50 protein-coding genes (2 of these 50 only partly in view) are annotated in these 57,671 nt (G+C 47.6%); 20 read left to right on the top strand and 30 right to left on the bottom strand.

Annotated elements, in window-relative coordinates; all coding sequences use genetic code 11:
- From ACXAH1_RS09625 to ACXAH1_RS09595, 7 genes are all read left to right on the top strand, one after another.
- Positions 1 to 884 carry the 3' portion of a mechanosensitive ion channel family protein gene (locus tag ACXAH1_RS09625; RefSeq protein WP_475196316.1) on the top strand. 67 nt of this gene lie to the left of the window's left edge, so only the last 884 of its 951 coding nucleotides appear in the window; the start codon falls outside the window, past its left edge; the stop codon is at positions 882 to 884.
- Positions 885 to 1,030: 146 nt separating this feature from the next.
- The gene (locus ACXAH1_RS09620; RefSeq protein WP_475196315.1) at positions 1,031 to 1,477 is read left to right on the top strand and encodes a PA2169 family four-helix-bundle protein; all 447 of its coding nucleotides are present in this window, start codon (positions 1,031 to 1,033) and stop codon (positions 1,475 to 1,477) included.
- A gap of 70 nt (positions 1,478 to 1,547) precedes the next feature.
- The gene (locus ACXAH1_RS09615; RefSeq protein WP_235413881.1) at positions 1,548 to 1,718 is read left to right on the top strand and encodes a DUF1328 family protein; all 171 of its coding nucleotides are present in this window, start codon (positions 1,548 to 1,550) and stop codon (positions 1,716 to 1,718) included.
- Positions 1,719 to 1,757: 39 nt separating this feature from the next.
- A complete protein-coding gene (locus tag ACXAH1_RS09610) occupies positions 1,758 to 1,949 on the top strand; it encodes a hypothetical protein (protein WP_475196314.1) in 192 nt (63 codons plus the stop codon).
- A gap of 204 nt (positions 1,950 to 2,153) precedes the next feature.
- A complete protein-coding gene (locus ACXAH1_RS09605; protein WP_475196312.1) occupies positions 2,154 to 4,316 on the top strand; it encodes a S9 family peptidase in 2,163 nt (720 codons plus the stop codon).
- Between the two features lie 171 nt (positions 4,317 to 4,487).
- Positions 4,488 to 4,976, top strand: a complete 489-nt coding sequence (locus ACXAH1_RS09600; protein WP_475196311.1) for an RNA polymerase sigma factor — start codon at positions 4,488 to 4,490, stop codon at positions 4,974 to 4,976.
- Positions 4,973 to 5,575, top strand: coding sequence for a hypothetical protein (locus ACXAH1_RS09595; RefSeq protein WP_475196309.1), 603 nt, complete (start codon positions 4,973 to 4,975; stop codon positions 5,573 to 5,575). The genes ACXAH1_RS09600 and ACXAH1_RS09595 overlap by 4 nt, the downstream gene beginning before the upstream one ends.
- Positions 5,576 to 5,635: 60 nt before the next feature.
- On the opposite strand, the gene ACXAH1_RS09590 is transcribed toward ACXAH1_RS09595, so the two are convergent.
- On the bottom strand, positions 5,636 to 6,451 hold the full coding sequence (locus tag ACXAH1_RS09590) for an aminotransferase class IV family protein (RefSeq protein ID WP_475196308.1): 816 nt from the start codon (positions 6,449 to 6,451) through the stop codon (positions 5,636 to 5,638).
- 81 nt (positions 6,452 to 6,532) lie between these two features.
- Between ACXAH1_RS09590 and ACXAH1_RS09585 the strand changes: the two genes are divergently transcribed.
- Entirely contained in the window at positions 6,533 to 6,886 is a 354-nt protein-coding gene (locus ACXAH1_RS09585) for a MerR family transcriptional regulator (protein WP_475196306.1), read from the top strand.
- A gap of 430 nt (positions 6,887 to 7,316) precedes the next feature.
- Here ACXAH1_RS09585 and ACXAH1_RS09580 read toward each other — a convergent pair whose 3' ends face one another.
- From ACXAH1_RS09580 to ACXAH1_RS09555, 6 genes are all read right to left on the bottom strand, one after another.
- Entirely contained in the window at positions 7,317 to 7,607 is a 291-nt protein-coding gene (locus ACXAH1_RS09580) for an energy transducer TonB (protein ID WP_253047219.1), read from the bottom strand.
- 82 nt (positions 7,608 to 7,689) lie between these two features.
- Positions 7,690 to 8,448 carry an alpha/beta hydrolase gene (locus ACXAH1_RS09575; RefSeq protein ID WP_475196305.1) on the bottom strand — a complete coding sequence of 253 codons (759 nt, stop codon included), beginning with the start codon at positions 8,446 to 8,448 and terminating at the stop codon, positions 7,690 to 7,692.
- 52 nt (positions 8,449 to 8,500) lie between these two features.
- Positions 8,501 to 10,534, bottom strand: coding sequence for a S9 family peptidase (locus ACXAH1_RS09570; protein WP_475196303.1), 2,034 nt, complete (start codon positions 10,532 to 10,534; stop codon positions 8,501 to 8,503).
- A gap of 111 nt (positions 10,535 to 10,645) precedes the next feature.
- A complete protein-coding gene (locus ACXAH1_RS09565) occupies positions 10,646 to 11,104 on the bottom strand; it encodes a hypothetical protein (protein ID WP_475196302.1) in 459 nt (152 codons plus the stop codon).
- Positions 11,105 to 11,201: 97 nt separating this feature from the next.
- Positions 11,202 to 11,675 carry a GNAT family N-acetyltransferase gene (locus ACXAH1_RS09560; RefSeq protein ID WP_475196301.1) on the bottom strand — a complete coding sequence of 158 codons (474 nt, stop codon included), beginning with the start codon at positions 11,673 to 11,675 and terminating at the stop codon, positions 11,202 to 11,204.
- Between the two features lie 158 nt (positions 11,676 to 11,833).
- Complete coding sequence (locus ACXAH1_RS09555; protein ID WP_475196299.1) at positions 11,834 to 12,232, bottom strand: DUF4267 domain-containing protein; 399 nt, start codon at positions 12,230 to 12,232, stop codon at positions 11,834 to 11,836.
- 417 nt (positions 12,233 to 12,649) lie between these two features.
- Between ACXAH1_RS09555 and ACXAH1_RS09550 the strand changes: the two genes are divergently transcribed.
- A complete protein-coding gene (locus tag ACXAH1_RS09550; protein ID WP_475196297.1) occupies positions 12,650 to 14,758 on the top strand; it encodes a neutral/alkaline non-lysosomal ceramidase N-terminal domain-containing protein in 2,109 nt (702 codons plus the stop codon).
- Positions 14,759 to 15,023: 265 nt separating this feature from the next.
- Positions 15,024 to 16,004, top strand: coding sequence for a helix-turn-helix transcriptional regulator (locus tag ACXAH1_RS09545; protein WP_475196296.1), 981 nt, complete (start codon positions 15,024 to 15,026; stop codon positions 16,002 to 16,004).
- A gap of 160 nt (positions 16,005 to 16,164) precedes the next feature.
- Here ACXAH1_RS09545 and ACXAH1_RS09540 read toward each other — a convergent pair whose 3' ends face one another.
- On the bottom strand, positions 16,165 to 16,611 hold the full coding sequence (locus ACXAH1_RS09540) for a hypothetical protein (protein WP_475196294.1): 447 nt from the start codon (positions 16,609 to 16,611) through the stop codon (positions 16,165 to 16,167).
- A gap of 79 nt (positions 16,612 to 16,690) precedes the next feature.
- Positions 16,691 to 17,614, bottom strand: a complete 924-nt coding sequence (locus ACXAH1_RS09535; protein WP_475196293.1) for a histone deacetylase family protein — start codon at positions 17,612 to 17,614, stop codon at positions 16,691 to 16,693.
- A gap of 105 nt (positions 17,615 to 17,719) precedes the next feature.
- On the opposite strand from ACXAH1_RS09535, the gene ACXAH1_RS09530 reads away from it, so the two are divergent.
- Together ACXAH1_RS09530 and ACXAH1_RS09525 are read left to right on the top strand one after the other, a co-directional pair.
- Positions 17,720 to 18,334 carry a flavin reductase family protein gene (locus ACXAH1_RS09530; RefSeq protein WP_475196292.1) on the top strand — a complete coding sequence of 205 codons (615 nt, stop codon included), beginning with the start codon at positions 17,720 to 17,722 and terminating at the stop codon, positions 18,332 to 18,334.
- A 217-nt stretch (positions 18,335 to 18,551) separates the two neighbouring features.
- Complete coding sequence (locus ACXAH1_RS09525) at positions 18,552 to 20,498, top strand: fibrinogen-like YCDxxxxGGGW domain-containing protein (RefSeq protein WP_475196290.1); 1,947 nt, start codon at positions 18,552 to 18,554, stop codon at positions 20,496 to 20,498.
- Positions 20,499 to 20,721: 223 nt separating this feature from the next.
- Here the strand turns inward: ACXAH1_RS09525 and ACXAH1_RS09520 are convergent, their stop codons facing one another.
- Complete coding sequence (locus ACXAH1_RS09520; protein WP_475196374.1) at positions 20,722 to 22,104, bottom strand: Na+/H+ antiporter NhaC family protein; 1,383 nt, start codon at positions 22,102 to 22,104, stop codon at positions 20,722 to 20,724.
- A 252-nt stretch (positions 22,105 to 22,356) separates the two neighbouring features.
- Between ACXAH1_RS09520 and ACXAH1_RS09515 the strand changes: the two genes are divergently transcribed.
- Both ACXAH1_RS09515 and ACXAH1_RS09510 read left to right on the top strand, forming a co-directional pair.
- Positions 22,357 to 23,247 (top strand): DMT family transporter, encoded by an 891-nt coding sequence (locus ACXAH1_RS09515; RefSeq protein ID WP_475196289.1) that lies wholly within the window; start codon positions 22,357 to 22,359, stop codon positions 23,245 to 23,247.
- A gap of 135 nt (positions 23,248 to 23,382) precedes the next feature.
- A complete protein-coding gene (locus tag ACXAH1_RS09510) occupies positions 23,383 to 24,426 on the top strand; it encodes a fibrinogen-like YCDxxxxGGGW domain-containing protein (RefSeq protein WP_475196287.1) in 1,044 nt (347 codons plus the stop codon).
- Between the two features lie 96 nt (positions 24,427 to 24,522).
- Here the strand turns inward: ACXAH1_RS09510 and ACXAH1_RS09505 are convergent, their stop codons facing one another.
- The 9 genes from ACXAH1_RS09505 to ACXAH1_RS09465 all read right to left on the bottom strand — a co-directional run bounded on the left by ACXAH1_RS09505 (position 24,523) and on the right by ACXAH1_RS09465 (position 34,608).
- Positions 24,523 to 26,868 (bottom strand): hybrid sensor histidine kinase/response regulator, encoded by a 2,346-nt coding sequence (locus tag ACXAH1_RS09505; protein ID WP_475196285.1) that lies wholly within the window; start codon positions 26,866 to 26,868, stop codon positions 24,523 to 24,525.
- Complete coding sequence (locus tag ACXAH1_RS09500; protein WP_475196284.1) at positions 26,865 to 27,893, bottom strand: cytochrome-c peroxidase; 1,029 nt, start codon at positions 27,891 to 27,893, stop codon at positions 26,865 to 26,867. The genes ACXAH1_RS09505 and ACXAH1_RS09500 overlap by 4 nt, the downstream gene beginning before the upstream one ends.
- 299 nt (positions 27,894 to 28,192) lie before the next feature.
- Positions 28,193 to 28,618 carry a hypothetical protein gene (locus tag ACXAH1_RS09495; RefSeq protein WP_475196282.1) on the bottom strand — a complete coding sequence of 142 codons (426 nt, stop codon included), beginning with the start codon at positions 28,616 to 28,618 and terminating at the stop codon, positions 28,193 to 28,195.
- 24 nt (positions 28,619 to 28,642) lie between these two features.
- The gene (locus ACXAH1_RS09490) at positions 28,643 to 29,119 is read right to left on the bottom strand and encodes a GNAT family N-acetyltransferase (protein WP_475196281.1); all 477 of its coding nucleotides are present in this window, start codon (positions 29,117 to 29,119) and stop codon (positions 28,643 to 28,645) included.
- A 227-nt stretch (positions 29,120 to 29,346) separates the two neighbouring features.
- Positions 29,347 to 30,402, bottom strand: a complete 1,056-nt coding sequence (locus tag ACXAH1_RS09485; protein ID WP_475196280.1) for a hypothetical protein — start codon at positions 30,400 to 30,402, stop codon at positions 29,347 to 29,349.
- Between the two features lie 11 nt (positions 30,403 to 30,413).
- A complete protein-coding gene (locus ACXAH1_RS09480) occupies positions 30,414 to 31,475 on the bottom strand; it encodes a hypothetical protein (RefSeq protein WP_253047122.1) in 1,062 nt (353 codons plus the stop codon).
- A gap of 309 nt (positions 31,476 to 31,784) precedes the next feature.
- On the bottom strand, positions 31,785 to 32,828 hold the full coding sequence (locus ACXAH1_RS09475) for a GGDEF domain-containing protein (RefSeq protein ID WP_475196278.1): 1,044 nt from the start codon (positions 32,826 to 32,828) through the stop codon (positions 31,785 to 31,787).
- A 280-nt stretch (positions 32,829 to 33,108) separates the two neighbouring features.
- Entirely contained in the window at positions 33,109 to 33,765 is a 657-nt protein-coding gene (locus ACXAH1_RS09470) for a LysE family translocator (protein WP_475196277.1), read from the bottom strand.
- A gap of 105 nt (positions 33,766 to 33,870) precedes the next feature.
- Positions 33,871 to 34,608, bottom strand: a complete 738-nt coding sequence (locus ACXAH1_RS09465; protein WP_475196276.1) for a helix-turn-helix domain-containing protein — start codon at positions 34,606 to 34,608, stop codon at positions 33,871 to 33,873.
- Between the two features lie 133 nt (positions 34,609 to 34,741).
- Here ACXAH1_RS09465 and ACXAH1_RS09460 point away from each other — a divergent pair, with 133 nt between their 5' ends.
- From ACXAH1_RS09460 to yiaA, 3 genes are read left to right on the top strand one after another with little or no spacing between them, the layout of a single operon-like run.
- On the top strand, positions 34,742 to 35,092 hold the full coding sequence (locus tag ACXAH1_RS09460) for a hypothetical protein (RefSeq protein ID WP_475196274.1): 351 nt from the start codon (positions 34,742 to 34,744) through the stop codon (positions 35,090 to 35,092).
- A complete protein-coding gene (locus tag ACXAH1_RS09455) occupies positions 35,092 to 35,904 on the top strand; it encodes a DUF2145 domain-containing protein (RefSeq protein ID WP_475196273.1) in 813 nt (270 codons plus the stop codon). The genes ACXAH1_RS09460 and ACXAH1_RS09455 overlap by 1 nt, the downstream gene beginning before the upstream one ends.
- Positions 35,905 to 35,915: 11 nt before the next feature.
- Positions 35,916 to 36,362 carry an inner membrane protein YiaA gene (gene yiaA, locus ACXAH1_RS09450; protein ID WP_475196271.1) on the top strand — a complete coding sequence of 149 codons (447 nt, stop codon included), beginning with the start codon at positions 35,916 to 35,918 and terminating at the stop codon, positions 36,360 to 36,362.
- 30 nt (positions 36,363 to 36,392) lie between these two features.
- On the opposite strand, the gene ACXAH1_RS09445 is transcribed toward yiaA, so the two are convergent.
- The 3 genes from ACXAH1_RS09445 to ACXAH1_RS09435 form a co-directional block, all read right to left on the bottom strand.
- On the bottom strand, positions 36,393 to 42,176 hold the full coding sequence (locus ACXAH1_RS09445) for a DNA repair ATPase (RefSeq protein WP_475196270.1): 5,784 nt from the start codon (positions 42,174 to 42,176) through the stop codon (positions 36,393 to 36,395).
- Between the two features lie 89 nt (positions 42,177 to 42,265).
- Entirely contained in the window at positions 42,266 to 44,359 is a 2,094-nt protein-coding gene (locus ACXAH1_RS09440; protein WP_475196268.1) for a hypothetical protein, read from the bottom strand.
- 68 nt (positions 44,360 to 44,427) lie between these two features.
- A complete protein-coding gene (locus ACXAH1_RS09435) occupies positions 44,428 to 45,042 on the bottom strand; it encodes a DUF1449 domain-containing protein (protein WP_475196267.1) in 615 nt (204 codons plus the stop codon).
- Between the two features lie 423 nt (positions 45,043 to 45,465).
- On the opposite strand from ACXAH1_RS09435, the gene ACXAH1_RS09430 reads away from it, so the two are divergent.
- On the top strand, positions 45,466 to 47,169 hold the full coding sequence (locus ACXAH1_RS09430; RefSeq protein WP_475196265.1) for a DUF4153 domain-containing protein: 1,704 nt from the start codon (positions 45,466 to 45,468) through the stop codon (positions 47,167 to 47,169).
- Here ACXAH1_RS09430 and ACXAH1_RS09425 read toward each other — a convergent pair.
- From ACXAH1_RS09425 to ACXAH1_RS09410, 4 genes are read right to left on the bottom strand one after another with little or no spacing between them, the layout of a single operon-like run.
- Positions 47,166 to 47,750 carry a GNAT family N-acetyltransferase gene (locus ACXAH1_RS09425; RefSeq protein WP_475196264.1) on the bottom strand — a complete coding sequence of 195 codons (585 nt, stop codon included), beginning with the start codon at positions 47,748 to 47,750 and terminating at the stop codon, positions 47,166 to 47,168. The two genes, ACXAH1_RS09430 and ACXAH1_RS09425, sit on opposite strands and share 4 nt — an antisense overlap.
- A gap of 24 nt (positions 47,751 to 47,774) precedes the next feature.
- A complete protein-coding gene (locus tag ACXAH1_RS09420) occupies positions 47,775 to 48,854 on the bottom strand; it encodes a tetratricopeptide repeat protein (RefSeq protein WP_475196263.1) in 1,080 nt (359 codons plus the stop codon).
- The gene (locus ACXAH1_RS09415; RefSeq protein ID WP_475196262.1) at positions 48,851 to 50,872 is read right to left on the bottom strand and encodes a DUF3857 domain-containing protein; all 2,022 of its coding nucleotides are present in this window, start codon (positions 50,870 to 50,872) and stop codon (positions 48,851 to 48,853) included. The genes ACXAH1_RS09420 and ACXAH1_RS09415 overlap by 4 nt, the downstream gene beginning before the upstream one ends.
- Before the next feature lie 28 nt (positions 50,873 to 50,900).
- Entirely contained in the window at positions 50,901 to 51,371 is a 471-nt protein-coding gene (locus ACXAH1_RS09410) for a CreA family protein (protein WP_253047086.1), read from the bottom strand.
- Between the two features lie 147 nt (positions 51,372 to 51,518).
- Here ACXAH1_RS09410 and ACXAH1_RS09405 point away from each other — a divergent pair, with 147 nt between their 5' ends.
- Together ACXAH1_RS09405 and ACXAH1_RS09400 are read left to right on the top strand one after the other, a co-directional pair.
- Positions 51,519 to 52,481: an endonuclease/exonuclease/phosphatase family protein gene (locus ACXAH1_RS09405; RefSeq protein ID WP_475196260.1), complete on the top strand. Its 963-nt coding sequence runs from the start codon at positions 51,519 to 51,521 to the stop codon at positions 52,479 to 52,481.
- Between the two features lie 282 nt (positions 52,482 to 52,763).
- Positions 52,764 to 53,939, top strand: coding sequence for a right-handed parallel beta-helix repeat-containing protein (locus ACXAH1_RS09400; RefSeq protein ID WP_475196258.1), 1,176 nt, complete (start codon positions 52,764 to 52,766; stop codon positions 53,937 to 53,939).
- A 56-nt stretch (positions 53,940 to 53,995) separates the two neighbouring features.
- Here ACXAH1_RS09400 and ACXAH1_RS09395 read toward each other — a convergent pair whose 3' ends face one another.
- From ACXAH1_RS09395 to ACXAH1_RS09380, 4 genes are all read right to left on the bottom strand, one after another.
- Positions 53,996 to 55,306, bottom strand: a complete 1,311-nt coding sequence (locus tag ACXAH1_RS09395; RefSeq protein ID WP_475196256.1) for a peptidoglycan DD-metalloendopeptidase family protein — start codon at positions 55,304 to 55,306, stop codon at positions 53,996 to 53,998.
- A 3-nt stretch (positions 55,307 to 55,309) separates the two neighbouring features.
- A complete protein-coding gene (locus ACXAH1_RS09390; RefSeq protein ID WP_475196254.1) occupies positions 55,310 to 56,692 on the bottom strand; it encodes a peptidoglycan DD-metalloendopeptidase family protein in 1,383 nt (460 codons plus the stop codon).
- A 1-nt stretch (position 56,693) separates the two neighbouring features.
- Positions 56,694 to 57,074 carry a BlaI/MecI/CopY family transcriptional regulator gene (locus tag ACXAH1_RS09385; protein ID WP_475196253.1) on the bottom strand — a complete coding sequence of 127 codons (381 nt, stop codon included), beginning with the start codon at positions 57,072 to 57,074 and terminating at the stop codon, positions 56,694 to 56,696.
- Between the two features lie 102 nt (positions 57,075 to 57,176).
- Positions 57,177 to 57,671, bottom strand: partial view of a helix-turn-helix domain-containing protein gene (locus tag ACXAH1_RS09380; RefSeq protein WP_475196251.1) — the end only. 600 nt of this gene lie beyond the right edge of the window; the window shows 495 of its 1,095 coding nt (coding positions 601-1,095); its start codon lies off the right edge, out of view; its stop codon occupies positions 57,177 to 57,179.

Here is a 57,671-nt window from a genome sequence, read left to right as displayed (position 1 = left end):
AACTGACAATTAAGAATTTACCCAACCTGGTCATTGCAACACTCATTTTTATTGTGTTTGTGCTCCTGTCTAAATTCCTTGCTCGCTGGCTGCTGACCTTGCTTAAACGCTTGTTTGAGTCAAACCAGATAGCCGGGCTGATTGCGGGGATCTGCCGTATGATCCTGGTTGCGATCGGGTTTTTCTTCGCGCTGGATATTATGGGGCTGTCAAAAGCGGTGGCGTCACTACTTGCCGGTGCTGGCATCATAGGACTGGCAATCGGTTTTGCCTTTCAGGATATGACCGAAAACATGATAGCCGGGGTTGTGATGGGCATTCGCAAACCTTTTCGGGTTGGCGATGTGGTAGAAGCCGGCGACACCTTCGGCACCGTCCGCCGAATTAACCTGCGCAATACTTTAATTGAAAACTTTTATGGTCAGCTGGCCATAGTGCCCAACAAAATCCTGTTTAAAAATGAATTGATCAACTACTCACGCCTGGCCACCCGACGGATAGAAATAGAAGTCGGGATCTCTTATGCCGATGACATTGAGCAGGCCGAATCTGTGATAGTGAAAGCCATCAACGAGCTGGATGGCGTCATAAAACAACACGAAACCGATGTCTATGCCTGCGGGTTTGGCGACAGCTCTGTCAATCTGCTGGTGTGGTTCTGGATTGACTATCCGGGTGAGATTGGCTTTATGCAGATGCGCCACAAAGCCATTATTGCAATCCACAGAACCCTGGAAGAAAACGATATTCTTATTCCCTTTCCTATTCGTACGCTGGATTTTAATGCCAAAGGTGGTGCCAACCTGGAGGACATGCAAATCAATATGCGCCAGCGTGCACACAAACAGCAAGGTGAGAAAGAAGTACCCAGTAGTGAAGCGTAAAAGTTACAGACACAGGGTAAAGCTTGCATCGCCCGTTTAATTCAAGAATCATAAGCCACTGATATTAAAAAAATTTAAAACTGGTACGGGCAATGCATTAGTTTAAGCAACAAACAAACTTAAGCAATCAAGTAAGGAGTTAAACGATGACACATTCGAACTACGATATGGAACCTTTGAAGGAATTAGTCAAGGTGCTCAATGGTGGCGTGGAGTTTTACAAAGACGCCAAAGACAAAGTAGACGATGAGCGCATCAGTGCCATTTTTAACACCATGATCACTGAAAAGGTTCAGGCAATCTCGAAGTTACAAACCTACGCGCTGATTGATGAAGGCGAGCGCGAAACTGACTCTGACATGCTGGTTACGTTACGCGAGCATTACACTAAGGTGCTGGGTGTATTGAGTACAGACAAAACACACACTTATATCGCGCAGTTAGAAGAAGTAGAGGATAAGGTGCTGGAAAAAGTGGCCGATGCCTTAGAGCAACAATTACCGCCTCAGTGTGTTCAGGACTTAAGACAGATCCAGGTCCGCATGCAGGCTTGCCATGATGAAATGAAAGCACTTCAGGAATTGACCGCCTAGTTATAAACGTCATATCACAAACTTCGCAGGGCACTGGCCCTGCCCGATCAAACACAGACAGGAGGTTCACATGTTACGTTGGTCACTCGGATTTTTAGTCCTTGCACTGATCAGTGCCATTCTGGGTTTTGGTGGCATTGCCGGGGCCGCTGCGGGCATTGCACAGATATTGTTCTTTGTTTTTATCGCCCTGGTTTTGCTGTCGTTTGTGCTGCCTGTGATTAAAAAGCCAAACGCATAGCAGCCACACGTTACTTCATTAAATTTTAAGGAGCACATTATGAAACACATGATTACTGCACTTCAGGCAACTTTTTTTATCACTATTTTGGGCCTGGCTGGTTGTTCTGATGGCCCTGCCGAGGACGCTGGTGAGCGCGTAGACGAGGCCATTACAGATGTACAAAACAAGGCTGAAGATCTGTGTGAAAAAGCCAAAGAAAACCTCAATGCAGAAAGCGAAAACTGCTAACATCAGGGTATGCCAGCTCTCCACAGAGCTGGCCCTTGCCAAAACAATACACCTACCCGTCAAACCTCCCCACTTGTCTCAGGCCCTTTGTACTTTTGTTAAAGATGAGATTACAATCCGACAACAATCAAGCTAAATACATTTGAGCACCCGCTCATTTTACTGACCAACCGGGGCACACCCCGAATGTCAAAAAGGACAGACATGACAATTCTCAAATTCAGCGCCATTGCAGGTGCGATTATGCTGGCCAGTGCGTGCAGCCAGACCGTGACAGAGCGAAACACAGACACTCAGGCAAGCCAGCAGCAAGTTCAGCCTCCAGTTGCACAAAAAATTCCTCACGTCACCCAGATCCATGGCTATGAACTGGTTGATAACTATCACTGGTTACGCGACGACACCCGAAGCTCAGAGAAAGTGCTGTCTCATCTTGAGCAGGAAAACCGCTATGCAGATGCAAAGCTGGCCCCCATAGAGTCATTACGCAAAGACTTATTTGAAGAAATAAAAAGTAAAATCGCGAAAGATGACCGCAGTGTGCCGTATAAGCGCGGTGACTACTACTACTTCAGTGAAGTAAAGGGCAACCAGGAATATCGCATTTACTACCGCAGTAAACATGCGGACGGTACCGAACCAACTCAGCTTTTTGATGCCAATCAACGGGCTGAAGGCCAGTCTTACTATGGCCTCGGTGCACTAAGCGTCAGCCCGAATGGCAAGCTCATGGCTTTTGCAGAAGATACGCTAAGTCGTCGCATCTATACGGTCAGTGTGAAAAACCTTGAAACCGGAGAGATTTACACCGACAAACTAGAAGGCGCTGCCGACAGTATCCAGTGGGGCAATGACAACCGCAGTATCTATTACATCAAGAAAGACCCTGTGACTTTACTCGGTTATCAGGTATATCGCCATGTGCTGGGCCAGGACCAGTCACAAGATGAACTGGTGTATGAAGAAAAAGACAATACCTATTACACCTACCTGGAAAGAAGCAAAGACGGCAGTGAAATTTACATTGTCCATGACAGCACAGAAGCCAAGGGCCTGTCCGTTATTGATGCCAACAACGAACAAGCACAGCCGTATCGCCTGCTGCCTCGAACCAAAGGGCATGAGTACAATGTGCTCAAACAAGGCGACTATTATTTTGTCTATACCAACGACAATGCCGTCAACTTTAAGCTTATGAAAGCGCACAAAGATGAAGTGTCGGATAAACGTAAATGGAAGACCATCATAGCCCACAACCCTGAGGCGAAGCTGGAAGACGTTGAACTGTTTGACAATCACCTGGTGTATCAATCGCGGGTTGAGGGCGTAGGCACCCTGAACGTGCTTGATTTAAAAACTCGCTCACATAAAACCCTGTCGTTTAATGATCCGGCCTATATGGCTGAGATGGCTGGCAACCGGGAGCTGGGTAGCAGTTTTGTCAGGGTAAGCTACGAGAGCATGACAACGCCTGAGACCATCTATGACATCGACCTGAAAACACTGGAAAAAACGCAGCGTAAGCAAAAAAAAGTACTGGGCGATTTTAATGCCGATGAATACGCTTCCGAGCGCCTGTTCATTACAGCCAGAGATGGCGCGAAAGTCCCCGTCACACTGGTCTACAAAAAAGCCATGTTCAAAAAAGATGGGACCAATCCACTGCTGCAATATGGTTATGGTTCTTACGGTTCAACTCGAGACCCTTACTTCCGTGTCAGTACATTAAGCCTGCTGGACCGGGGCTTTGTTTATGCCATTGCTCACATTCGTGGCTCTCAGGCGTTAGGCAGACCTTGGTACGAGGATGGTAAAAAGCTAAACAAAATGAATACCTTCAACGACTTTATCGATGTCACTAAGGAATTGACTAAGTCAGGCTATGGCGATCCAAAACGTTTATATGCCCGCGGTGGCAGCGCAGGCGGTCTGCTAATGGGCGCAGTGATCAACCAGGAACCTGAGCTGTACCACGGCGTGCACTCGGCAGTGCCCTTTGTCGACGTGATCAACACCATGCTGGACGAGTCGTTACCACTGACAACCAATGAGTATGACGAGTGGGGTAACCCGAATAACAAAGTCTATTTTGACTATATGCGCTCTTACTCTCCTTATGATCAGGTCAGTGCACTAAATTACCCGAACATGCTCGTCACAACCGGTTTGCATGATTCTCAGGTGCAGTACTTTGAACCTGCCAAGTGGGTTGCCAAGCTTCGCGAATATAAAACGGACAACAACACTTTATTGTTAAAAACCGATATGTCTGCCGGGCACGGTGGCGCATCGGGCCGCTTTAAGCGCATTCATGATACCGCTCTGAGCTATGGCTTTATCATTGGCCTGGCTGAGGGCAAACTGTAATACACGCGCTTCCCCGGGTGTTTAACCGGGGATACATGCCATAGCCCGTATCTAAGGTTATGGCATGCCTCTCCTATTCAAATTCGCTGCACTTTTTTTGACAGTCTGTGACACATTCAGGTCCTGAGCACTACTAACCTAATAACATCAACAACAAAAAGCAGGGACATAGTGAACACACAACCTTCATTCGAACAAATGCTCACTGAAAACGACGGGCGAATACGGTATATCGCTTCACGCTATGGCGGCCCCCTAGAGCGCGATGATATGTATCAGGAGATCCTGCTGCAATTGTGGCGCAGTTATGAAAGCTTTTCGGGGCAGTCCTCCATCGGTACCTGGGTGTATAAAGTGGCGCTGAATACGGCCAACACCTTTGTCAAAACCAGAATTAAGCACAATGACATTAAACAATCCGTTTCGAGGCACTGTGGACAGCAACCTCAAGCTGAACATGCCGGCTGTCAGGCCGATATTCTTAATCAATTTATGGACACACTCAGTGATATCGATGCAGGTGTGCTGATGATGTACCTGGATGGCCTCAAGTCGGAAGACATTACACACGTATTAGGGATAAGCGACAACGCGGTGCGCTCGCGGATAAAGCGCATTAAACGTGAGTTCGAACAAAACTTTGTAGGAGACGAGTCATGAAACTGGATGATCTAAAGCATAACTTTGAACAGCAAATTGAAACCAGCAGCTCAGAAGCAAAACTGGCGTTGCAGGTCGATGAGCTTAAGACTAAAACAAAGAAATATCAGCGTGATATTAAAGTGCGCGATTTTATGGAAATATCCATTTCATTATTGCTTATCCCTGTCTGGCTGTACGGTCTCACCATTAGCTTAAACTGGGTCCAGTCTTTAGGCTGTGTTCTGGCCACCCTGACAAGCCTGTATATCCCTTATAAACTGCTCAAAGCCCGCCGTATTTCCCCCAGCAAAGATGACAGCATCCGGGCATATTTACATCAGGAGCAGCAAAGGCTGGCTCAGCAAAAGCAACTCCTGGAAGGCATAGTATGGTGGTACATAGCCCCCATTTTTGTCAGTGTCATGCTGATCACGCTGGGCGCCAATATGAATGATGAAGGAGTTATTCAACTCGATACGCACATGCAATTGTATTACCTGATTGTGCTGCTTGGCATGGTGGGGATCTACTTTTGGAATAAACGCGCCGCCGAAAAAAGGTTTGGATCTTTGCTGGCGCGCGTTGAACAGCAACTTAATGAACTGAACGACGAATAGGCACATTACCACTGTTGATCATCGATGCCCCAAATTGCTTACGCAACGGGGCTCAGCGCACTAGATTACCTGAGCGGGCTCCGCCTGATATGCCCGATGAAGAAGCGCAGATAAGGACTGAGACTCTCTCAGGCTGTGGCCTGAAATTTCTGCCACCGCCACACCCGGTGTCCAGGAGTTCATCACCACAGCGCCGCGTAGCGATGGCAAACTCGCCAATGTCACAGGCTCGGTGCGCTGCTCGATATTAAGTAAGCGTAGTTGCCGCTGGACCATACTCATCATGGTGCCTTGCAGTTTTGGAGCCTGTGGCCAAATCACCGCTTCACCATCCCAAAAGGCCAGATTCCAGATGGTCCCTTCACTCAGGTAACCCGCGTCATCCACAAATACCGCGTCATCATAGCCCTGCTGCGCGGCCCTATGAAGATAGTAAGTTTTACTGATTTCGCCGACATGTTTAATTTCAGGTAACGGCCGACTATATTCGGTAGCCAGCAGTTTCAGCGGTCCGCCCGGTCCATTCGCAGGTTCACCAGTGCGAACCAGTATATTCGGCTGGCTGTTCAAACTTTCCAGGGTGAACTCACCATGAGCAGAATACAAGGTAACCGTTAAAGACAAGTCCGTGCCCGCCGCAGCGATAGCAACACGAACAGATGTCAGAATTTCGGCATCAGACAATGCCTGGCCAAACAATTCGACTGAAGCATGACGTAACCTGTTAAGATGCAGATCCATGCCCTTGACCCTGCCATCACGTACCTGCATAGCGGTAAAATGTGCAAAACCAGAGAAGGCCAGCTGGCTCATCTGTGGCTCCTGAAGTAGCGTGCCGTTGACCACACTTTGCGATGTAAAGGTGTTTTCTTTCATACAATTAACTCCCGGATTGAAACCCTTTTTGGAAGCCAGTACTATAAACCCTGACAGCACTGTGAGAGTCAAGAACGCATAATGAAAATCGGCGAATTATCGAAACAAACAGGGATCAGCATTCGCATGCTGCGGTATTACGAAGAGCAAGGCTTGCTTCATCCCATGCGGACCCAGTCAGGCTATCGCAATTACACACCAAACGATGTACAAACGCTGACCCGTATTCAGTTACTAAGCGCGGCAGGCATGACACTCAATACCATTTTACAGTTTTTACCTTGTATTCGCGGCGACAGGCCCATTTTTGAGCCCTGTGACGAACTTAGAAACCTGTTGTACAGCGAAATCAAAGTCGTTGATGAGAAAGCCGCGCGACTGGCTGAAAGCAAAGCAATACTCAGCCAGTTTTTAGCAGAGATTGAGCAGGGGTAAGTCAGCGCCCATACCCATTGTTGTTAAATCAAAGTAGTATGTTACTCATCTTGCTCAATGGGAATTGTGAATGAAGTGCCCTGACTGTGCCCAAAATGGGATTTCTCCACTGCAGAAATCGCTTCTTATCTTTGATACAAAAGTCCGTTGTAAACTATGTGGTTCGCTACTTTATCTTCACAAAGGCGCTTTATGGACGATAACAGGCGCAATGAACCTTAGCATTATGCTTATATCAATCTTTGCTTTTACCATACGGTCTGTCGACTTGATTTTGTTGGGCGCTGTAATAACTCCACTGTTGGCCGCTGTTGCTGCATTGTTGTGCCCGATGAAAGTCAAATCCCAAATAGGCATTAAACGAAGAACCGCGCGTCGCATTGCCTAGGCGCGGAACAAAACGAAATAAACTCGTTTACGAATTGTCTGCTTAATTTTTGATATCAAAATCCAGCTGCACCTTTTGGTTGGTTTGCCTGACGGGTGCGCCATTTTCAATTTTAGGGTTATATTTCCATTCTTTTAGTGAGCGTATGGCTTCTTGGTCAAATAAGCCATTGTGGCTTGACTCAATAATACGGATGTTCTCGGGCCTGCCTTGCTCGTTAATATCGAATTGCATCTGAACATAACCGTTTTTAATTTGTGGGTCTGACTGCTGAGTTGACGTGCAGCCGCCGATAAAAATAAGGGTAAACAGGGCGGTCAATAAGTATTTCATTTGAAGTTGCTCTTATTATTATGATGAGTTTTGAAAGTCGCAGTGTGACTCGCACACTGCCACAGCACTTTCTACCAGGTCATTACGCTTTTCGCAATTGTTTGCAAGATTTTCCGCCCAGATGCAGACGAATAAGCTTCACTATCTTGTCTTTTAACCAGACAGGGCCAAAGTCGGCGATATCATTATGCCGCGCTTTAGGAATGGTCACCACACAGCTACCAAACTCGGCTTGCTCTGCCTCACTGGGCAACACGCCGGGATCTGCCGGAAAATCACTGGCACGTATCGACAGTACCTTTATATTCTTAGTTTTTGGCAGTGGTACACGACGGTGATCTAACGTAATAATCTGTTCTATGTAAGGCTTACCTTCATTACCCAGCCAGGCAGAGATATCGCCTCCATTAGAATGACCAATCAATGTGAGGTTATCGAAGTTGTAGAGCGTCATTTTGCTTTTTAGTTCACTTTGCAAAAACCCCAGTGTTTTTGCACCACGCTGCCAGTTCTCGCTGCGCGTTTCAAACAAATTACCAGAGACTGAAAGCGGCGGATCGCCCGGTAATTCGTGTCCGATTGCGACCACCAGATACCCGTGTTTATTCAGCACTTTGGCTAAAAAGGTGTAATCAGTATGCGACATGCCGTAGCCCGCGCCAAGGAACGCCACCGGACAAGGGGCTTTTTCACTGCATTGCGCCTGGGACTCGGGATAAGTGATCTCAACCGGGATGGCTCTGTCACGGGCTTTATCGTAAACGCTGGCAGGTTGAACCTCGGCCGCTGCGGTACCCAACCAACAGGCAGTTACCAAACCAAATCCTTTTAAAAACTTCATAAAACTCCTGAACTATATAGTCAAAAAAAGCCGCATTACGCGGCTTTTACTGTTACTTTTTATATTTTTCGAACCACGCGAGCGTGTGTTCTATTTTGCTGATCATCCGCGAAGGACGCCCGGCGATACCATGGGGTGCGCCCGGAATTTTCACAAGTACAGAGTCTATCTTACGGTGTTTTAGTGCCTGATAGAACTGCTCTGTTTCAGCCATTGGGGTACGCAAGTCTTCCTCGCCCGTCATCAGCATAGTCGGCGTGGTGACATTGCCAACCAGAGACAGCGGTGAGCGCTCCCAGTAATGGTCAACATGCTCCCACGGCATCCCCGGGAACTGAGTGGGGATCTGCACCAGGCCACTGTCGGCCGTCAGCACTTTACTCAACCAGTTGATCACCGGCTTAACCACAACAGCGGCGTTAAAGCGGTCGGTCAGGCCAATGGCATACGCCGTGGCAATGCCGCCCGCTGAGCCACCTGCGATAAACAGGTTATTCTGGTCGATAAAGCCTTTGGCAATCATGGCGTCTACACCTGAGTTATGATCGGCAAAGTCTTCTTTTGAGCTGTACTTGTATTTGAGCAACATGGCAAAGCGCTCACCGTATGAGCTACTACCGCGATGATTATCGTAAAACACCACGTAACCCTGCGCTGCATAGCGCTGTAATTCTGCCGAGAAATGTGGACCATAAGCCAGGTGTGGACCACCGTGGATCTCCATCAGCAGCGGGTACTTTTTGCTCGGATCAAAATCCGGCGGCGTGATATACCAGCCCTGGATGGGTTCACCATCGAACGATGATTTATAAGTGACTTCGTGCACTTTACCCAGTGTTTTGTGTGCCAGTAAGTCCTCATTCAGGGCTGTCAGCGATTTCACTTTGCCTTTACTGGTTGTCACTGCCACATCCGCCGGACGCGAGCTTGAACCTTTGGTAAAGGCGATTTCACCATCAAAGTTAGCACTGAACTGACCGCTCAGATAGGGGCGGCCCAGCGTGGTGCCCGACAGCGTATCGGTGAGATCTTTGATTTTACCTTTGGTGGTAATGGTGGCCAGCTTGCGCATACCGTGGTCGTCATAAGCGATGGCCAGTTTAGCGCTGCCTATCCAGCTTGGATTTTGGATTGAACGGTCAAAGTCTTTCGCTATCATGCGCGATTCTTTGTTTTGCCAGTTCATAATGTTCAGTTTGTGATTGCGATACGGGTTCAGCTCACCCGATGAGCTCAAAAACGCCAGCTGCTTGCCATTTTCCGAAAAGCTCGGAGAGTGCTCACGACCCGGTGCATTGGTCAACTGTGTGATTTTCCCAGCAAAATCAACCTCAAACAGATCGCCTTCTAAGCGTTTGTATTCCCAGTCTGCAATGCGGTTAGCCGAGAACACGATGCCCTTTGAATCGCTGCGCCAGGCCAGTTTGCCACTGTGATGGTAATTGCCTGAAGTCAGCTGACGAGGTGTGCCGCCTTCACTTGGCAACACAAAAATTTGTCGATACCCGGGCTTAACCAGGCCGCGCCCGTCCGCCTGATAATAGGCTTTATCAATCACAATCGCCGACTCTGACCACTGCGCGCCTTTGGGCTTAGCAGGCATTTTGGCAATCACTGCCGGCTTTTCTTCTACTTTCTGGCTAAATGCCAGCCATTTACCATCTGGCGACCAGGTCAGGTCACTGATCCCAGCCTGTAACTGGGTCAGCAAAGCCGTACGGTTTTGCGCAATATAATGCACATGCACCTGAGTGCTGCCAGACACATCGCTCAGAAAAGCAATTTTACTGCCATCGGGCGACCAGCGCGGCTGATGGTAGCGGTTTTCGTCAGAGAACAACGGAGACTGTACGCCGGTTTTGGCATCCACCAGCCATAGATTTTGCCTTTTGGCATCTTTCATTACATCGTTGCTGTTACGCACATACACCACGTGCTCACCATTGGGCGAAATCTGTGGGTCACTTGCATACTCCAGCTCAAAAATATCTTCAGCCTGTAGCCCCACATTTGCCTGCGCCAATACGGGTAGTGTTGCAAACGCCAGCAAGGAGCATTGCAAAGTACGTTTGAGTCCAAAAGGCATGGACAGCCTCCTATTGTTGTCATTTTAATAAGGACCACATAGTTATTCAGCACACAGCAGATGTCATCAAATACGCGATAAAAGCAGATAAAAACCCGATGTGTTATAAGGTCACACACCGACTGCCCGTTTAAAGCGCCATAGAATCACAAAAAAGATAGAAAATAACACTGGCCAGAGTACACCCAGGCCACTGCCATGCGTATAGATATAACGTGTTTTTTCGAACGGCACTATCAGGTGCTCCCCCTGTTTAAGCTGATAAATGTTGCCGTCTTCATCGTGCCAGATACGAATTTTCCCGCGTGGTAATGCCGTTTCAATCTCGTGGGAAAAAGGGGAGTTTCGTAACACCACAAATACCATGTCACCTACCTCAAAGTTAATGCTGTAACTTATATTGTTTCTTCTGCCGAATAAGTGTTGAGGTGTTACGGGTTTAAGACTAGTTACAACAAACAGCTCAGAGAGTTCTGGTGCTGCCCGCGCTCTTTGATGTTCCAGCAATAAGGTCACAACCAGACCCAGTAAAATAGTCACAGACGCGACAGGTTTAAATTTCAGCTTCAATTGAAGGCATTCCATATTTTCGCAATAAACGTATTAAACTTTAACTCGCAATTATAATACGCCCGTACCCATAACCACACACCCCATAACCTTACTATCAGGCCAATTGCTTGCACATCACAACCACATCCACGCCGCGATAATTCACACGCTCCTGAGCCTGCCAGCCCAGGCGAGCGTACAAACCACCATCTTGCTGCTCAGTTTGCAAGTGTAATTCCCGGACACCAAAAGAAAGAGCCAGCTGCTCAATTTTTTGTACCAGTGTCGATGCAACTTTGTTGCCTCTTGCATGGGGGGCAACATAAACACCTCCCAGCCAGTGGGTTTTATCCGGATAGATGGTCATTTCATGAAAACGCAGCTGAGCCGCGCCAATGGGCACATTATCTTGCATCAGCAGCACGATTAAAGGGATAGCGTCCGTTTGCAGATACTCTGTGAGCTTGTCTTCAAACGAAGACAAAGAGGCTTCGGGCACGATAGCGCCCCACTGTTCAAAATACCATGTTGCGACCAGCGGCTTAAACTCAGGCCGCTCGGCGAGAAAACAAAATTCCAATGGTGTCATTCCTTGTCTGGATGTTGAGTAAGTTCACTGTCTCAAGCTTGGTACAAACATGCAAGAATGTAATAACACAGAGCCTTTTGTCTGTTGGTACTGAACATTCAAGGCTTTCCAAATCACGTGGGTTACCATAGGAAACAGGTAGCCCATATTGAAGTCATTCAGCTACCTTCTCTTTTCACCACAGTGCGCAGTACCAACGCTGTAGCAAGCAAATAAACGACTGTTGCAATATGCTTGGCGATTACACCAACAACAGCCCCAGATTGGTACGCAAGCCACCCATCCGTTAATGGCATCACAGTGCCCAAAAGTGCCGCCCAAAATAGCGTTTTATAATTTCTGAAATATAACAAAACACCGATAATGAGAGAAATAAACAAGGTGCGAGATACATATATGTGTATCCAGTCCAGGTCTTGTGGAGAGGCCAGCGCAGTGCCCCTAATGTCAGAAAAACCCACGGGCTGGATATAGGCGAATATGGCATAAAAACCTTGTAACACAGCCATAAGTAATACCAGTGTAAAAGCTACTTTCTTCATCATATTTTCTTCCAAAACGTCTCTAACTCACAACCTCTGCCTTTAAATGTACAGAGGGTCCGTGAAAGCCCTTCTACATAACACGTCGCGCGTCTCTTTTTTACAATGTAACAGTTCCTATTAGCAAAACATGTTTTGTAACTGGATATGATATTACCGCCTGGAATGCAGTGTTGTGGATTTCTGGCAAAGCTTATTTATTGTCTGAATAGACTGGCAGCTTCCGTGACTGTATTTTCGCTCGTAAAACGTAAATAGTCAGCTCTCACTGTATCGGCTTGTTAGGTTAATATTACTATTTAGTTACATTGCTAACCAAGATTTAATAACCCCTCAATCTCGCGAGTATCAAAAGCACCCATTCCAAATGGGTGCTTATCCTAAACAATGAACGAAAACAGCCGTACTGCCTGGTATGGCTGGGGGATTAGTATGACTACTTTACACGCAAGATATAAAACCTGGCTGATTAGAGTCAGTAGTTTGGCACTGGTGCTTGTTAGCCTGGGTACAAAAGCAAATAGTGACTGGATCATTGGCTCTGGGATCTATGATATTACCGGACCGGCCGCCGATCGGGGCATGGTAGGGTATGGCGATGTTGGGCAAACCACCAAAGGGATACATACACGCCTTTGGTCTCGTGCATTTGTCATTGGCAAACCCAATTCCAATCAGCTTGTCACCTTTGTCAGTGCAGATCTGCAAAGCATCACCCAGGGTGTGCATCAGGGGGTGCTCAAAAAAATCGCAAGCGACCCGCTAATTGCGCCATTTTTTAACCAGAAAAATGTAATGCTCAGCGCAACGCATGTTCACGTTGGGCCTGGTGGCTATGATCACAACATTATGCTGAATATGAGTGCATTGGGTTATGACGAGGATAATTACAACACCATAGTCAATGGTATCTACCTGTCCATCCGTAACGCCTATCTGAGCAGAGGCTTAGGCAGTATCCACATCAATCAGGGGCAATTATCCGGTGCGGCAGTTAACCGCAACCTTACCGCCTACAACCAAAACCCAGATGCCGACGAATACGACACTCAGGTTAATGAAACCATGACCTTGCTAAAGCTGGTGAAAAGTAATGGCCAGGAGATTGGGATGATCAACTGGTTTGGCGTGCATAATGTGTCGAGCAACCAGAGTCAGCGCCTTATAACCGGAGACAACAAAGGCGTTGCCGCCCAGTTATTTGAAAAGCAAAAAGGGGCTAACTGGCCACTGTCGGGTCAGTTTGTTGCCGCCTTTGCCAACAGTGAAGAAGGCGATGTTTCGCCCAATGTATGCGGTCCTGAAAATGGTTGTGCGGGTAGCAATGAAGCCAATGTTGCGCTATCGGCAAACAAGCAATATAACAAAGCGCTGAGCCTTTATAACAATGCAACAAACACGCTCAATGGTGCACTAGACGTACGCTTTCAGTACGTAAAATTGCCCGGCCTGAATATCTCAGGGCACTACACGGGCAATGGAGCGCAGTCTTTGTGTGAAGGTGCGATTGGCTTTTCGATGACTGCGGGTGCGACCTATGATGGCCCTTCTGGCCAGTCGGGTGTATTTGAAGGCATGACACAGGATAACGAAGGAACCAGCTGGGATCGCAGTACGGTGATTGGTGCTGTGGGTGGTGCGTTTAAATTCATCAATGATTTTGCAGGCCTGCTCGGGTTTGATAAAAACGTGTTGGGCAGCAAAACCCACGAGGTATGTCAGTACCCTAAACCCACCTTTTTGCCCACTCAGCTGGGCGCCGGCGCACACCTGTATACAGATACCTTACCTTTTCAGCTCTTTCAGATTGGTGAAATGGCACTTGTGGGGATCCCGGGTGAGATGACAACCATGGCGGCACGTCGCCTGCGCAGCGATTTACAAACAGCGCTTGCTCCTCGTGGCATCACCACTGTGATTTTTGCCGGGCTGGCTAATGCCTACGGCGGGTACATCACAACCAAAGAGGAATATCAGATCCAGTATTACGAAGGGGCGCACACCTTGTTTGGTCAGTACAGTCTGGCGGCATATCGGCAGATCTTTAGCGGACTTGCCAATGCTTTGGTAAACGGCGATGCCCTTGACTCAGGTCCGAGCCCGCTGGACTGGTCCAACAAACAAAAAGTCTATGCCATTGGTGTGGTTTACGATGATAAACGCCTGTGGGAGTCTTTCGGGCAAACCTGGAATGATGCCAACAGCAGTTACGTGCGTGGTAATACGGTTAAAGTGAAGTTTCGCTCCGGTCACCCTCAGAATAACTTTAAAACCATGTCGAGCTTTATGGAGGTGCAGCGCTATGAAAACGGTGGCTGGTCAACCGTCTTAACTGACAATGATCTAAGCACTAAGTTCACCTGGATCCGCGATACTGCCGCGGATTGTATGGCCTGCTCCTTTGCGCAGCTGGAATGGACTATCGATCAGGCCATGCCCACAGGTACCTACCGTATTAAGCACACAGGTCACTGGAAAAGTGGTTGGGGTGGCAAGATACGAAGTTACTCTGGTCAGAGCCGCACCTTTACAGTGAACTAATTCCGTTTATTTTCCGGCCATGTTTTACATGGCCTTTTTCATGCACCAGCTTTTACTACACTCAACAGCTTCTGCCGCAATAACGACCTAGCGTCACGCTGCCCCCTCCTCAATTGACACCGCGATATCATGACAACATCGGATATACAAAATTTCTTATTCCCTCTATCATCGCTTTAAAAACTTGAATATTTACTCTATCTGGAAAAGCCTGACGCTAAGGTAGTCACATCTCAGAGCTTGATCCAGATAAATAAAAGCCATTATGACAACACATATCACTCAGACTGCAAAAAGCACAGAAGCTTTCATCAGCACTCTTTATCGTGAAGCCGCACGCATACCGCCGGATGAGTATCGTGTGTGGGCTTTGGAACAATTATCCCGTGTCATCGACTTTGATGCGGCATTTTGGGGCAGTGGCAACAGCGCAGATATTCACTTTCATTATGTTTGCCATATTGGTTTGGATGAACATTATGCCCATCAGCTGCAAAAAACACTGCCCATTAACCCTATCAAAGACGCCGTGATCAATAACCTCGGCAAGCCGGTGAATATGCAGGACGTGATTGCTGATAATGACTTTTACCAGTCTCCGTTATATCAGCAATTGTTTCAGCCATATGGTATTGAACGTATCCTGGCTGCCGGACATTTTGATCAGGACAATGGCCTGTATTCGCTGCTCAGTTTATACCGCTTTGACAGAGCACAGATATTTACCGAGTACGAGCGCCAATTACAGGAGCGACTTGTGTTTCATCTGGTCAATGCCGCCTCACATGCCTTTTTTCTGCACTTACATGCAGGCAATGTGCTCCACACCAAGGAACACGCCGCATCTGCGATATGCGACTTAAATGGATGTTTTCACGAGGTCCAGCCCCGTTTTGTCACTTTACTCAACGAGTATTTTCCCAATCGCTCAGGCGTTACCCTGCCCTTTGCTATTGGCAAAGATAACTCTACAGTGCAGATCAATAACCTGGCAGTCTCTTTTAAAGCACAGGGTGAGCTAATGACAGTGACGCTGAGAATACCGGGCCCCTTAGACTTGTTAAGCCAGCGCGAAGCACAAATTGTGAAATGGGTGTGCAAAGGCCTGACCTTTAAAGAAGTAGCCAGACAACTGGATGTTGCTCCGTCAACCGTGTCTAATCACTTATACCGTATCTACGACAAGATTGGGATCAACAGCCGCAGTGAGCTTGCACAACTGGTTGATAGCCAGCGCGCTAGGTGAAGTGAATCGGGTCTAGGGCTGAGCGATATCGACGCTAGCCGCTGGATATAAGTACACAGAGCACTTATTACACTTTTTTAATACGCCCGGTTAGAGAGCCGAGTGGCGTTAAGCAGATCCCGGGTCGCAAGCGCCCGGGATGACAAGTGTGGCGTATCAATTAGAGCACTGGCTTTGCAAGCTCAAACCCACATTTGTACTGCGCCTCTCTATCTAAACTGCCACACTGTAATAGTTGAGCGGTTACCTTTGAAAAATCTTTAACGACAGGCTGACCGGTGGTGCTGCGATGACAACTCTCTGCGCGGTAAGCTGAATATGCCACTTTAGGCAGCGCTTCATGAGAATATATATCCGCAACCACCTCGAGCATCTGCTCACCCAATAGCCGCTGTGCAGACATACTCTTTGGATAACCTGCTAATACGTCTTTTGATGGTAAGGGAGCCAGCATTTGTTGTTTGGTTTTCCCCTGGCTTTTGTATGAGAATGCAGAATCTACGATTTGGATCAACTGCATACATACTAACGATGACTGCCTGTTTTCAGCTTGTGCAGCGCCTTGTATTGAAATAACAAGTAAGATGAATGCCAAAAAGTACTTCATTTTTTTCCTTTTTTAATTGTTCACTAACAAGTACGGACCAATTGTTGTTCAATTGAGCCTTAGTCACGTATACATAAGTTTAAAGCAATGCCGCCTGTTCAACCACGATAGCGTGGCGTTGAGCCAGGCGAAGATGGTCTTTGTCGTAGCCGCCGCCGATCACGGTTGCAACCGGTACGCCAGCTTGCTGGCAGGTTTTCAGTACCAGGGCATCGCGCTGTTCCAAACCGCGCCAGCTGATATCCAGCTTGCCCAGATCATCGTGCTCCCAGATATCCACACCGGCGTCGTACAATACCAGGTCCGGATTTACGTCTTCGAGCAGGCCTTTCAAAGTGTCTTCTACAATATGCAGGTATTCTGCATCTTTCAGGTTGTTCGTAAGACCAATATCCAGATCACTGTTGTGCTTTCGAAACGGGAAATTTTTTTCACAATGGATAGAGCAGGTAAACACATAAGGATTATGCTTTAACATAGCTGCTGTACCATCACCCTGATGAACGTCGAGATCAAAGATCAGTACATTATCGACCTTGCCCTGCTCAATCAGAGTTGTAGAAGTAAATGCCAGGTCGTTCACCATGCAATAACCGGAGCCAAAATCATAGTGTGCATGGTGAGTGCCACCAGCAAGGTGACAGGCCACACCATGTTGTAAAGCCAGTTCAGCCGTTTTGAGTGTGCCGAGCGGTGCAGTAAACGTCCTTGCCATCAGCTGCTCAGACCAGGGCAGGCCAATACGCCGCATGGCCTTCCCACAGAGTTGATTGCGCCAAAGATCCCACAGGTAGGTGTCACAGTGTACCGCTTCCAGCGGCTCTGGCGAGCCCAGTTGAGGCTGGTGCAGGTTGTCGCCAATCAGCCCCATGGCCCTGACCTGCTGATACAAGTTTGCAAACTTGCTCATCACAAAGCGGTGGTTTGGATCAAAACTAAACGAGTAATTGGGATGGTAAACCAAAGGTAAGCGAGTATTGAGTGACTGACGGTTTATATACATATCCGGAACAATACAGAACAGGGATAGAGAGAGTGTATCGCATCTTTCCACCCGATGGTTAGTGTGGCACCATGGTTGTCCCTTAACTTTGCGTACTTGTGTTTTATGGAACTGAACTTTGCTGACTTTTCGCCCACCCAGATCTACCACCTGATGACTCAAACCGTGATCCCAAGGCCGATAGCCTGGGTGCTATCCGAGTCCGATACTCAAAACTATAACCTGGCGCCCTTTTCTTATTTTACAGCAGTGTCCAGCGCGCCGCCTTTGCTGATGTTTTCAGCCGGAAAGAAGCCCACAGGTGAGATTAAAGATACAGTCAAAAACATCAAAGCAACACGCCGTTGTGTGATCCACATTGCCTCAGAGCATGACGCTGAGTTAGTGACTCAGACTGCCGCAACCTTGCCCCATGGCGAATCAGAAGTCACTGCAAACAACATAGCGCTTGCTGAATTTAACGGTTTTTCAATGCCACGGATCGCCCACTGCGATATTGCCTACGGTTGTGAACTATATGAAGTACAGGAGATCGGCGATACACCGCAAAATCTGGTGTTTGTGAAGATAGTCTGCTTGTACCTGAGCGATAGAGTCATCGAGCTGGATCACAAACAACGCCTTAAGGTCTTGGCTGATAAAGCCGCCCCTCTGGCGCGCCTTGGCAGTGCAGAGTATTCAGGAATAACAGCGCCGTTTACCAAGACAAGACCTGAATAAGCTGCTCTTCTATCATTCCTCTTCAGTGAGTCTTATTACTGAGACTCACTTTTAACCACTTAACCCCAAATTTCCGGCAAAAAAATACCGCAAACAGCATAAAGGTTAAACACTTATGCTCCAAACTTGATTTAGTTCCTTGTTTTGTACCATGCAATGGCGATAGAATATTTTATGTCTAATCGCCCGATTAGACTCTCATAAAAGGAATGAATCAATGAAAAAAATAGCTCTGAGTTGCTGTTTGATGATGTCGTCAATGGCCAACGCATTTACCCTCATCGAAGATATTAAAGTTTCCAGCGACCCTATAACTGTTGCCATTCACGGCTATACCGATCCGGTTATTATTGCATCTGTACCAACCATGAATGACAAAGATGCTGGTGTGATATCCATTTCTAACGTGACATCAAGCAGCTTCGATGTGCAATTTAAAGAATGGCCTTATCTGGATGGTGTGCACGGTGAAGAGTCGGTCTCTTTCTTTGTTATAGAAAAAGGCCGCCACACACTAGCTGATGGCAGCGTGTGGGAAGCGGGTAAATTCCCGATGCAAAGTGGTAGCAGTCATGTATTTTTCAAAGAGAGCTTTGAGCACACCCCCCATGTATTACTGACCGCGCAATCCCAAAATGAAAGCGATGCATTTGCACTGCGCGTTTCAAGTGCTTCCAGCCAAACTTTTGGCGTAACGCTTCAGGAGCAGGAAGACGGTAACGGACATGGCGAAGAATCCATCGGTTACCTTGCCGTATTTAGCCAGGAAAAGCGCGGCGCACTGGACACTGACGGCCTTTATTATACATTGCGCCAGGAAGCCATTAATCAGGACGGCCTGAGTGTCGAGCCGGGTACTTTACTGATCCAGGAAGAGCAATCTAAAGATCAGGAAACGGCTCACTTGCTTGAACTAACCAGCCTGCTTACAGTTGGCAATCAGTTGTTCGCGCAAGACAACACTCGCTACGGTTCTGATCCTATGTCATTACGCTATCAGGCGCCGGTTGACTATATTATTGAACCAGGCGAACAAACCGGTGAATTTGGTAATATCGCTCTGTTGGGCACCAATGGCCTGACTGAAGCATCATATACAGCCAGCAGAACTCACTCACATCACAAAACCGCAGGCGGATTTGACGGTTACAACAGCGGAACCTTGATCAATAGTGACTCTCCTGGGAAAGTGACTAAGGGGATTTGGATCTCTACCGTCGACGAAAAACATTGGCTACAGGTTGCATTTAACCAAGCTGCCTACATCACTTCATTCCGGATTGTCCAGTATAAAGAAGCATCAGATCCGGGCATGGGACCTAAAGATGTGACGTTGCAAGTTTCATATGACGGTCAGACTTTCACCGATCATGAGTCTTTTACACTCGAAAAATCGCTTGATCAAACCATTAAGCTCAGCAAACCCGCTGTTGGCAAATACATACGTCTGCAGATCGATTCAACTCAGGGACACCGTTACCATGTGATCAGTGAACTTGAATACTATGGCGGCTTTGTCAAAGGTGAAATCACTGATCCTGTAGAACCACCCGCAAGTGCTCAGGGCACGACCTGCGAAACCATCAAAGCAGCTAATCCATCCGCCGCTTCAGGCCTTTATCAGGTTGACCCCGACGGCCACGGCGGTCACGATGCCTTTGATGCTTATTGTGAAATGAACCACCTGGGTGGCGGCTGGATGCTGGTTGCCAGTCACCAAGACGGGCTGGAATTGCTTAACAGCGTCACCCCCTTGGTTCCTCAGTCTATCGGTGTGACCGGCGCTACTGAGTGGCAAAGCGCGCGTGATAACATGACAACAGGTATGATGTTCGTAGATGAGCACCAGCGCGTTTCTATGATCAGTAAGGCCAAGCTGGACAATGGTAACTGTGCTAACCTCAGCCAGACTTCAAACCTGATGAGTCCTGCAGCGCCTTACGACACATACGTATTGTGGCAGAATGAACAAAATGGCTGTAGCCTGAGTGGGCTTGACTACTCTTACATTGCTTTAGGCACCAAATACGGTGCGCGTGGTGAGAGCTACCTGATCTCTGGCGCATCTTTGTTCCAGTTCGACGTCAAGTTCGACGTGTGGCCCTATACGGATGAACGCTTCAGTGCTCAGGAACAAAACGCTTTATGGTATTACATTAAATAACCACTCCAAGTAAATAAAACCCTCTTCTCAGTGCACAACCGCCTGAGAAGAGTTTTTCGTTGGTACTGATAAAGGGCGCAGCGCCCATCAGAAGTGTAGTTTAACAACCTATCGATGCACTCAAGACTTGCGATTTAGTGGACTGCCTTATTCCCCCTGTTAGAAGGACGCATATCACTACAGTTATTGAAAGGCAGCAACGCTCTTTATCTTTGAAATATTATTATGCAATTATTAAAAAACCAACGAAAGCAATGCCTGCTGCCAATAACGCATAAGGTAACTGAGTAATGGCGTGGCTTATCAGGTTACAATCTGAGCCTTGCGCCGCTAACACGGTGGAATCTGAGTAAAAGCATGCCTGACTACCAAAAGATGATGCCGACAACAATGCACCAATCACCAATGGTATGTTTGCGTCAACTGCCACAGCCAGAGGCAATACAATGGGAATAGTCACAGCAAAAATCCCCCAGCTCGACCCGGTTGCAAAAGCTAAAATAGCCATAGATAAAAACACCATTGCAGGTAGCAATTCTGCCGTCATGTAGGGGCTTAGCGTGTTGATCACATACTTTGGTAACAGTAATTGGTCACACACATCCTTAAAAATGAATGCCGCAATCACAGTGCCAATGGCCGGTAACATACATTTAAACCCATTAATCATCTGCTCCAGCATATCAGCCAGTGGCATCAATCGCTGTGCTAGATAAAACGGCATGGTCACTGCCAGCGTCGCCAGCAAACCTTTCCACACGTCAATATCAAAATATACTGTAAAGGCTACCAACAAACCCAAAGGCAGCAAGAAATTGTACAATTTACCTTGGGTATCTGCCTGTTCAAACTCCTGCTCTATCGCCTTTGCGGCATACTGATCCGGGGTTTGCACTTCTTCAAGATCAACTTGCGCCAACGCAGGATCTCCGCCACGCGCTGCCAGCTCTGCATTTTTCATGGGGCCAAAGAGCGGGATCACACCCAGTACCACCAGCGGCACCATAATCACGGCCACCCATGCGTACAGCATGTAGGGAATAGCCGTAATATACGTACTGATCCCTTGCCCCTCAAGGGCCACGCCGTTATCAACCAAAAGGCCGCCAAAGAATACTGCCCATGTCGACAATGGAACCAGCACACAGATAGGTGCCGCTGTAGAATCCACAACATAAGCCAGCATTTCTCGTGAGATTTTAAATTTGTCGGTCACCCGGCGCATAGTTTCACCCACGGTCAGGGCATTGAGATAGTCGTCTATAAAGATCACAACGCCCAATACATAAGTCATCAGTAGCGACGACTTGGGTCCTTTGGCCAGTTTCAAAGCACTGCGGCCAAAAGCCAGCGCACCACCGGTATGCACCAGCAACGCAATCAGGGCACCAAAGGAGCCACACACTAAAATCAGCCAGCCGATGGTTTCATCGCCCATCACTTTAAGCGATACCGCAGCAAAGTTTGCCAGTACGCCCGATATATCCACTAAAGCCAGGCCAACCAAAGCCCCAATCACCAGAGATAAAATTGGACGACGAAGAATAATTGCCAGTGTTAACACGACAACAGGGGGAATAATGCTAATTGCACTGGGCTCAGCCATAACCATTTCCCAAATTTCTATAAACACAAAAACACGCCTGACAAGGCGAGTAAGTTCTGCCTAATTTTGGGTTGACTAAATGCTGTATGGCCCTCATTGAAACATCGCAGCGAAATTAAACTTAGTTCAACACGACGTCAATCATTTTTTAGTTACTTTTTTACGATTTTTATTCAACTGAGGCTGCTACCATGCCTCTTTCGTTTGGTTTATGTATACTAGCCGCTTTTAGTTCAGCAGAAGAATAATAAGATGATTGGAATAGGCGAAGGTGCAGCCATCAGTGCTGCGTTTGTTTGGGCGTTTTCAACCCTGTTGTACAAACGGTTTAGTCACCATCTGAGTCCATTCGAGTTAAACGTCAGTAAAGGGGTTATTGCATCTGCACTGATGGCACTATGCCTGTTCATTGCACAAGACACTCTGTACCCAGCGCAATCATCAAGCTGGGCCTGGCTGATTGCCAGTGGCATATTGGGTATCGCCATCGGTGACAGTGCCTACTTTGCAGCGCTCAGAAATATTGGCCCGGCACGCACCTTGGTGATTGAAAGCCTGGCTCCCGCTATTGCAGGCATTCTGAATATCCTGATTCTGGGCGTTTACCTTGGGCCAGTCGCCTGGCTTGGCATCGCTGTGACCACCTTTGGTGTTATTCTGGCTATAAAACCCAATAAAGCCCAACCGCTCCCGGACAAAACCCATTATCTGCTGGGCGTAACTTTTGCGCTGACGGCGGCATCATGTCAGGCCGCAGGTATGGTGCTCTCGAAAGGCGCATTAATCAACGAAGACATCAGTAGCTTGTGGGCCGCATTGATCCGTCTGGCATCCGGCACCTTATTTGTTGCTTGCCTGGTTGCCTGCCTGAAATCTCATAGCCTTAATAAAGCACTGACATTAAAGCAAATATCAGGAAAGCGCTGGTTGTTTATCGCGGTTTTTTTCGGCACTTTTATCGGGTTGTGGTTGCAACTTGTATCCGTGAACAACACGGACCCGGCAATCGCACAAACCATTTTTGCGACTGCCCCACTCATGGTGATGACCCTTAGTTTAATCAAAAAAGAAGCCGTTACCAAAGCCATGCTCTGCGGCGGTGCGATTGCTTTGTTTGGGGTGTTTTTGTTGTTGCAAGGGTGAATTAGCAAGAGGGAGGTATACCCACCAAAGATACATGAGCACAGAAAACTCGCAACTATGTCTAGTTAAATATTGTATTTATAACCGATACAATACGACGCTCGGGATTTATCACATTAATAAGGAAGCACTACTTTGAAGACACTATATCAATTCAGCGCCATTACAATCGCATTAACTCTGGCTATGGCCTGTCAAGCTCATGCAGATACACAGGAGCCCATTCCAGCAGACCCACAAATTGTCTCGGATACGGACTGGCAGGAGTCATCGACCAGTGTCACAACGCTCAAACAAGTAGGTATTGGTACAACTTCTCCCGGTGAAGCACTCCACGTTATTGGTAACGCCATTGCCGATGATCCTTTGCAACCAACTCACTTGGTGACAAAACGCTATGTAGACGAGCAACTTCAGAGCATCTCTGACGCCTCAGCGCAACAGCAGCAACAGATCCAATCTTTGCAACTGAGAGTAGCCGAGCTGGAAAATCAGTATCTGGCTGTTCGCAACGACTACACAAACGTGATCAAGCGTTTGGATAAAATTGAAGACACACTTTCTCCAACAGGTCGTAACTGCCTGGATATCAAAACTCAGTTACCGGTTGCCAGTACTGGATTTTATCTTATTGATCCGGATGGTGAAAACTTTGGTATCGACCCCTTTAAAGTCTGGTGTGATATGGATTATCAGGGCGGAGGGTGGACCTTATTCGCAAATCACAAAGACAACATAGAGAATATACAGGAAGGGGAAGTCGTCTCACCTGCTGAATTTTCGGTTATGAAGGCGCAAAGATGGCAAGCGCTAAGACAAACCGTCTCGGGCGGCATGATGTTTAAAGATGAACATGGCCGCATTACTCAGGTCTATCAGGCAAAAATGAACAATGCAAACTGCCGGAATATTTACACCGATGAAAGTCTGGCTGAGCTGTCAACGCTGGGAGATTATGGTTTAATTTGGCACCATGAGGACACCAACTGTGATGTATCATGGGACTTCTCAGGTGTTATATTAGGAGACAAAGATTCAACACGTGCAGCAACTTACACCTATCAGGGTGCCTCTGTTATTCAGGCTCCAAACTCCAAAACTCGATTCGATGTCTGGCCTTACGGTAGTAACGAAAGCTCTCGCTATCAGCAGGACGAATTACTGTACTTTGTAAAGTAAATCTCACGTTGCAGGGCACATGGCGTGCCCTGCAAAACATAATCAAGGTTCGCCCATAAATTCAATAAAGCAATTGAACCTCTCCCTCATTGCGAACTAGCATTCCACTTTATCCACGTTGAACAAATACCGATTCAGAATTCTATCCAGCTCATCGGTTTTAAATGGCTTGCCAAGGTGATCGTTCATACCAATTCCCAGGTATTTTTCGACCTCACTTTGCATTACATTGGCCGTTAAGGCGATGATCTTGAGCTGTGACTCATCGTAACTTTGCCGCACAATACGAGTGGCTTCCATACCATCCATTACCGGCATCTGAATGTCCATAAAGACCAGGTCGAATGCGCCATCACATGCCTTGATTTCATCAACGGCTTGCTGTCCATTTTGTGCAATCACAATCTCTATATTGAACCGGTCAAGCAGTTTAGTAGCCACAATACGGTTGATATCATTATCCTCTACCAGCAACACACGGAATGTTTGGGTCTGTGCAGTACCTGCGGCTTCGCCTGATAGCCTGGATGTCAGCTGATCATCTGTTGCCGCGTGCTCGTTAGGGCTATCTGTAATAAACAGGCTGATCAAGTCTCTTTTTAACAGGGGTTTATACAAAATAGGATAATCAATTTTAGGCGTTATGCTTTGCTCTGTGTGAGCTGTGTAAATCACCACTTTGGCGGGCAGTATCGCGAGAGCCTCAAGTCGCTCCAATAATTCATTGGCTTCACAGTCAGGTAGCACCCAGTCCAGCAGTAACATATCAAATGTTTCGGCCGACAGCCGCGCTTCTGCTTCCATCCCTGTGTGGGCACGCGCAACCGTCAGCCCAACCGAAGTCGCAATATTAACACTGACTTCCATATATACTGGATCGTCTTCCACAATGAGTATTGAGCCGTCCAGCATGATTTTTTCATTTGTTTCAGTTGCCTGAGGAGCGTGATCCAGTGTTGCCATCGGCAAGCGGACCATAAACGTTGAGCCAACACCTACTTCGCTGGTAACGCGTATTTCACCTTGCATCAGCTCAGCAAGTAATTTACATATCGTCAACCCCAGTCCGGTTCCTCCATAACGCCGTGTGGTCGAGGATTCGGCCTGTGTAAAACGTTCAAACAACAGCGCGACTTTGTCCTCTTCTATGCCAATGCCCGTGTCGCTCACCGCAATTTCAAGCCAGTCACTGGCTGCATCTTTGGGTTGCCTGTGTACCGCTAAAGTGATGGTGCCCTCTTCAGTGAATTTTGCGGCGTTAGAAGCAAAGTTAAGCATTATCTGATTAATTCTAACCGGATCGCCGACATACCATTCATTGAGGTTTGGGTCGATATCGAAAATTAACTTCACCCCCTTAGTATTGGCGATGGGCGTGATCAGCGACCGCAAATTATCCAGCAGCTCCTCAAACTGGAAAGGGATTTGTTCAATATTGAGTTTTTTGGACTCAATTTTCGAAAAGTCCAGAATATCATTGATGATGGTGGTTAGTGCATTTGCTGAAAACCTCACTTTCTCCAGGTAATTCCTTTGTACGCTGGTCAATTCAGTGGACAAAAGAATATCCGTCAGCCCCATAATGCCATTCATCGGAGTTCTAATCTCATGAGACATATTTGAGAGAAATAAAGACTTGGTTTGGGCAGCCTGATTAGCCTGTTCATTGGCTTTCTTCAGGCCACTCATAAGTCGAAATAAGACGATTAAAATCAGCGTAAATACCAGCAGCAGAAACCAAAATACGGACTGTATCATCTGCCAGTAAACCCTATCGACCTGGTTGTTGAGTTGCTGTGTTTCCCGCAAAATAGCGGTAGATAAACTGCTGTTTTGAATTGGCACCAACAAATTTGAGGCCATCAGCGCATTTTCCAATATAAACTCTATATGCAAACGCATTACCCTGAAGGTACGTCCTTCCTGCTCAAGCTGGGTGAGTGTAACCATAGACTGCGCAAGTTGCTGACGAACCTGCTCAATGACCCTGTGCGAGTTTGTCACCTGAAGATTAGACACCAGTGCCGCACTTTTACTAACAATGAGCTGTGCCTGTGGTGAAAACGCGTCACTTTCCAATTCTTGTTTTGCAATGTAGCGGTAAGATGTTTTGAGCATAGAGGCGAGCTGCATGTATGTGTCAATGGCATCATGAAAGTGCGATATCGCTTTGTTCATCTCATCACTGAGCAGCTGCCGTGATACTAACTCATTATAAACACTTTCAAACTCAAGCTGCTTCTGTGCATGCTTGTCAAAGTGATAAATATTGCTGTCCATGGCTGACAGGGTCTCAAGCGACAACTCGGTTGTGGCTCTGTTGAGCCGCTCTTTCAATGCCAGTGTAGCCTGTACGTCCCGTAGTTGATGGTATTGGTCAATTGCGTTCGAACCGAGCCACCAAATCAGCAATAGGGTAATCCCTTCAAGTATGTATTTCACTCTTTCAATGACCTCGGTAGTTCCCCTGAAAAGGCATGCAGCAAGGCTTCCAGATCAGCGATATCCTCCTCGCTGAGTTCTAAACCCAACTGCCCTCGTGCCATCAGCCTTATTGCATCCGACAAATTAGCCACTGAACCATTGTGAAAATAAGGCTCGGTATTGGCGACGTTGCGTAGACTTGGGACTTTAAATACAAACCTGTCCTGCTCGTTACGGGTTAACTGATAACGACCAAAGTCATTTAGCAATTCATTGGGCATACGCTCCAGACGACCCATTTTCTGATAGATATTACCGCCAATATTGCGACCCTGGTGGCAGGTCACACACCCCAGTTCAACAAATTTACGATAGCCGCGCTGTTGTTGTGCCGTTAAGGCGCTCTTGTCTCCAAGCAAGTAGGCATCAATGGGGGTATTTTCAGATACCAGTGACATTTGGAATGCAACAATGGCTTTGGTGATATTTTCGGCTGTGATCCCTTCATCTGACACCGCACTGAAACTGCTGACAAAGTGCGGCTGCTGCTGAAGTTTTGCAATGACCTGAGACCAGTTACTGGCCATCTCCAAGGGGTTATGAATAGGTAAAGGCAACTGACTGGTCAGGTCGACACTTCGCCCATCCCAAAACTGCCTGAAGTTAAACACTGCGTTGATCACGCTCGGGGCATTACGGCTGCCCAATTGCTGATTTATCCCAACTGAAACCGGAAAACCATCGTCTCCTCCGTTGTACAAATCATGGCAAGATGCGCATGAGGTTGTATTGTCCGCTGAAAGTAACGGGCTTTTAAACAGTGCTTTACCAAGCTGAACCCAGCCAACATCATACTGTTCAATGCGTGGCAGAGGCTGAATCGCGGCATCGACCCATTGCGTAGAATAAGTGACCAACTCAATGCTGCTGTTCACCGCGGTCTCGCGGCTACGACTGCCATCGTATAAATAAAATTGTATCGCAAGGCTCAAAAATACAGCCGCCAGACCACCGAATACAATCACCACATAGTTGGTACTCATACAGTTCACATCCCTGAAGCGTTTCTCAGACCCCGATAATGAAAGTAAGTATAGACCACTCAAACAAAAAAACTTTCCAGGCGACTGAGGTATAGCCAGCAAGACTCTGCTATGAGGTTACGCAAGATAAACGACCTCAACCGCCCCGGGTTTCGGGAAATAAGTATTACACGACAAAGGGCAGAACTTACCAAAAAACACTCGTACACAAATGAATTAAATGGTGCGGAGCAAAATACCCTGCTCTACTATGTGAAATAGACACCCGCTGTTATGGTTACACCGGGGTAAGGCCCCGGTTATCTGGTAAGGTGTTCGCCCTGTCGTTGAGCGTGTATGACCGTCATAAAGTCGCGCGCACCAAAACAGCGAAAACGGTAAAAGCCATAAGGTGTTGTCAGTACGATAATATTGGTCAATAAACCTGATTCAAGACTCATGTCCATAATATGTGATAATGGTATGGACAATGAGTAATCCCCTTTATGAAAAAGTATGTTTATCAGGTTGGGAGAGAACTTGATATGGTGCCGGGTCAGTAGAACAACGCCCCCTACCCAAAGCCCGTGATGAGCTTTACGGTACTTATCAAGCGCCGTTTCTGCTGCCCAGTCATGGAAGTGTACATCCTCAAGGTAAGTCAGGCCATCTGCCAGTCTGAAATCTGCAGCAGCATTTTCAATCAAAAAGTTACAGAGCTTTTTGGCAACGGGTTTGTCGGACATCTGATTTCCTTTCATATATCACAATTAACTGGACGGAATTTTTCCATACATAATGTATTGCGGTCCTGCAGGTCCACCCAAGTACTTATCATCACAAACTGCCAGCCCGGCTTTTAAATAACAAGCGTAAGCCCCCAGATTTTGGCAGTTAACCCCCAAATACAACCATGGGTAAGACGTATAATGGACAGACAGATATGCCAGCAGCGCTTTTACTGCCGAAGTCCCCAGCCCTTTGCCCTGATACTGTTTATCAATTACAAATGCACGTAACCCCAAAGCGCCAGCCGGGCAATACTCATATTTTTTGTCATAAGCCAAATCGAGCTTAAAGTAACCAATCAGGCTATCATCACGCTTGATCACATGTCGATGTGTGGTGTCACATTCGTCTTCTAAAAACTCATCTGAAGTGCCTGCAAAACGGATCTGTTCTGGTGCCAGTTGTATCCTTGTAACAGCAGCTATGTGTGATGGAGACAATTTTTCAATGACAACCATACCTATCCTTTTATCGTTATGACCTATCAGTCTTAAGTGTATTTAACACCAATTTGGGAACAAAAACAGTATCGAACATCTGCTCAGAGATCAAGCAAACCGGACGATTGAGCATCACACACATACACAGAGCTGAATCATACGATGAGTTTAATTAGGCGGAAATGGCAAATCGGCTTTATTGCATGCACCGGGCATGCAAAAGAATAGAGTACTTAAATCTGCACTTATTGGTTCCCCAGCTGCTTCAGAAATGCCAGTTTTTGTCGTTCCTGTTCAGTGGGTGTATAGGGCACTCTGCTCAATTCAGATAGATCCACGCCATCAAGCATATAGGTATCCACGTTACTGCGGCCATAGCGGGCTTTCTCCTGTGGCGAACCAGACATACGCTCTACCACAAAGGTTGTCAGCTTGAGTGCTGAAGCCTGTTGCGGCAGGACGCTTTGGTGGATCTTAAGTGGCAATAATTGCGTTCCTTCACTCAGGCGTTTTCTCGCCACAACATGAGACAATGGCTGATCACCCGAAAACAGGTTGGCCCTGATCCGATAAATCCCCGCCTCCTGGACTTTAAGCCTGGCATATACAAGCAGGTCACTCCCCTGTACCGTCGGCTGTTCCAGGTTAAGTAATTCGGCACTCGGTTTCATATAGTGGATCTGCGCCACCAGTGGAATTTCGTCTCCTCTGACGTGAGCACGAACAGTCAGTTGCAGTTCCCGCGGAAACGTTTTCTTTCCCTTAATACGCGATCTGTAACTGCCTTCTTGCTCTATCAGGCTTTGGGTAGTCAGCACTTTGTTACTGTCGACTTCACTGACCGTTACTGTGGCACTGTATATATCGCTGCCCGTTAGCACTAACTCTATCGGCTCTGGGTATACGAAACGATATTGACTGAGTTTGAGTGTCAATACCTCGTCTATATTCTGCGTCGGGATAGTGACAGGATAAAAATGATTAGGCGTGAGTCTGTCAGCATCTGCCGCTGTCAATGGCTGCGAATAGGGCGCAAACTGCAATTGCTGTTCATAATGCTGAGCAATGTGGTCTGCGGCTTCCGTCATTTGCACGGGAATATGTCTGTCTCGTTTTTGCGGCAGTGTTGTTTGTGGCGCCACCTCAGCAGCTGCTTTCGCTTTTTTAGCAAGTGGCGCTTGCGCTGGCGTGTTTTTGTTAGTGTCGGTTTGAACCTGAGCAGGCTCAGCGTCACCGCTGAGCCACCAGTAACCAAGCCCGATTGCCACAAACATCAGAATAATGAACATCCGGGGCTTCATACCTTTCTCTCCTATTGCATCGCATTAAGCATTAGACGAGACAGGCTGTTATTCCCTGAGTTTTCAACATAACGATAGGTACTCTTCCAGAACCAGGCACCCGTTTCTTCGGTGTATGTATTGAAGCTTACAGTGTTACCATCAAGCAGCTGTCTGCTAGTCTGAGCGGCGGTCACTTTGCCTTCTGCACGATCATTGATCACAGAGAAATGGTCGTAGTTATCGCTCATCAACATTGGGTAGTGATATGGCATGAACCCACTAACAGCATCACTTTGAGACGCGATTTTTCCGCTGGTAGCGATACTTGTACTACAGCTGCCAAAGTCGTCGGCACGACTTGCGCCACACGCGGAGTGTGTTGCAACAACACTATCGTCTGTTCCTTTTAAGAAAAGCTTGGTTGCACCGAGAAACAGTGTGCCATCCGCAACAAAACGCAGTCTTGGTGTTCTTGCTTCTGGTAGCGCAGCTATTTGTCTGGCATTGTTCACTTTCAGGTCATTCAGTACACCTAACCGGCCTTCAACAGAGCCACCCAGCCAGGCTCTGATCGCCGCTTCAAGAAGTGGGTTCAGACCAGCAGTTCCCTGTGCGACACTCACAGCCAGGTCGGCCAGCTCACTACCACCACCGGCTCCGGCAATGTCAAAGGTAGCAACAATATTCAGTGGCGTAAGACCGGCATTTTCCAGCCAGTTCGCCTGATTATCCAATAAGTAACGCGCAACTAAATCACCCGTTGAATGCGTAACAAGGATACAACCAGGCTGACAGGTTCCCTGTTGAGACATTTGCTTTAGTTTTGGCCAGACATAGTCACTGGCTATCTTTCCTTCAATGCGCTCTAGAGCAGGCCAGTCAATGCGAACATCAGCGTGTTGACCCCAGAATTCTGACCAATATGACTCACCATCGCCCGTTACATCAATTGGGTAACCAGAGGTCACTTGACTGGTCTGAAGACCATGAATAAGTACAACTTTATAACCACTTGCAAACGTATTAAATGCCACCGAACTCAGCAGGAAAAGCCAAGACAGGCGCAGGTAGTATTTGATTTTGTGCTGCATAATTTCCTCTTTAATCCTATTAAAATCATTGTGTTCTGTGACCAGCCTTCAGATTTCTATCCGCTGGCAATTTGCCATACCACGACACTAGCTACTGGCGAAATTGCATAAATATGACACTCATCTGACGTCTGACCTTTTGGTAAAGCGAATAATAAGCTAATGAGTATATGATCAAAAATCAACCACAAAATGAATGAAAATTAAACTTTTGTTAACGTCTGTAATTTGGGGAATAATATATATGAGGAAAGTTGAAGTATTTTTTATTGGCAAAAATCGTTACACAAGCACAGTATGCTAAGCCGGCTAACCGGCTACTTCCACCCTGTCACGGCCATGTGATTTAGCCAGATATAAAGCCCTGTCTGCCAGCTCAATAAGCGTTTGCCAGGGTGCGCCTTCTTTATGTAGTGCAATGCCAAAACTGGCGGTGATCTGTCTGATGGGGTTACCCGTTTTCTTGTCTTTTACCGAGAGTTTTCGAATATCCTGACGGATCATATTAGCAAAGCTGACCGCTTCACTGACACTGCTGAGTGACAATGTCAGACAAAACTCTTCACCACCGTAGCGATAAGCATCACCACGACCTTGCGCGTGGTGCGCCAACTTTTCGGCCACTTTACGAAGAATATCGTCACCTTTTTGATGACCAAAGTCGTCATTGAATTGCTTGAAGTGATCAATATCAACAAACACCAAGACCTTTTGCTTGCTCATCTTATGAGTACAGAAGCTAACGATATCTTCGTCAAATTTACCACGATTCAGCAGGCCGGTGAGTTTATCTGTGTTGGCCTCTCGTTGTGACGCAAAAAGTGCTTCTTTAAGCAGTTTGATTTCGTCATAGGCCACCTCCAGCTTATTCTGAAAACCTAGCGCATTTTGCTGCATCATGACCGCTTCGCGCGTCAATCTGGATACATATTCCAGTACTTCGTCGTACGCACGAGGATCCTGCTCAGAGCCCTGCCTTTTCAAATTGTGCAATCCATAGTGGCATTCGGATAAAAACGCTGAAAAATCCTGTGACGTCTCCAGTGTTTGCGATATTTCGCTCTGCACTTGATCTATGGTGCCCTGAAATGAATGAGATATTTCATGAAACAATGCCAAATCTTGCTGTGAAAGATATTTATCAAACAACTCTCTGGCTAAATGAGGGGGACAACTCTGATAGCGCGCCAAAATCTGATCTAACTCTACATTCAATTCAGGTTGTGAGCCCACGACGTAGCAGTAGCAAATCGAATAATTTAACGGAGTCAGCGGGATCCGATAACGGATCATGATCGGCAAAGCCTGTTTCAGGTAGTGCGCAGAGCGCGTCAGTGTTGTTTCAAATTCCATATAGGTCCGTCAAGCCACATTGTCGGGGCAATGTTTTATTGTTTAATTATTGTTCTACTTTTGGAGCCAAGCGAATGCAATACTAAATAATTAGAAAAAATTAATCAATGATATCGTGTCATTTACAATTAAATTCATGTTACCTTTGCTAAAACATAAAGTATTCTCGTGATTAGATTCAGAAAATATATTATTCACCGCCCCTGAAAAAGCAGACAACATGTATTTAATTAAGGAACACCTCAACCTTAATTGTTGCTTATTACCATATAATGAATTCTCATTTACTCAACACTAGCCGTGCCGATAACACAATAAACAAAGTACCCAAAATTCCGTCTAGGTGCACAGCCCAGCGCTTAATGCTTTTTGCCCGTGTTACAATAGTTTTTGCCAAATTACTGAAAGCGGCAGCAAATAGCAGGTTAATGAAAAACGCAAACAGACTAAGCAGAAGCCCAAGTACAATTAACTGTGTAGTCATCGCATACTCTGAAGAGGTAAATTGAGGTAAAAACAAACTGAAGAATAACAACGCTTTGGGATTAAGTAAGTTATTAAAGCATCCACGCCTGATCAGCTCTAACCCATTAAGGTCTGAATCGGTCATAGCAGCGCTCCTCTCTGGCTGCGCTGTGTTACTATGCTTGTGCCAATGCAGCAACATCTTCACACCCAAGTAGGCGAGATAGCCCGCCCCGATCATCTTTATAATCAAAGCCACAAGCGGCATGGTCTGCATTAACTGTCCGAGGCCAAAAGCCACCAACGCTGTCTGAATCACACCCGCAAACAAAATACCCAACGCAATGAAGAGTCCCGCTCGAAACCCCTTTGTAGCAGAGTAACTGGACAAAAGAATCAGATCAGGACCCGGACTGATTACCAAAAAGAAAATGGTCGTGAAAAACAAAGGCAGCAAGCTGATATCTATCATGGTATCTCCGGGTTCAATGTTGGATCGTCAGGAAAAACCCGATATCGTACCTATTTAAATACAACAAAGAAACCTTTCGTCGACATAGCTTATTGAGATATGTTTTTAATCATCCCGCCTGAGATCATTAAACAACCCCAGTTGCCAGGGGCGCATCGCCATGAATAGCCCCACACTCTGACGCTTTTCCAGAGGTAACCGTGCATCCTGTTGGTTAAGCTGAGCAACTTCTTTGGTGAGCTGCTCAAGACGACGCCGTACCACACTGATGGTGGCATCACTGTAGCTTCCGCGTAAATAAAACCGAAAGCTATCCTCACGGTTAAAATCTCCCTGTAAAAACTTGGTCAACACCTGTTGTTCGATAAACCGCTCAAGCGGGCCGCCGGGGATCCAGCGAAAATCCTGGGCTACTAAAGATTTATAGCGATTGTTAGGCAACAGCTGGATCATATTCAGATTATCTAATCGCGCCAGCAAGCGAATGCACTCAAGTTCATCTATCTGATACTGAGCAATGATGTCTTCAAACTGCCAGCCATCACGTACACACACAGCCACCAAAAACAGTTTCGGATTCTCCATCAACTCCTGCTCCTGTGCCTGCGTGAGCTGGCTGATAAGTGATTGCTTTTGCTCTCCAAGTGCAAACAAGTCCGCCAAAGACAATTGCATCAGCTCACAGATCTGTTCAAGTCGTTGCAGGCTGAATTGCTCGCTGGCAAAGACCCGCTTCACATTGGCCTCGCTCATATCCAGTGCATTGGCAACCTCTTTATAGGTCAGTTTATGTTGCTTCAATAGCTGTTTAAGCGTTGAAGTGATTAATGGGATCTGGCTCAAAGTATTAAATTCCTATACTTATAGTCTCTAATTACTATACATATTAATTTTGAGTATACAAATTCAATCCCTCCGGTAAATTGGAAAGCAAGTCAACGCAAACCACATGGTTTGCTTACCAGGAGGGAAAGATATGACTCACTTACTTCGTTCAGTTTTATGCACAGCACTATTAAGTATGGTTTGTACGCAGGCAGCAGCCAATGACAGCCATGCATCACAGGCAAGCCATCATGGCAGTCAGGCCAGTAAGTACAGTGCACTTAGCGTTGGTGAAAGCGCCGTTGAAGGCGCAAAAGTGTCTATGATTGCAGTTTCTATCCCCGTTGCAGTAGTCGGGTTCAGTGCAATTTCAGTAGGTATGGCCAGTACCCAGGCCGCGACAGACTTATCTGATGCCGCCAGCCCAAAACCTTTGCCTATTTGTGACGATGTATTAATTGCAGGACCTGCACCGGCACAAGCTCTTAACGAGGAGCTGTAATGATGAACTGGATACAAGGATTGTGCGTGGCCGCAGCAATATGTGCCAGCACACATACGTTTGCAGGCAGCCAAAACAGTGGTGAAGCCCGCTTTGAAGCTAACCAGATCGCTCAGTTTGCCAAACAGGTTGAGCGCTACAGCGCACAACAAGGCGCGCATGTATTTGTTATCGGCCGGGTCGGTCGCCCCGAGGGCGACCTACCTGAGGGCATTGAATTTACTCATGTTGCACTGGCTGTCTACTCCGAACTCACGACCACTGATGGCGAGAAAAAGCAGGGTTATGCTATTCACAATTTATATCAACTGAGCGACGACCCCGGCACCAGCCAGCTGATAGTAGATTACCCGACGGACTTTTTCTGGTCAGTGCATGACCTCAAAGCGGCCATTGCGATACCTACGCGGGCATTGCAACAAAAGTTACTGGATGCATTTGCGCAGGGAGTACCTGCCAAGGTCCATAATCCGCGTTATTCGGTGGTAGCCAACCCATTTAACAACCAGAAGCAAAATTGCACCGAACATACGCTGAATGTGATCAATGCAGCTTTATATAACACCACGGACATGGCACAGCTTAAAGTGAATACGCGAGCTTATTTTGAGCCGCAAACACTCAATGTCAGCCGTTTTAAACTGGCGCTGGGCTCCTTCTTTAACGATGGCATAGACAATAGAGATCACCAGGGTAAGGTCAAAACCACCACTTTTACCTCAATTGCCCGATATCTAAAGAACAATCAGTTGCTGGCACACAGTACCGTGCTGACGCCGGATGGCCCGGTTGAATTGAAATACCCGCTTTAGGAGAACACAGTATGACAACAACAACCCCTTATGCACCGAGTAAAGCATTTAGACTGGCCTCTGTTGCTGCCCTGCTGATTGGTATTGCCTGCTACCTGATAGGCCTGTTCAATGCGCAAATGGCACTGAATGAAAAAGGGTATTACCTGATAGCACTGTTGTATGGCCTGTTTTCTGCGGTATCACTGCAAAAGTGTATCCGTGACCGACAGGAGCAGATCCCAACCTCACACATGTATTATGTCTTGAGCCTGGCTTCCACCCTTCTGGCGTTAGTGCTACTGGTATTTGCCCTGTGGCGCGCCGAGCTACTGCTCAGTGAAAAGGGCTTTTATGGTATCGCGTATTTGATGAGCCTGTATGCCGCTATTGCCGTTCAAAAGAACGTCAGAGATAGTCAGGGCTTAGTGTCAGATACTCCTGCACCAACCGCGAATAGCACGGAAGGCGAGGAGTAAGCAGAGATTATAAGGCCGCACTGTGCGGCCTTATAACATATAAGGATTCTCTCCTCTTGGTTCATTACTGTCAGCAGGCGCCAGCTGCAAATTATCAAGCTTATCAAGGATCTCTGTGAGTTGCGCCCGCAACCCCGCATCATTACCCTGCTGCGACGCCTGATGCATTTGGCTCAGTAACTCAGTGACCGCTGCTAACGCCTGGGCACTGGCATCATCACTGTAGTTATCTACCTGTACATTAGCCGACTGAATGCGTGCCAGCTGCGCGGTTAATTCGCCAATCAGTGCTTGCTGGGCATCACTTTGCTTTCTCTGTTCAGACTGTTGCTGACTGCTCAGCGATGCCAGCACGTTATCCAGCGCGCTTTGATGATGTGCTAACCCTGCAACGGACTGCGCCAGTGCATTCGATATATCCTTAGCCTGAGCCGACATGCTGGTTTGCTGCTGCCTGAGCATTGAGTCCAGCGCGGATCGCAGCGTTGCCTGATTGCTGGCAGCAAGCTGATCGCTTTGAGCCATCGCCTGACCAACCGTCTCACTCAGTGTCTGCACCAGCTCGCTTTGCCCTGACTGTTGATAAGCCACCAGCACTTCGAGCACTTCTTTGAGCTCAGCCTGCCCCTGACGAGTGACGCGGTCACTGTTCTGCGCGACCGAGTTTATTGTCTCAGTGATGGTCTCCAGCCAGTGCGGTAGTTGCTGGTTTTGCGCCTTGTGCTGTTCAGTAAGTTGCTCCAACGCCGTGAGGATGGCTGGCTGCTCAGCTTGTCGGGTCAGTTGTTGCAGCTGTGCTGTCACTCCCTGTTCACCAAGAATCGCTCGCAATCCTTCAAATTGCTCACTGTAATTGTGACTTAACTGCGTTTTATCCAGACGAGACGCTATCTGTGACAACGCACCGCTCACTTCAGCTAACTGCTCAACCGCCAGCAATGCCGGACTTCCCGCGTCATTAGCCCGATTAAGGCGCGCATAGTCCGCCTTGATCTGAGCCCAGCGCTCATTTTCCTGTGCTGTCAGGGTATTGCGCAATTCACCCAGTTTAAGCAGGTTTTCTTCACTGCCCTTACTCAGTGTTTGCGCTTCACCCCGGTAGTGATCCTGGATCAGGTTTTCCAGTTCGTCCTGATTCATGGCGGCGACTACCTTTTCGGCCATCTTGTTCATGTTGCGGTAACTGCCCTGCAACTTAAATGGTGGCTCAGTACGATAATTATCGTCCTGCGCTGCCGAGGCAATATATTGGGCGTTTACTTTAAGCACGGTTTCTCGAATGACCAGTAACTTCTGGAGTACCGCAGTAATTTCATTCGCCTGGGCCTGAGAGTAACCATATTCCAGCTCGTTCAGAGAAATGTCTTCCCCTTGCGCAATGCGCACCAGCTTGTACAAATCAGCCATATTGCGGTTTGCCAGTGGCGCCAGCACGGCATTGGAAGTAAGTGCGTTTTCCACAAAGCTCATGGCAAACTCTTGCTCACACCCGGCCAATGTATCGCCCAGGTTGTAAATGTCAGCCCGGTTCGCCAGCATGTCCGGGATCTTAAAGCTTTCACCCGATTCGGTATACGGGTTGCCCGCCATCACCACTGCAAACTTTTTACCACGCAGGTCGTAGGTTTTACTCTTACCATTCCATACCCCGTCAATGCGTCGTGAGCCGTCACACAGCGAAATAAACTTCTGTAAAAACTCCGGGTTGGTATGCTGAATGTCATCCAGATAGAGCATTACGTTGTTGCCCATTTCGAAGCTCTGGTTGATCTTATCTATCTCTTTAGCAGCTGTCGCATTGATTGCCTGCGACGGGTCTAACGAGACCTGATCATGACCAATAGACGGACAGTTCACTTTAACAAAGGTCAGCCCCAGACGGTTTGCCACATATTCAATCAAAGTGGTTTTACCGTATCCCGGCGGCGAGATCAGCAACAACATCCCCATTAAGTCGGTACGCTTAGCACTGCCTGAGGCACCGATTTGCTTGGCCAGGTTATCGCCAATGATCGGAAAATAGACCTTATCTATGAGCTGGTTGCGCACAAATGAGCTCAGCGGTCTGGGCTTAAACTCTTCCAGTTGCAAGCGCGCTTTTTGCGCCTGCAGCACATCCGTTTTTAACTGCTGATAGCTCTGATATGCAGGTAAAGCCTGCTCAATGTAAGCAGTGGTCCGGGCCAAAAACTCAGCATAATCAAGCGCCAGAGTCTGCTCTTCAATACGCAGGTGTTGCCCCATCAAACCGGATACGTGCGTCTGTGTCTGAACATCCCGCACCTGATAACTGAGTGCTTTGTGCTCAACCAGCAACAAGTAATTCGCCGCTTCAATCTGACAATCGAGACCCGCATCCTGTTGCTCGCCATAAGCCTTCAGCCAGCCGGAAGCCAGGCGGCGCTTTTCTGACAAGGTAGTTAACTCAGCAAAGGTCTCTTGCAGCGTCTGCCAGAAGCCTTTGGCTTTAGCCATACTCTGGAACTGCTCCGCCAGTTTACGTGCCTCTGTCTGCACTTCAAACTGTGGCAGGCCGTTACTGCTTGCCAACACCTGAATGAGATATTCAGCACTCAGCTGCGCAGAATACTGTGCCAGACTCTTAGTGTAATCACCCAGCTGCGCTGCAAAATCACAAAGCTGCTCACTTAGCTCACCAATCAGTAACTGGTTAAAGCGTGGATCGTTCAGCGTCGTGGCCATCAGTTGCGCCTGAGTCGCTTGCTGGTGCAGCGGCTGTAATTTCTCACGCTCTAACGCAGAGACAAATAGTTGCGCCATAACCCGGCAGCTGGCCGGATAGATCAGCAACCCCAGCTCGCTTTTCTGTTTCAGTAACACACTCAGGATCCGGGTTGCATCAAAGTCATGAATGCCTTTTTCATAGCCTTCCTGATATCTTGGCTCAGCAAACGTTTGCACTAAGGTCAGTAACGAGTCATCTTGCAGTGCACGCTGCAGCTGTTCCATCGACAAGCCAGACTCACCCCGTTGCGCCGCACGCAGGATCTGCGCTGCCAAAAACTCACCGCGATAAATCTCTTCACTTTCGGAAGGCAAGGTTTGCGCCCAGTAATCCGCAGCCTCTGCCAACTGTGAACGGGCTTGCTGATCGGGAATAACATCGAAGTACTCGGTCCCGGTCAGGTGCAGCATTAACTCGTCATCGCGAGGCAACAACGTCAGGTCCAGCACCTGTTTATTAACACTAAAGCCATGCTTGCCGATTTTGACGGTTTTGCCACCATCGCTATAGATATCCTGTTTATCTCTGAGCGAGCGGATCCCCTGATCTTTACTGGCTTTGAGCTTAGCGGCAATGTCATCAGCTTTAACCTCGTCGCCAAGCTCTTTTAGCTCCTGAGTCAGACTGCGTAATTTACTGATCATAGAATCAGAGGCAAAATAACTGTTTATCTGGTCCAGCTCAGTAAAGCTTTGGGTGCGCCGGCTTACCCCCTGCAAAATCCGCTCGGCTGCGGTAGCCAGATTCAGTGCCCGACGTTGGCGTTCATCAATCAGCTGCTGTTTATGCGCTTCAAAGCTTTCGTAAACATCATCCCGTTTTGCCAGGATCTCACCCAGAAACTCATCATATTCACTGAACTGGGACTCCAGCTCCTCAAGTTGGATCAGCAATCGAGATAGCTGCTCGTCACATTGCTCAGGCGTTTTAGCGGCGCTCAGGGCGCTGGTGATGCTCTGACTGAACAGCTTAAAGCGCGCGGCAAACTCGGCCTTGGCCTCAACACTCCCAAGGCTTTTACGGCGGATCTCAACGGCCGCTTTAGCACGGTTAACCAGCGCATAGACGCCGCTCACATCTTCAAGAATTTGTGTTCTTACCCGGCTGTCTTCAATCTCCAGGTCCAGCATAGTGTGATTGAGCAGATCCAGCTCACCGCCCAGCGTTTCCAGTGAGCCAAGATACCCTTTGAGCTCAGTGACACTGTCGCTTTGCTCACTTTTCTCATTAATCTCCTGCAAATGCTCATGATAAGGCGCAAGAGCTTTGTCCTGCTGCAGGAAAGTCGCCGTGGCATGACTGAGTATGCGAGTCTGCTCATCAATACTGCTTTGAATGGTACTGAGTACATCCAGATTGATGAATTTCACTTCCTCCAGGCTGATCACTTTGCCTTTGAGCAGCTTCAGCGCATCCAGACTGGCCACAAACTCGCTGGCCAGTTTAAAGCTGTCAGGGCGTACCTCACGCAGTACCTGATGGCTTTCCTGTTCAATATCCGCTTCGGCCTGTCGGGCACTTTGCTGGATCTGGCTGACTTTTTCAAACTCGTCCAGTACCTGCTCTGAGGTTTCAAAGATGTCATGCAGCTGCGAATTTATCGTACTGAAATCCGCTTCTGTCAGCCAGTGGTAACGGTCAAGTATTCCACGGGTATGAGAGATCAGGTCCTCGTAATGAAAGACACTGGGGTTTTGTTCACTGATGGCCTTGCAGACACTGTATAAATCAGAGATAGCCCTGACCAGATCCGGGTTGCCTATACGGCCAAGGCCGCTTGTGGGTGCCGGCGCATTGGCAGCAAACTCTGCTGAACAAAAGGGGCTTTGCCAGATCTGGATGGGGTGAACCCGCTCAGCTTCTTCCTGCTCTGCTTTAAACGTCAGCGTTAAACCGTCTTCATAAATGCCATAGCCATGGCAATAAATGGGGTTTTGCAGGTTCTTTTCGATGATGTTGTAGGCAAACAGCGCATAGCGACCTTCGGTAGGCTCATAAAAAACGTACAGCACGTCTTCACCATTAGGCGATTTCAGCTGACGATGAAACTCCAAATCCTCTATTTTATCTTCAAAATAGCGCGTCTGGCCGGATTGCAAATAGTATCCACCCGGGAAAATAATACCGTGGTCTTCAGGCAACTGGACACAAGCCTGACCTATGGCATCCTGTCTCATTACCTGTTGGCTGCGGCAATTATAGATAAAGTAACGCCACTGCTTTTCGCGATAAGGTAATACCCTGAGCAGGATCAATTCCCCCACCTGAGCATAATACAACTCACAGTCTGCCAATGACTGATTGCTGTCTTCTACCGGCTCGCTATAAATACCTTCGCCAGTTTCCGTATTGTTCTCTATTTTGATAGTCAGGTCGCCACCAACGGTTTCGACAAACACTTTGTCGAGCACATTAATGTGCGGGTGTCGGCCTTCCTCATGCTGGGCACGGTCCGTCTTAATCCATTCAAAATCAAAACCGCTGTGTTCTGAGATGTCTCGTTCACCACGGTTGTCGATATAGTCGAGCGTATTGTCGGTGGCAATTTGCCAGCGGAATACCCTGACATCGCTCAGCCTGTCACCAATCTGGAACAGCGCAAACAGCTTGCCGCCCTGCACAAACAGGTGCTGCAAACGGGTTTCTTTATAATAGGTATAAAGCTCTTCAAAGTCCCGCAAAAAACGGGCGTCGGTCAGAAACTTGGTCTCTGAAGGGTAAGGTTCAACCTCATAATGGTCATCCTGCTGCACCAGCTTTTGCACACTAAATACATCACTGACGTGGATGCTTTGCTTGAGGCCCATAAAGACGTTGTATGCAAAGATCAGTTTGTCGCCAATCAGTACTATGTCTCTGGGAATACAATTATGCTCAGTGCGAACCCGGGCACGACCCTGTACTTTCAGCTCAGTGCTGCCAAACGCATCAACACGCTGGCTATTGAGGTCATCCACCTGAGTGCGTAGCTCACTACCGAAGTTACTCAGGCGGCGCTTTATCAGTTGATAGGAGCCCTGCTCCAGCGCGCCGTGTGATGCTGTGTCCTGGCTTGTTGGTTCCGTCATATCACTTTCCTGTAATCATATCCGGTGCGCAATACCGGTTCGCTATCACGCACCTTAAAAAACATTGGGGCAGCGCCCCGGCGCAGGATTTATTCCTGTGTTGTGTTTTTAGCTGAATTACCGTTCAGTGAATTGCCAAGCAGGCTAAGCAATTGCTGTTTTTCGGCATCTGATGTGTTGCTCAATTGCTGGAAAAACTTACTCATATTGATGTTCTTCAGTGTCTCAGACGAAGCATTGGCACCTGCCAGCACGCCTTTGAGGTCATCCATCAGATTCCGCTCACCGTTAAGGTGGTCTTTAAACACGGTCTGCATTGTCTGGCTTTCGTTAACCAAACCATCGATGGATTTACCCAGTGTGATGGCGTTCATAAACTGGTTGAAGAACTGGCCGTCACCCCCCATAAAGTTAATGTCTGCATCGCTCAGTGCCTTAGCCAGCACTTGTGCCTGGTGAGCTGCAATTTCTTTGTTCGCTTCCAGCTGTGCCAGCGTCAACTCTTTTTGCTGGTTCAGTTGCAGCGTAAAGCCTTCGTAGTCACGGGCATCTTTATCCATAGCATTAAGGGCCTGTAGCTTCTCTTCCAGACCTTTGGCCTCGGCCGACATTCTGCGCTCAAGGTTAATCGCTTCCGCTTCACCCTGTTTCTCCATAGCTTCTGCCATGGCAGTTTGTACTTCGGCATCTGCCAGGCCAATATCGCGCTTACCGTGGGCCTCTGCCTCCAGCTTCTGCTGCAGCACTTTGGCGTCTGTTTCACCCTGCAATGCATTGGCTTGTGCTTTAGCCTTGATCACCTCGGCTTCCGCTAGACCTGAAGCAGCCGCTTCGACCTGTGTTGCCTCTGCCAGAATTTTCTTCGACTCAGCCTGCTGGTTAGCGATACGCAGCTCAGCTTCAGCCATTTTTTCCATTTCACGGGCTTTGAACTCTGCTGCCTGCTCCTGTGCTTTTGCCGCTTCAATGTCTTTCACCAAAGCTTCTTCTGCTTCAGCCTGGGCACGGATCACAATGGCTTGCTTGTCACGCTCGGCAGCAGCCAGCGTTTGTACGTCTTTGATGCGCTCTTGCTCTTGGGCTACGGTTTTCTCAACCGCAACTCGGTCACGTTGCACGTCAGCAATCTCTTTACGCTCCACTTCCAGCGCTTTTTCTTTGTTAATACGCAGGATCTCGGTTTCTTTTTCACGCTCAATGACTTCAATTTCACGCGAACGGGCGACTTTTTCTTCTTCAATGGCCAGCACGCGCAGACGATTTTGCTCAGCAATATCGACTTCACGCTGCCTGTTCTGCTCTGCAATCTGGATTGCTTCATCGGCTTTAAGGCGCGCTTCTTCAGACTTCAGACGCTCTTCTTGCTTGACGCGTTCAGCTTCGGCTTCTTCGCGTGCCTGAACAGTTTCAATCTCACGCTTTTGCTTCGCTTTGGCATCTTCTTTCTGACGCTCAATTTCCAGCGTTTTTTCCAGTGCCGCCTGATTCTGGATCTCTATTTGCGCCTGCTCGTCACACTTTAGCTGGTTGGTTTCAACGTTTTGCGCTGCGGTTTTTTCAGTGATACGACGAATACCTTCCGCATCGAGAATATTGCTCGCATCCAGCTTGTGGATTGAGGTTTGCTCCAGATAGTCAATCGCCACATCTTCTAATGTATAGCCCGACAGGTCCTGACCAATCACTTCTTTGATGCTGTCGCGGAACTCATTACGGTGTGTGAACAGCTCCTCAAAGTTCATCTGCTTACCCACGGTTTTCAGTGCTTCAGAGAACTTGGCTTCAAACAGTTCTTGCAGTGTTTCCGGCTCAGACGCGCGAGCACACCCCACCTGTTTTGCTACCCGCAATATGTCTTCTTTATTTTCGTTCACGCGGATATAAAAAGTAATGGCAATGTCGGCGCGAATGTTGTCTTTACAAATCAAGCCACTGCTATCGCGGCGCTCCAGCACCATGCGTTTGGTCGAAATGTCCATCACTTCCATCTTGTGGATCACCGGATAAACAATGCCGCCTGTGGTGGTAACATCTGGCTCATTCTTCATTTTATTGATGATCAGGGCATGGCCTTGTTCCACCTTACGATAGAATTTACCAATCAATAAAATGACAGCAAAAATGACGACTATCACTGTACCAACGATAGTCAAAACAGGTCCAAGGTTATTTAAAAATTCCATATCTCTTCCTGATAAGTTTTATAAGTTATTCCCGGGGCGCTTATCCGGCGCCATTTAAAGTTGAGCCATCACCAGGGGTTGGTGACGATTGTATAGCTATGGGTTGTTGCGTTGTGTTCAATCAGCAGTGCTTTATCACCCTGAGTAAACGTATTTTCTTCATCACATCTGACTTCGACTAACTGCTCACTTCCCTCATGGGACACGCGCGCCTGGCCAAATGTTGCGGTGACTTTTCCGGTAGCAATCACACATTCCAGTCCGACTAACGCATCTTTACTGCTTGTTTGCTGACTTTCAAATAAGCCACGCAGAGGTCGCACGGCAGCTGCAGCCAACGGCAATGCCACGAACAGGCTACCCAGCATAAATGCGCCGCCAATCAGGTAAAACATCACACCATCGCCAAGCAGGTACGCAAATAGTTTTTGAGCGTAAAAGCTAACCACCCAACTCAGTGCAACGATTAAACTGATCGACACAGTTAATGGCACGCCGCCAAAGCCCATTTGCCATAACGAGCCGCCGTCAGCACCGCCCTCAACTTCGATATCGGCATCGCCGTCGAGCATATCGGGGTCGGCAAAGCCTGCCAAAGAAATCAGCCAAAACAGCAGTACTATCAGCAGTAATGTAGAGTAGACCACTGTGGGAAAAGTGAAGGCCGTGTTTAAAAAGTCCATATTTCCTCCTTACACGGGCAATTATTGCGTTTATAAAAACGAAAGAAGCATAGCGCGGTAATGGCAATCATAACACCTGCTAAACGCCAGCTTGGTAAACAAACGTAAAAAGCGCCGCTTTGAATAGCCAAATAACCACAGGTGAGACTGGGGTAGCATATGCCCAAATACAAACAGCATACCTAACCATGGGAAGATTCTTTCGCACCATTTAAGTTAGAGTCTTCAGGCACTTATTTGACAGGTTCAAACATCAATGATGTCTGTTTACCACACAGTCAATCTGCCACAGCAAGACATAATATGTCAAACTCTTTGTTGCATAATTCAGAGATTTGACTCGCTCCTATACTTCTTTTACTTGCATTTCAGCCCTGTTAAGTTTAAATGGCAGGAACAAGGAACTGATATTAAGAGACACGTATGGAACCATTACCGGCTAGCCGTAAATTGCTATTGGTCGCACTGCTGCAAAGCTTTTTTCTGATCATCCTGCATCAATCTGTCGACTTCGAATTTTGGCCCGGACAATCACCGCACTGGCTGTTTGCCGCCTATTCGTTGGTTATATTTCTGCCCTCAACTCTGATTTTCTCAAGCTTTACTCAACTTAGAGACTCGTTTTATATCCAGCTGGGGGTCTATGCACTGATATTCACTCTGTGTGGCTTTTATCTGGGCAGCCAGCTGCTTCCTGAACGCGCGTCTTTGCCTTCTCAGGCCTGGCCTTACCCACTGATCGTATTTTTGGCCTCGGTATTACTGGTGCCATGGATAACCCAAAACAGTCGTGCAAACTGGTTGCCCGGCTACGATATGTTAAGCGCCTCGCTGGGCCGCTTTTTATTGGTTTTTGCTGCGGCGCAATTATTTACGCTGTCTGTACTGATGTTGTTGATGTTGTGGGCCAGTTTGTTTGAAGTCATTGAAATCGGGTTTTTCACCGATTTGTTCTCTGAGCCCTGGTTTTTCTACCCAGCCATCGCACTAAGCCAGGCCATTGGGGTTATCCAGGCGCGCAGTCGCAGCAATTTCGCCAATCAGCTGTTCGCCATTTGCCGAAACTTTGCCATCTTGCTTTTACCTGTGCTGGTCACTGTGGCCATGCTGTTTTTCGTGGCTGTGTTATTCAATGAGCTAGACACACTCTGGCACAACGGCGGAAGTAGCATGATCTTTGTGCTGGTCGGGGCCATTGTATTGTGCTTAAACCTGTCTGGAGACGCGTTAACTCAGCGCCGGTGGTATCGCCATTTCATTGCAATAGGTCTGCTCCTTTTGCCCTGCTATCTGGCACTTAGCGGCTGGGGGTTATATCTCAGAATTGATCAATACGGCCTAAGCCTGGCACGACTTTGGGCGGTGCTGATTGCAGGCGTTAGCATGGCTGTTTGTCTTGGTTATGTGTGGCAACTCGCCGCTCACAAGAGCGACTGGCACAAGCGATTGAGCGCAGTTAATCGACCGCTGACTTTGTGTCTGCTTGGACTGCTGATAACGACCCAAACGCCATTACTGGATTTTCGAGGTCTGAGTGTTAACTCTCAGATAAACCGCCTCAATGCAGGGATTACCCAGCCTGCGGACTTCGACCCTCGCTATCTGGTGAATGAGCTGGGACAAAAAGGACTGATTGCACTCGAATCGCTACAACATGAAGTCAGCGACGAGCATCTAAAGCGACGGATCCAAACTGCACTGACTCTGGAAACAAAACCACTAACGACGCAAACCTTATTGGATCTGATTGAAATGCCAGAGCACGATAAGCAGTCACTACCACAGAACTTAGTGACCGCTCTGGAGACTTTTGCCAGACACAACTCGCATTTGTTTGACGACGCCTCAGAGCTAATGCTGCGCACCATTGAGCTCGATAATACACCTGAGCCTGAATATTTGTTCATTGCCAAGACTCAGCGCAGAGTTGAGCTCAGGGTGTTCTACTTGGGCACTGTCAAAGGTGTGCAAGGCTGGCAAACGGGCTATCTGGATCAGAAAGTCTATGGTGAGCAGTCAGACGACCTGCTGGATGCCATCAAGTCAGGTAACTTTGATATTGTAGAGCCCAGATTTAAGGACATTCAGATTGGTGAGCATCGCTTTGAGCTTCACAGCCCGTTTTAACGGGCTGTGAGTTTCGCTTTAAGGTGGTTACGCACCGCAGGCCACTCAGAGGTCAAAATGGAATAAACGGCGGTATCACGAACAGAGCCATCCGCCAAAATTTGATGGCTTCTGAGCACGCCATCCAACTTGGCCCCTAAACGCTCGATTGCTCGTCGTGATGCGTGATTAAAAAAGTGCGTTTTAAATTCCAGTGACAACGCACCACATGTCTCAAACAAGTTTGCCATCAACAAAAGTTTAGCTTCCGTGTTGACCGGTGTACGCCTAACCGCTGCGCTATACCAGGTATAACCAATCGAAGCGCGTTTATGCTCGGGCTTAATGTCATAATAGCGGGTAGTACCAACAATGTGCCCGCTTGCTATCGATCTTACAACGAAGGTCACCTGATCATCTGCAACCTTACTTAACGCTTTTTCGACATACCCTTGCATCTGTTGGGGTGAAGGCACATTTGCATACCAGAGCTTCCAGCTTTGGCCATCCTCAACGGCTTCTTTAAGGTCATCAACATGCTCAAGAGCCAGGGGCTCAAGCCTGATGTACTGACCTTCCAGCGGCGTATTCTTAATCCACATTTTTCGACTCCTTTTCAATTTGGGTTAAAAATAGCCCAGCTTAAATTGAGCGTATTGCTCAGACTGAATAAACCCACTATCACCACTAAAATCTGCCAGTTCCTGCTCGGTAAATTGGATTTCAAAAGTCTTTTTAATAAAAGAAAGTAGCTCTGTCGAAAATTCATGCTCGCCTGAGAACAGAGAAACCTGTAGTAACATCAAGTATCCATAGGAGTGGGACGACGCACGATACAAAGCATCAAGCGCCAGGGCAAAGCCCTCCTGCTTACTCCCTTGACGAGCCTGTAAAACGGCCTCTTCCATTAAAATTGGCGCGCTACTACGTATCGCTTCAGGCACCTGCTCGTACTCAGACAATGCCTTTGCATACTCGTTGAGGTTGCTGTACAAATTTGCTCTTAGCAGGCCCTGGTACTCATGCTGGCTGTCCGATAAGAGACGATTGCAAAATGCTTGATACGCCTCTGCGTTGCAACGCTTAATAAATCGAAACAATGATTCATGTACGACCCCAAGCGTACGCACCTCTTCGGGCAAGGCCAGATAATGTTCCAGCGCTGACTGTGGATCATTATTCTCGATCTGCTCTTCGATTTTAGAAAGCGCATCATCGTAGCCTTTTTGTTCAATATGTTGCTTATATTCACCCAGATAATTAACGACACTGGAACGAAACACATGATTGTGGACATCCACCAGTTTCTTACCCTGCCTGGTCAGAACCAGGTCTACCAGAGCATAGCTGCCATTGTTATTTGAAAAGATATAATGGCTGTACCAGTAGTTCCCCTTTGCCTGACTGTGTGAGTATGCAACATGATCAAAACGACTTAAGCCCTTCAGCGCTGCAACCGTGACGATGGCGCTGTTCAGTGCAAACTCAGGATTGTCGATGCCTATCTCATTTTTGGCATAGGTTTCGCTGGCTTCTTTATCTATCAAGTCAAACAACATGCGGTCGTCGGGATCATTTAACACGTATTCCAACGTTTTATTTGCATCATAAATAGACTGGGTGTCGTTAAGTAGCACAGTTTTTTTGGTTGATGCACATCCGGACGTAATTAAGATCAGTAGCAATGTTCCAATTAAACGCATCATAATGGCTCTCCAACAAACTTCATCTTAGTCGTACGTTCCATCTGCTCCACGAAATCTCTGAATACGGTGTGATTAGGATTGGTCGTCACCTCGGATACCGAGCCACCAAATCCAGTGAACTTGCTGGCCTGCTTTAATTTGCTCAGATGAGCGGGTACCGCTTCAACCGGTACATATTCTGCGAGCGCTTCGTACTGGCCGTGAAAAGTCACGCGGCGGCGATCATATTCCATTGCGCTGTGAATGCGTACATACGGGTCTTCGAACGTTTTTTGATAAGCCAGGGAACTAAAATCAACGTCCATAGGCATCAGTAAAGTAACCCGTTGAGATGTTGTCATTGGGTAGACTTTTGCCAGCGGTTGTTTACGACGCACCGTCTGAGGTAGTTTGACGTGCTGGCTGACATTGCCTGCACCAAGATAAAATTCCACTGAGCCGGCGTCTCCTGATTGCCAAAAATCGGGCACCCAGTAGGACTCAACAACCGTGATCACGTTATCGCGGCGGTTATCCGAAAATGAAATGGGGGTTTTAACCTGAACCCCGGGATAAAACTGCGCGTAGTAATTCAGTGAGTGTTCCTGAAGTTGCTTCTTTTGCGAAGAAGCCAGCTGGTAACGCAGGCGCTCGGCCTGCCAACCATAATAGTGTGATTCAATGCGCCATTGCACTGGTGAAACATAATCGGGAGCAATGATCATTTCATTGATATCGATACCATGGCGTGTTGCTTTAACATCGACTTCTTTCAAAGCGCCTGATTGTGCATCGACTAACAAGGCACTGCCGTAATCGGGCTGATATAATGCGTTCAGACTGTTTCCCTGATAGCTTATTGTCGGGTCTACCCAATACTCCTGCCCGTTCAGGGTAAAATAAGTAATGACATGATTAAACGCGCTATGCGTCGGTAAAAACTCATTAATATAGTCTCGCTTTTCGGTAGATACCAATGCAGGTTGCGCTTCGATTTCGAGTGCCTGAAGCAGGGTATTCAGCAACAGGGTTTTATCTTTACAATCACCAAAGCGTTTCTCATAAACCTGATGTGGCATATTAGGCTGATGCGAGTTCACACCAAGCTCTAAGCCAAGATATCGGATTTCATCCTGAACAAACGTAATCGCCTGCTCAATAGCCTGTTCTTGAGGCAGTGCTTTTAGCTCATTGATATAAGCCTGTAACGGAGGGCTCAACTCTATATCCATTTTAAATAATTCCGCCGCCCAGGATTGTACTTCAAGCCAGGAGTTGAACTCAGTAAACTGAATATAAGGGAAAGGGCTAAACCAGCCAGGTAGTTCATTTTCGACGGTGTGCGCAATACTGTTCTCCACACGCACCGTGTAGGTTTGCATGGTATCGCTTTGTTGGTGTTGCACCTGGGCATTTGCGTCGCCGAACATTTTATACGCCACTTTTTTATCGCCGGGCAGTGTCAGTTTAAAGGTCAGTAAGTCCACCGCGACGCCCCACCCCAGATTATCGAAGTAACTGAAACGCTCTCCCAGGACCGGGTTTGTACCAGACAAGCTATAACTCACATCCAGTTCATCTCCAACTCGCACATCCTGAAGCAAAATCAGTGCATCAAACAAGCCTGAATACATGTTGTTTTGCTGATCATCTTCTGCATTGATCACTTTAATATCTTGCTGGTTTAGCTGATAAACTGCCTCACCTTCTCGCAGTATCGTGACGTTGTGAAATACCAGCTCCTGAAACGCAGGGTTAAACCGCACACGTACTGTGCTCCCTTCCTGCACCCCTGCTGCATCAGTAAATACATAGCGATTATGAGAAAAAGACGTCTGCTTTGTCACATCGTTCACCTGCTTGTCAACCAGCCGATAATGAAGTGGTTTATGCAGAGTATCTGGTAATTTCGCCAGAGCTTGCTTATCGGCCCAGTCAGGTGCAGGCATGATAGTCACATCCGGACGCTCACCCAATGCCCGGGCAGGGCTAATCCAAACCATCAAAACGATAGTCAGAGTGGTAAATAGCTGCTTCATAATACTCAACTTATTGTATTTTAATTAATTACTTCTGACCAACACGGTTTTCTGAATAGGCCTGAGTCCCCCACAGTGGCACGGTCGATAAGCTGTGCTTAAAACTCCCTGAGGTCTCTTTGGTTGTATATGACAGGTACATCAGAGTTTGATGCTCAGCATCATAAATCCGTCTGACCTTCATGGATTTGAAAAACACGCTTTTAGACTGTTTGAACACCACTTCACCAGATTTGCTCTTATCTATTTGCGCTATCATTTGCGGTGTAATCTCCCCGGTCTGACGACAAGCAATGGAGCTGTCGCTTGGGTCCGACAGACTAAGATCGGCTTCAATACTGGCGACGTGGCAAGTAACCCCGGTAACAACCGGGTCTGTCATGGAGTGCAACTTGATGTCTTTGAGTGTAAATAAACCAAGGGATACATCGCCGACTTCACTGTCTGAGCAGGCGCCCAGCAAGGTAATTAGAGGAAGCAACAGTAGTCTTTTTTTCATCATCTTTCCTGAGACGTGTGTGTTTCTAAAGTCTACCATTGTTGCACAAACCTGCTATCAAAAATATCACTCGGATTTAAATGTACTGGTATTTACCCAATACTGTTCTAACTTTATGAATCTATTCATCATAGCTCAAGGTAAACCATGGAACTGACAACCCTCTCAAAAGGCATTGCGAAAAAGCTCAAACTGCTCGTTGAACGTATTGAGCAAAGTGATATTCCGCCATCAATGCTGGACGAAACCCTAAACATCGCAACCTGGAATATTCGTGATTTTGGAAAGCGACCACGTAGTGAACTGGCGATTTCACTTATAGCGCGTACTTTGTATCAATTTGATTTAATTGCAATCACAGAGCTCAGAGATGACTTAACGGATTTTAAACGGGTGATGCGTCTGCTAGGGCCCGACTGGCAATTTGTGATCAGTGACTGGCAAAGTGACTTTGGTGGCAACTGGGAGCGCACCGCCTTTGTCTTTGACAAACGCATGGTGCAGTTTACCGGTCTGGCAGCCGAGGCGCAGCCCGACAGGCAGAAAATCGAGGGCCAATATATCAGCGAGCAATCCTGGTGGCGTGCGCCTTATATGGCTTCTTTCAAAGCGGGCAATTTTGATTTTATGATGCTGGCTATGCATGCGCGTTGGGGTACACGCCCCGGCCGGGAGCAAGAGCTTGCCAGCTTTGCTGAGTGGATCAAAAATCGCTGGATCGATAACGCAGATAGTGTATTTGATGAAGATCTCATTGTGGTCGGTGACTTTAACATACCCCGAATCGGTGACCGTTTTTATCAAGCACTTACCCACGCAAGTGGATTACAGATGCCGCTGGCTCTGGCCGATATCCATGACACCGCCGCAAGTGCCGGGAATAAGCGCTATGACCAGATTTTACACCGCGCCAGGCAAGCGTTTAGTTATGCCGATAAAGGCGGTGTGATTGACTTTGCCGCCGACGGTCTGATGGCTGCGTTATTTGACGATAGTGGCATTCCCGAGAGCAAATGGACCTATGAGTTGAGCGATCACTTTCCGCTTTGGGTGCAGATCAACACTAATAATGAGCTGGCCATACTGAACAGTATTATTCAGAGCGAGTAACAATACATTACCTGAACAATAGACAAGTATTTCATTTAATAGCACAATGCATTTTGACGAATGATACCCGTCTGCTTAATAGCGTTGTCAGCATTGAGGTGTGGAATACTGTCGATGGCGCAGTAAATTGTGCCAGTACCTGTTTACAGATAAAGTGCTGAACGCTGTATTGAGTTCTTTTGGCAGATCCCCCCCCAGACAGGCAGGATATTAACGCACTGTGTTATGGTATTTTCGTTAACCAATTATAAGTGTACCCATGACTTCAATAAGGAAGAAGCAATGAATAACACGAAAACCTTCACATTAACTCTGATCTCGGGCGCGCTGGCGCTATGTAACATCCCTCAGGTACTTGCTGGCGCACAATGTGATGTCGTCATTCCTTCAAGCCACCACTTAGTGGACGGTGACACACTCGGTATTGTTGCCGGCGATACGGTCTGTTTGGCAGCCGGTGAACGTGGCCCATTGCGCATTCGTAATGTGCATGGGGAAGCAGGCAAGCCCGTTTTGATCCGCAATGAAGATGGTACCGTCACAACGCGTCCATACGAGTATAGTATTGCCGTTGAGAAATCATCTCAATTGCGCATTACTGGTAGCCGCGATGAATCAGGATACGGTATGCGCCTTGGCGGTACGGTCGGAATTGGTGGACTGAGCGAGTATATTGAGATAGATAACCTTGAAATTTATCGCGCACGGTTTGCCGGATTGTTGATTAAAACCGATCCAACCTGTGACCCGGCTACCTGGCAGGAAAATTTCACTATGCGTGGGCTGCGCGTTCACCACAACTATATTCATGACACTGAAACAGGCGAAGGTATGTACATCGGCTATACAGGGAAGAGCCGCAAGCTGGAGTGTGATGGTGTTGCAACCACAGTCTATCCTCATAAGTTGACCGATGTAGATATTTACAACAATACTCTGGAAAACATTGGTGCCGATGGTATTCAGCTCAACTCGGTGGCAGGCGATGCGACAATCCGCAATAACAAGATCTACCGTACCGGCGTCAGCCCGTTTGACCCTAAATATCAGAATACCGGCATTCAGGTTGGTGGTGACCATGTAGCGGTGACGGGTAACCTGATCTATCGCAGCGGTGGTAACGGTATGATGCTAGATGGTGATGGTCTGACAATCCATGATAACCGCATTCTGTATGCCGGTGAAAATGGTATTTTTGCTCGTAACCCAGCCCAGCAGGACAGCACAATTACCGGTGGTGACGCACATGTATACAGTGAAAACCTGATAGTCCATCCAGGCAGTTATGGCATCAAATTGTATGCAACGAACACGCAAACCCCGAACCTGATCAAAGAAAATACCGTCGAGAACCATGGTCAGGTTGATGCAGCCAACCGCCCGATGACTTATTCTTATCTGAACAATAACGTGCTCAGACAAGAGCTGAACAATCGCCATTACGTGGTTGAGCAATAATCTATCTGTTCCTCTGAGTAGAGCATGTCCCATGCTCTACTTTGTTAAAGTCACAATTAGTCCGTGACAGAACTATTGGTAACGTATTGACCAAGTTCCGGGGTTTGATGAACCTTTGCGATCGCTTTTTGCAAACGGGCCAAGTCATCGCCTCTCAGGCGCTGCTGCTCAACATGTCTGAGCGACAACGGATTAATCGGTTTGCCATTTTTGTGCACCTCATAATGCAGGTGGCGAGCTTGCGACAATCCGGTGTTACCCAGATACCCAATCACCTCACCCTGTTTGACGCGAATACCCGGCTTCATGCCTTTTGCAACGCCTCTGAGATGTGCGTATAGGGTGTCATAGCCATTGGCATGACGGATCACCACTCGATTACCAAAACTGCCGCCCCACCCCGCTTTTTTTATGGTGCCATTACCCGCGGCAAAAATTGGCGTACCAACGGGTGCACCAAAATCCAGCCCCGCATGCAAGCGGGTATAGCCAAGAATAGGGTGTTTGCGATTGCCGAACTTAGATGACAAACGCGCGCCATTTAACGGTGTTTTAAGTAAAAAGCTCTGCGCAGGTCGGCCGTCAGCAAAGTAGAAGCCACTCAGGCCATTGCCCTCGTCATGATGATATACCGTCAAATCTTCACCCTGATTTTGTAGTCTGGCAAAGCGTAACTGACCAGGTTGCTCAAGCTTTTGGTGTAGCCCATCTTTGGCAACCAACACAGCCTTGTCAAACATCAGGGTAAGTACATCACCATGATGTATTTCACGCTGAAAATCGACAAAGTGGGAGAATACCGTGATCGCTTGGTTCACCACATCCAAAGGCACAGCATCATTTACAGATGACTCGTACAGGCTCTGAGTAATGGCGACATCATGAATAGCCTGAGCTGAATGAGTATCAAGCTCATACAGGCGCTTCTGCCATTCTCCTTCCATAGAAACACTCAGACGCTGCGTAAATCCGGTTGCCAACGTGACAGAACTCAGCTGACCCGCAGTCAGTCTGATTTTAACCTTTTGCCCAGCCGGAAGCTGGCTCAGATTTATCTCTGGCGCCATCAATTGCTGTAACTTAAGCGCCTGGCGCTCCTTCAGTCCGAAGGGTTTCAGCAAAGTAATAAATGACTGACCGACTGCAAGCGTCAGGATCTTGTGCTCGACCTCTGGTGCACTGTCACGCTCAAGAGGTTGCACAGTCACGGTTCGATCGGTGGTGATTTGCAATGCGCCGGGTTTGGCTTGTGCAATAACCGACGTACATGCTGGCTCATTTTGTTCTCTAACCTGTTGAGGTAATTCAGACACAAGTGTGCTTAGCACCATACCCACAGGTATGGCGATCATCAGATGGTACTTCATAATTTAGTCCTTTGAAAATATGCTCAGCGGGTCAAGGCGCTCTCCGTCGGCCAGTATTTCCAGATGCAGATGTGCTCCTGTAACACGGCCACTGTCGCCCAAAGTACCAACAACCTCTCCGGCTGAGACCCAGTCACCTGATGACACCGAAATACTATCCAGATGAGCATATAAGCTTTGATAGCCATTGCTATGCTGGATAAGCACAGTTTTGCCATAGTTTGCAGCCAGGCTGGTGTCATCTGCGACCAGCACCTTGCCGGTGGCCAGCGCACCCAGCGGGGTACCTTTTGCGGCCACCAAGTCGAGTCCGCCGTGGGGTTTATGATTGCGAAAAGCCGACACATGACCAAAGTGAGCACTGATTTCATAGTCACTCATCGGCCACTGCCAGTTCGGTGCCTGAGGGCTAAGCAAAGGCTTAATCTGGTAAGAGATAAACGCGCTAAACACGCCTACCAGTAGGACATTTACAATGACAAAGCGGTGCCGCGCTTTAACCGGCTTCATTATTTGCACCAGCCGGCTCTTATAGTCTGCCAGCGACAGTGCCTCTGATGCAAATCCCGCTACAGCGTTTGGCGTTTTGTGTAATGTGCTGTGCTTCAGTGCATCCAGCAAAGTCGCCGCATACTGCTGGCGGCTAATGCCATAGTGCTTTATGGTCTGGGCATCACAGCGCGCTTCCATGGCATTGATAAATGCCGACTCCATTTTGCCAATAGCCGGATTGAACCAAAACAAACATCTCACTAACTGCCACCCCATAATGGCAATATGGTCTTTGTGGGCAAGGTGCGTGACCTCATGCAACAGCAAGGTCTGCTGTTTGTGCAGAGGTAAAGTAGTGAAATACCGGGGCATGACAATCACTGGCTTACGCACGCCGGTTGCAAACGCCGTGCAATTAAGCGGTAATACGTAAACAGGCACCTGCCGACCATTAACACGCGATAAAGGTGCAAGTGATTCATAAAGGCTCGCCTGAAGTGGCTCAGCACTGGCCATTAAAGCGCGCAAACTGGCAAGCCTGTTAAGCAACTGCGCTCCGTTTCTGATACTTTGCATTGCAACCAGCAATATCAGTGTAATAAACACCCACAGCCAGTTCCATTCGTATTCAGAATCCAGTAATAGTTCAGTGCTTAATTGCAACTTTCCCGTCTGTTCACCAAAGTCATGAAGTATCACAGGGATCGTTCCGTTTAGCGTCATATCTGGCAGCGGTATGAAGGGCACAAAACTCAGGGCCAGCAAAGCCCACCATAAACCGGGAGATGCCGGGTGATAGCGAGTTAAAAAACGGCCAACCTTTACCAGGGCAGCACTCACAATACACCATAGTAGCAGTGACCCTAAGACTACAAATAACGTTGCCAAAGTCATACTACTGTCCTCGTTTATCCAGCTCAGACAAAGATTCCAGCAGATGCTCTAATTCGTCTAACTCCTGTGACTCGATCAGGCGACTGTCGGCAAACATGGCTACCGGCAACGGTCCATCCAGTTCAAGTACATTTTTGGCAAATTCCTGTGCATAGGCTGCCAGTGTGGGCACTTTTTCTACCCTGGCTGTGTAGGATTTTTTATTGCCTTGCTCTCCGATGCCCAGCAGGCCTTTATCACCCATGCGTTCCAGGGTTTTACGTGTTGAGGAGTAAGACCAATTGAATCGTTTTGCGATAGCATCGTGAATTTCTTTGGCGGTGCGAGGCTCCTGTTGCCACAGCAGTTTAAGGATTTCTAATTCAGTGGTATTGGGTTTCATATTGTGCTGTTTTTCTTTTTATGTGACATATGTCGCACTTTAACAACAAAAAAAGTGCGACACAAGTCGCACCTCGATTAATATACCTTAAATAATACCTATTTACTGAAAAGTCGCGGCGTGTTCATTTTTCTGCACCTGTTTGCGATATTGATTTGGAGTCGTCCCAGTCACGGATTTAAAGGCTCTGGTAAAAGGTCCAACTGAAGCAAACCCACTTTCCAGCCCGATCACCAGTACCGGCCAATGTTGATTTTCAGGGTCCTGCAACAGTTTTTGTGCATGCTCGATTCGCAGCCGATTGATATACTGGTTAAAGTTAGCTTCTTTTAGTTGCGGTTTAAGTGCACGGCTCACCCTGTACTCTGGCACATCAAGCGCTCTGGCCAAATCAGCAACTTTCAGGTTAGGTTGCAGATAGTACTGCTCCTCATGAATAAGCCTGTTAAGCGTATCAAGTAGCGGGCCACCGTCGTCGCTACAATTTACCGATTCTGTATTAGATACGGCACGAGACTCTGACACTGAACCAGATTGACCGTGATTTCCGGATAAACCAAAGCGCCACAACAACTGAACTTGCGTGCTAACAAGAAC

The organism is Pseudoalteromonas sp. AWH4_217 (assembly GCF_056161105.1).
Note: the sequence above shows the minus strand (reverse complement) of the source record. Positions and strands in the feature narration are given on the sequence as shown.

Bases quoted from the DNA above. Each gene is read 5' to 3' on its own strand.
- ACXAH1_RS09620 (WP_475196315.1), top strand. From the start codon at position 1,031: ATGACACATTCGAACTACGATATGGAACCTTTGAAGGAATTAGTCAAG.
- ACXAH1_RS09615 (WP_235413881.1), top strand. From the start codon at position 1,548: ATGTTACGTTGGTCACTCGGATTTTTAGTCCTTGCACTGATCAGTGCC.
- ACXAH1_RS09610 (WP_475196314.1), top strand. From the start codon at position 1,758: ATGAAACACATGATTACTGCACTTCAGGCAACTTTTTTTATCACTATT.
- ACXAH1_RS09605 (WP_475196312.1), top strand. From the start codon at position 2,154: ATGACAATTCTCAAATTCAGCGCCATTGCAGGTGCGATTATGCTGGCC.
- ACXAH1_RS09595 (WP_475196309.1), top strand. From the start codon at position 4,973: ATGAAACTGGATGATCTAAAGCATAACTTTGAACAGCAAATTGAAACC.
- ACXAH1_RS09590 (WP_475196308.1), bottom strand. From the start codon at position 6,451: ATGAAAGAAAACACCTTTACATCGCAAAGTGTGGTCAACGGCACGCTA.
- ACXAH1_RS09585 (WP_475196306.1), top strand. From the start codon at position 6,533: ATGAAAATCGGCGAATTATCGAAACAAACAGGGATCAGCATTCGCATG.
- ACXAH1_RS09580 (WP_253047219.1), bottom strand. From the start codon at position 7,607: ATGAAATACTTATTGACCGCCCTGTTTACCCTTATTTTTATCGGCGGC.
- ACXAH1_RS09575 (WP_475196305.1), bottom strand. From the start codon at position 8,448: ATGAAGTTTTTAAAAGGATTTGGTTTGGTAACTGCCTGTTGGTTGGGT.
- ACXAH1_RS09570 (WP_475196303.1), bottom strand. From the start codon at position 10,534: ATGCCTTTTGGACTCAAACGTACTTTGCAATGCTCCTTGCTGGCGTTT.
- ACXAH1_RS09560 (WP_475196301.1), bottom strand. From the start codon at position 11,675: ATGACACCATTGGAATTTTGTTTTCTCGCCGAGCGGCCTGAGTTTAAG.
- ACXAH1_RS09550 (WP_475196297.1), top strand. From the start codon at position 12,650: ATGACTACTTTACACGCAAGATATAAAACCTGGCTGATTAGAGTCAGT.
- ACXAH1_RS09545 (WP_475196296.1), top strand. From the start codon at position 15,024: ATGACAACACATATCACTCAGACTGCAAAAAGCACAGAAGCTTTCATC.
- ACXAH1_RS09540 (WP_475196294.1), bottom strand. From the start codon at position 16,611: ATGAAGTACTTTTTGGCATTCATCTTACTTGTTATTTCAATACAAGGC.
- ACXAH1_RS09535 (WP_475196293.1), bottom strand. From the start codon at position 17,614: ATGTATATAAACCGTCAGTCACTCAATACTCGCTTACCTTTGGTTTAC.
- ACXAH1_RS09530 (WP_475196292.1), top strand. From the start codon at position 17,720: ATGGAACTGAACTTTGCTGACTTTTCGCCCACCCAGATCTACCACCTG.
- ACXAH1_RS09525 (WP_475196290.1), top strand. From the start codon at position 18,552: ATGAAAAAAATAGCTCTGAGTTGCTGTTTGATGATGTCGTCAATGGCC.
- ACXAH1_RS09520 (WP_475196374.1), bottom strand. From the start codon at position 22,104: ATGGCTGAGCCCAGTGCAATTAGCATTATTCCCCCTGTTGTCGTGTTA.
- ACXAH1_RS09515 (WP_475196289.1), top strand. From the start codon at position 22,357: ATGATTGGAATAGGCGAAGGTGCAGCCATCAGTGCTGCGTTTGTTTGG.
- ACXAH1_RS09500 (WP_475196284.1), bottom strand. From the start codon at position 27,893: ATGAGTACCAACTATGTGGTGATTGTATTCGGTGGTCTGGCGGCTGTA.
- ACXAH1_RS09495 (WP_475196282.1), bottom strand. From the start codon at position 28,618: ATGTCCGACAAACCCGTTGCCAAAAAGCTCTGTAACTTTTTGATTGAA.
- ACXAH1_RS09490 (WP_475196281.1), bottom strand. From the start codon at position 29,119: ATGGTTGTCATTGAAAAATTGTCTCCATCACACATAGCTGCTGTTACA.
- ACXAH1_RS09485 (WP_475196280.1), bottom strand. From the start codon at position 30,402: ATGAAGCCCCGGATGTTCATTATTCTGATGTTTGTGGCAATCGGGCTT.
- ACXAH1_RS09480 (WP_253047122.1), bottom strand. From the start codon at position 31,475: ATGCAGCACAAAATCAAATACTACCTGCGCCTGTCTTGGCTTTTCCTG.
- ACXAH1_RS09475 (WP_475196278.1), bottom strand. From the start codon at position 32,828: ATGGAATTTGAAACAACACTGACGCGCTCTGCGCACTACCTGAAACAG.
- ACXAH1_RS09470 (WP_475196277.1), bottom strand. From the start codon at position 33,765: ATGATAGATATCAGCTTGCTGCCTTTGTTTTTCACGACCATTTTCTTT.
- ACXAH1_RS09460 (WP_475196274.1), top strand. From the start codon at position 34,742: ATGACTCACTTACTTCGTTCAGTTTTATGCACAGCACTATTAAGTATG.
- ACXAH1_RS09455 (WP_475196273.1), top strand. From the start codon at position 35,092: ATGATGAACTGGATACAAGGATTGTGCGTGGCCGCAGCAATATGTGCC.
- yiaA (WP_475196271.1), top strand. From the start codon at position 35,916: ATGACAACAACAACCCCTTATGCACCGAGTAAAGCATTTAGACTGGCC.
- ACXAH1_RS09445 (WP_475196270.1), bottom strand. From the start codon at position 42,176: ATGACGGAACCAACAAGCCAGGACACAGCATCACACGGCGCGCTGGAG.
- ACXAH1_RS09440 (WP_475196268.1), bottom strand. From the start codon at position 44,359: ATGGAATTTTTAAATAACCTTGGACCTGTTTTGACTATCGTTGGTACA.
- ACXAH1_RS09435 (WP_475196267.1), bottom strand. From the start codon at position 45,042: ATGGACTTTTTAAACACGGCCTTCACTTTTCCCACAGTGGTCTACTCT.
- ACXAH1_RS09430 (WP_475196265.1), top strand. From the start codon at position 45,466: ATGGAACCATTACCGGCTAGCCGTAAATTGCTATTGGTCGCACTGCTG.
- ACXAH1_RS09425 (WP_475196264.1), bottom strand. From the start codon at position 47,750: ATGTGGATTAAGAATACGCCGCTGGAAGGTCAGTACATCAGGCTTGAG.
- ACXAH1_RS09420 (WP_475196263.1), bottom strand. From the start codon at position 48,854: ATGATGCGTTTAATTGGAACATTGCTACTGATCTTAATTACGTCCGGA.
- ACXAH1_RS09415 (WP_475196262.1), bottom strand. From the start codon at position 50,872: ATGAAGCAGCTATTTACCACTCTGACTATCGTTTTGATGGTTTGGATT.
- ACXAH1_RS09410 (WP_253047086.1), bottom strand. From the start codon at position 51,371: ATGAAAAAAAGACTACTGTTGCTTCCTCTAATTACCTTGCTGGGCGCC.
- ACXAH1_RS09405 (WP_475196260.1), top strand. From the start codon at position 51,519: ATGGAACTGACAACCCTCTCAAAAGGCATTGCGAAAAAGCTCAAACTG.
- ACXAH1_RS09400 (WP_475196258.1), top strand. From the start codon at position 52,764: ATGAATAACACGAAAACCTTCACATTAACTCTGATCTCGGGCGCGCTG.
- ACXAH1_RS09395 (WP_475196256.1), bottom strand. From the start codon at position 55,306: ATGAAGTACCATCTGATGATCGCCATACCTGTGGGTATGGTGCTAAGC.
- ACXAH1_RS09390 (WP_475196254.1), bottom strand. From the start codon at position 56,692: ATGACTTTGGCAACGTTATTTGTAGTCTTAGGGTCACTGCTACTATGG.
- ACXAH1_RS09385 (WP_475196253.1), bottom strand. From the start codon at position 57,074: ATGAAACCCAATACCACTGAATTAGAAATCCTTAAACTGCTGTGGCAA.